Raw genomic sequence first — 56,941 nt, 5'->3', positions numbered from 1 at the left:
CGTGGCTGGCGGTCGATCCCGACGCCGTGCTGCCCGGCGGCGGCAGGGTGGACGCGCTGCTCGAGAACCTCCGAGAAAGCCCGAACCGGTGAAGCGCACCGGTGCCGGCATCCTGAGCATCGCGGCGCTGATCGGCGTCGCCGCCGGGTTCCTGCTCGATCACGCGCTCACCGTCTCGGGGCGACCGACCTTCGTGCCGGCGCTCAGCCTTCCCATCATGCTGATCCTGCTCGGCGGCATCACGCTCGCGCTGGCGTGGCCGATCCGACAGGCGACCCGCAGCACCGCGGCGACGCCGGTCAACCCCTTCCGCGCGCTGCGCGTGGCGATCCTCGCCAAGGCGTCGAGCCTCGTCGGCGCGGGTGTCGCCGGCTTCGCCGTGGGTCTGGCCGGGTACCTGCTCACCCGCCCGATCGACCCGCCACTAGGCTCGTTGGCGACGATCATCGCGACCGCCGTGTGCGCTGCCGTGCTGGTGGGGGCCTCCTTGGTCGCCGAGCACTTCTGCACCCTCCCGAAGGACGATGATGACGAACACTCCGGATCTGACGCCGACCCCGGAGTCGAGCCGCAGCACCACTGAACCCGTCGGCGCCACCGAACCCGTCGGCGCCTCTGAACCCGTCGCCGGGCGCAGGTTGGACGAGGGCACGTTCACCGAGCTGCGCGAGCCGAAGGCGGAGGCCCGGCTCGCCCTCGCGGACGGGAAGTGGCACCAGATCTCGCCGAAGTACGTGTGGGTGCAGCTCATCTCCTCGGGCATCGGCCTGGCGGTGGTCGTGGCCGTGCTGCTTTTCCTGACCCAGGTCCTGCAGTGGACGTGGGCCTGGATCCCCGGCGGCATCTTCATCGCCATCCTCGTGTGGACCCTGGCGCTCGTTCCACGACAGGCGCGCGCCTACGGGTACCAGCTCCGAGAAGACGACCTCGTGTTCCGCCGCGGCATCCTGTGGCAGCGCCTGGTGGCGGTGCCCTACGGGCGGATGCAGCTCGTCGACATCACCCACGGTCCGCTCGACCGCGGCTTCGGCATCGCGCAGCTCAAGCTCGTCACCGCCGCGGCCGCGACGGGCGTCGTCATCCCCGGGCTGCCTCAGCAGACGGCGGAGGACCTTCGCGACCTGCTAATCGAGGTCGCCGAGACCCGCCGGACGGGGCTGTGAGCACCGTCCCGGACAGTGCCCATTCAGGCAGTGCCCGCCCAGACAAGGCGCCGCCCCAGGCATCCGTCCGCTCCCCCCTGAGCGACGGCGAGTGGCACCGGCTGCATCCCCTGACGCCGCTGTTCCGCGGCGGGTTCTTCCTCGTCGTCGTGGCCGGCATCGTCATCGCCAACCTGCGCGACCGCCTGATCGGCACGTTCCTTCCCTGGTTCCTCCCGGATGCGCCGTCGACCGAACAGTGGAGCTACGGCGATCCGCTGGACTGGATCTTCGAGCAGAACCTCATCCTCCTCGCTGCTCTCATCGTGCTCGGGGTCGTACTGCTGCTGATCGGCTGGTTCTACCTGTCGTGGCGCTGGCACACCTTCCGCATCACCGAGGACCGCGTCGAGGTGCGCAGCGGCAACCTGTTCCGCACGCAGCGCCGGGCACCGCTCGATCGCGTGCAGGGCGTCAACCTCACCCGTCCGCTCTTCGCCCGCCTGGTGGGGATGGCCAAGCTCGAGGTGGTCGGGGCCGGACTCGATGCCAACGTGAAGCTCGAGTACCTCTCGACGGCCAACGCGGAGGAGGTGCGAACCGATATCCTGCGGCTCGCCTCCGGCGCGCGCCTCGTGAGGTCCGGCCCGCCGGCAGAGGGGACGACGCAGCCGAGCGTCAGTCGGACGCACGCCGTCACCGCCACCGTGACCGACGGCATCAATGGGCTCATCGCCGGGCCGGAGTCGCCCTCGGAGGAGCCCGAGAGCGTCGTGAACATCCCCCCTGTGCGGCTCGTGCTCTCGCACCTGCTGAGCGGGTGGACCGTCTTCCTCATACTGCTCGTGATCGGCGTGGTCGTCGCGGCGTCGCTCGGTGCCACGTGGGCGCTGTTCAGCCTCGTGCCGGCGGTGATCGGCCTCGGCGCGTACTGGATCTCGAGCATCATCAAGGCGCTGCGCTATTCGATCGCCCCGACACCGGACGGCATCCGCATCACGTTCGGATTCTTCACGACGGTCACCGAGACCCTGCCTCCCGGTCGCGTGCACGCCGTCGAGGTCTCGCAGGACATCCTCTGGCGTCCGGCAGGGTGGTGGACGGTGCGCATCAACCGGCTCACGGGCCGGAGCTCGGCCGACACGACGACGGACCAGTTCACGACCGTGCTGCCGGTGGGCACCCGTGACGACGTCGAACGCGTGCTGCGCCTGCTGATGCCGGGCATCCCCGACGAGGAGTGGCCCCTCGTCTTCGAGCACGGCATCCTCGGTCCCGGTGGGGGCGACCCGTACACGAACACCCCTGGACGCGCCCGCATCCTGCGACCGCTGTCGTGGCGCCGCAACGGCTACCTCGTCTCTGCGCACGCCCTGCTGCTGCGCCGGGGCGTCATCTGGCGCAAGCTCGGCATCTTCCCGTTGGCGCGGCTGCAGAGCTTCTCGCTCAATCAGGGTCCCCTCGATCGGATGCTGCGCGTGGCCACCGGCCGGGTGCAGACGGTCTCCGGCCCGGTGTGGGGCACGCTCGCCGCGATCGACCGCGACGCGGCGCTGGCCCTGTTCGAGGACGCCGCACACGGGGCTGTGGCCGCCGCGTCGGTGGACCGGAGCCACAGATGGGGCGAGGAGCGATGAACCGGGACGGACGCCTGGGTGTCGGCATCATCGGCGCCGGCAGGGTCGGTCCGGTTCTGGGGGCCGCGCTCGGCGGAGCCGGGCACGCGATCACGGGCATCACGTCGGGCTCCGACGATGACAGGGCGTCGGCCGTGCTTCCCGGAGTGCCGGTGCTCGACGCGCTCGAGGTGGTGCGGCGCAGCGAGCTCGTGGTGCTCGCGGTGCCGCACGACGAGCTCGGCCCGCTCGTGGCGGGGCTCGCCGGCGTCGGTGCCTGGCAGCTGGGACAGCTGGTGATGCATACGGATGCCGCGTACGGCATCGAGGTTCTCCGCCCTGCCGCCGAGCGCGGCGCGATCCCCCTCGCCGTGCATCCGGCGATCTCATTCACCGGCACCAGCATCGACCTGCGACAGCTCGCCGCCGGCTATGCCGCGGTGACGGCCCCCGCAGCCGTGCTGCCCATCGCGCAGGCGCTCGCCGTCGAGCTCGGCTGCGAGCCCATCGTGATCGCCGAGGAGGACCGCCCGGCCTACGCCGAGGCGATCGGCATCGCCACCGCATTCTCGCGCACCATCGTGCAGCAGGCGACGGGGCTTCTGCGCGACATCGGTGTGGAGAACCCCGGCGGGTACCTGTCGGCCCTCGTGCGCTCGACGGTCGACCAGGCGCTGGTGGACGCGCCGCCCCGGCCCGGCGACGTGCCGCCTCTGGGCAACGCTACGATCGACCAATGATCAGCACCATCGAGGGGCTGCGCACCCGACTGGCCGAGGCACGGGGCGCGCGCCAGCAAGCCGGGGGTTTGGGGCGGAGCCCCATCGAGGGCGCGCGCCAGCAAGCCGGGGGTTTGGGGCGGAGCCCCATCGAGGATGCGCGCCAGATCTCCGACGCCAGCCCCCCGCCGACCGTCGCCCTCGTCTCCACCCTGGGCGCCATCCACGAGGGCCACCTCGACCTCATCCACCTCGCGAAGGAGCGCGCCGACATCGTCGTCGTGTCGATCTTCGTGAACCCGCTCCGGTTCCGCACCACCGCGGAGTTCGAGGCATACCCGCGCACCCCGGAGGACGACGAGCGGCTGCTCGACTCGCTCGGCGTGGATGTGATCTTCGCTCCGGATGCTGCGGAGATCCTGCCTCAGGGGAACCAGACGACGAAGATCGGTGCCGGCGATCTCGGTCTGCGGTACGAGGGGCGCTCGCGTCCCGGGTACTTCGATGGGCTGCTCACGGTCGAGGCGAAGCTGATGAACCTCGTGAATCCCGACATCGTGATCTACGGCGAGCGGGATCCCCAGCGGATCTTCCTCGTGCGCCGGATGATCCGCGACCTGTACTTCGACGCCGCCCTCGAGACGGTCGAGACGGTGCGCGGCGACGACGGGCTGCCGATCTCGACCCGGGTCGGGATGCTGGAGGAGCGCGACCTGGCTGCGGCGTCGAAGCTGCCGGCGGCGCTCGATGCCGCGGCATCCAATGCCGATCGAGGGGTCGATGCGTGCATCGCTGCAGCGCAGTCCTCGCTGATGGGTGAGCCGCGCATCAACCTCGAGTACCTGTCGGTCGTGGACCCCGCGTCCTTCCTTCCCGTCGACAGCGACCACAAGGGCCCGGCGCTCGCGCTCATCGCCGCATCGGTCGCCGGCCACCGCTTCATCGACAACGCGACGATCTACATCGGATAGCGCTCGGGTCTGGCCCTCCGGCCTCGGGGCGGCCTCGGTGAGGGTTCAGGAGGCCGCCGGTAGACTGGGCCCGACTTTCGAGGAGCCCGACCGATGACCGAAGTGACCGCCGCGACCGGCGCGCCGACACCCCGCACCGAGACCAGCAACGCGGACACCGCCGAGACTGCCGAGCTCGAGGACGTCTCGGAGCAGAAGACGGTCCGCCTCGCCAAGCGCGAGCGCTTGATGGCCGAGCGGGCGGATGCCGCGGGCGGCGCCTATCCCGTCGGCGTGCCCATCACCGACACCATCCCCGCGCTTCGCGAGCGCTTCGCCGACCTCGAGGCCGGCGCCGAGACCGGAGTTCCGGCGGCCGTCGCCGGGCGCGTCGTCTTCAGCCGCAACACCGGCAAGCTCTGCTTCGCGACGCTGCAGGCAGGAGACGGAAGCCGCATCCAGGCCATGGTGTCGCTGGCGGTCGCCGGCGAGGAGTCCCTGCAGGACTGGAAGGAGCTCGTCGACCTCGGAGACCACGTCTTCGTGCGAGGCCAGGTGATCTCGAGCCGCCGGGGGGAGCTTTCGGTCATGGTCGAGGAGTGGCGGATCGCCGCCAAGGCGATCCTGCCGCTGCCGAACATGTACACCGAGCTCAGCGAAGAGAGCCGGGTGCGCAGCCGCTACCTCGACCTGCTCGTGCGGGAGCGGGCCCGGGAGACGGTGCGCGCCCGCGCCAAGGTGAACGCCGCGCTTCGCCAGACCTTCGCGGACCGGGGCTACATCGAGGTGGAGACCCCGATGCTGCAGGTGCAGCACGGCGGCGCATCCGCCCGTCCGTTCGTCACGAGGTCGAACGCGTTCGATGCCGACCTGTACCTCCGCATCGCGCCGGAGCTCTTCCTCAAGCGCGCCGTGGTCGGCGGCCTCGACCGGGTGTTCGAGATCAACCGCAACTTCCGCAATGAGGGCGCCGACTCCACGCACAGCCCCGAGTTCGCGATGCTCGAGTCGTACGAGGCGTACTCGGACTACAACGGCATCGCCGACCTCACGCAGGACCTGGTCCAGAACGCGGCCCGCGCGGTCACCGGCTCGACCACGGTGACCTGGGCGGACGGCACCGAGTACGACCTTGGCGGAAACTGGGACCGGCTCTCGATGTACGGCTCTCTGTCCGAGGCGGCCGGCGCGCAGATCACTCCGCAGACGACCCTCGAGGAGCTGCGCGCCCTCGCGGCCCGCGAGGGGATCGAGGAGCCGCCGCTCGCGACGCACGGCAAGCTCGTCGAGGAGCTGTGGGAGCACTTCGTCAAGGGATCCCTGGTGCGCCCGACGTTCGTGATGGACTTCCCGCTCGACACCAGCCCGCTCGTGCGGGAGCACCGTTCGATCCCGGGCGTGGTCGAGAAGTGGGACCTGTACGTGCGTGGCTTCGAGCTGGCCACCGGATACTCCGAGCTGGTGGACCCCGTCGTGCAGCGCGAGCGCTTCACGGAGCAGGCGAAGCTGGTCGCCCGCGGCGACGTCGAGGCGATGCGCATCGACGAGGAGTTCATGAGGGCGCTCGAGTACGGGATGCCGCCGTCCGGCGGTCTCGGGATGGGCATCGATCGCCTGCTGATGGCGATCACCGGCCTCGGCATCCGGGAGACGATCCTCTTTCCGCTCGTCAAGTAGTCAGGGCAGCGGTCGCTCGAACGCCCACTCGGGCAGGTGCCCTGCGCCGATGAACGAGTCGACGATGCCGGCCAGCCCGTGGTCCGGGTCGATCTCCAGGGCGCGGGCCGTGTGCCAGTGCGCATACGTCGAACGCCCGAGCGCCCAGGCCAGCCAGGCGGCCGTTGCCAGCATCGCCGCCGCCGCATCGCGGGGGGCCGCGGCCGCGAGGCGCCGGGTGAGCGCGAGCGCCTTCTGCAGCCGCTCCGGTTCGGGTCGCGGTCCCTCGCCGAACATCACCAGCGCCAGGTCGTCGGGGTAGTCCTCGCCGTCCTCCCATCGGCGCTGCGCCTCCAGCGCATCATCGCCCGCAACGATGTCGCCCGCCCACTGCGAGAGGGCGACGTCGCGCAGGGAGGGTCGCGCGAGGCACCACATGAGCGTCCCGGCGTCGAATGGCGCGAGGTCTTCGACGTCCCACCGCAGCGCATCCTCGAACAGCATCGGGATGTCATCGAGCGAGCAGACCGCGGCGATGGCGCGCGGGTCGAGGTCGGCCATGCCGGCGCTGCCCGCGGACTCGCCGCAGACGATCCGCACGGCGGCGTCGATGGCGAGGAGGGCCCCGCCGACGCGTTCCTTCTCGGCGAGATCGGCGTGCGGCAGTTCGACCCCGGCCGCCTGGTCGCCCGACACGTCCCGCGGCTCGGGCACTGCGAGTTCTGCCGGCAGCTCGGAGCGTGAACGCCCGTCGGGCGGGCACTCCGGATCGAGGTACGAACCCCAGCCGTCGGCCGCGAGGCAGAGCGCGTCGCCGACGTGCAGGCCGCAGGCATCGGCGCGGCGGATGATCGCGCGCACCAGCTCGCCATGCACGATGTCGTCTTCGGCGCGGAACCGCTCGTCGGTGAACACGACGGGGGTCACGCCGTCGGCATCCGCGAGCTTGCAGACCATGCCGATGAAGGTCGCGGCGATGCGGTCGAGCTCGTCCCCGGCATCGGCCGGAGGCAGGTCGAAGCGCATGACGCCGATCGTGCGGCTGCCTCGGAAGGGGATGAGCGCGATGCTGTTGGTGGGCGTGTAGCCGGCGAGGTGCGGGACGAGGGCGAGGAAGTCGGCGGCGGTGGCGGCCTTGATGATCGTTGTCATCCCCCGAGCCTCGCTGGCCGTCGGGTGCCTGAGCCCGCCCTCCACAGCGCGCCCGCCGGCGAGGTGCGCGGAGGGGGCCTGGGGAGGGCTGAGCGAGCGGAGTCATCCACAATTCCGGTCCGCCGCGTGCAGCGCGGGAGTTCAGGGGAGGAGGGGGAGAACGCCGCGTACGATGGAGGGATGGACAGCTACTGGAGCGCGGTCGTGTGGTCGCTGCTGCCGACCCTCGTGGTCAGCGCGCTGTTCTTCTTCGTGCTGCGCGGCATCCTTCGCATGGACCGCACCGAGCGCCGCGTGTACTCGCAGATCGAGGCCGAAGAGCGGGCGAAGCGCGCCACCGCGCCGATCGCAGACGACTCCGCGGCGTGAGCGCACCCCCGTGCTCGGCCTGGCGCCGTCCGTGGGTGCCGTTACGCTGGGTCAGATGACCGGGGAGTGCTGATGGTGGCGATCACCTTCGATGCGTCCTGGTGGCTCATCCTCGTCTTCGTCTTCGACGTCGCCGTCCGCATCGCCGCGATCATCATCGTTCCGCGCAACCGACGCCCGACGGCGGCGATGGCGTGGCTGCTCGCGATCTACTTCATCCCGATCATCGGCGTGTTCCTGTTCCTGCTCATCGGAACGCCCCGACTGCCCCGAAAGCGCCGCCGCAAGCAGGAGCGCATCAACGAGTACATTCACGACACCAGCGAGCACCTCGACTTCGGAACGCTCCGGCCGCACGCCCCGCAGTGGTTCACGTCGCTGGTCACCCTGAATCGCCGGCTCGGCGCGATGCCGCTGGCCGGCGACAACGGGGCCCACCTCATCCCCGACTACCAGCAGAGCCTGGACGCGATGGCCGAGAGCATCCGGCAGGCACAGGAATATGTGCACATCGAGTTCTACATCCTGCAATCGGATGCCGCGACCGACAATTTCTTCTCCGCCATGGAGGAAGCGTGCGCCCGGGGCATCACGGTGCGCGTGCTGCTCGATCACTGGGCGAACCGGCGCAAGCCGATGTACAAGAAGACCGTCAAGCGCCTCAATGCGATGGGTGCGCAGTGGCATCTGATGCTGCCGGTGCAGCCGTTCAAGGGCAAGTACCAGCGCCCCGACCTGCGCAATCACCGCAAGCTGCTGGTCATCGACGGCGCGGTGGCGTACATGGGCTCGCAGAACGTCACCGATTCGACGTACAACCTGAAGAAGAACATCCGCCGCGGCCTGCACTGGGTCGATCTCATGGTGCGGCTCGAGGGTCCGATCGTGGCCAGCATCAACGCGGTGTTCCTCTCCGACTGGTACAGCGAGACCGACGAGGTGCTGACCGACGAGATCGATCTGTTCGACGTCTCGACGGGGCCGGGCGACCTGGACTGCCAGGTGGTGCCGTCGGGACCGGGGTTCGAGATGGAGAACAGCCTGCGCCTGTTCGCCGGCCTCCTGTACTACGCGCAGCGCAAGATCATCATGGTCAGCCCCTACTTCGTGCCGGACGAGGGGCTGCTGCTCGCCATCACGACCGCGTGCCAGCGGGGGCTTCAGGTCGAGCTGTTCGTCTCCGAAGAGGGCGACCAGGCGATGGTCTACCACGCGCAGCGCAGCTACTACGAGACCCTCCTGCGAGCGGGCGTGAAGATCTGGATGTACCCCAAGCCCTACATCCTGCACAGCAAGTGCTTCACCATCGACGACGAGGTCGCGGTGATCGGGTCGAGCAACATGGACATGCGCTCGTTCGGCCTCAACATGGAGATCTCGCTGCTCGTGCGCGGCGAGGAGTTCGTGCGCGAGATGCGCAGTGTGGAGGCGAAGTACCGGGAGCTGAGCCGCGAACTGACCCTGGAGGAGTGGGAGAAGCAGCCGCTGCGGTCGACGGTGCTCGACAACATCGCCCGCCTGACGAGCGCCCTCCAGTAGATACGTTGCGCGGCGTCAGTCCCCGCCTTGAGTGCCCCGCCCTCAGAGCCTCGAGACGTCGTGCCCGGCGGGGAAGGCCGTCTGAAGGCCGCCCGGGACGATGCGGCACCGCACGCGGGTCGCCTCGCCGAACTCGTCGCCGTCGAGCTGGACCGCCTGGGCGGGGCTGGTGGCGGTCTCGATGGAAACGCCACGGAGGTAGCGCACGGAGGCGTCTTCGGGGCGCCGGGCGAGAACCCGCTGACCCGCCCTCGAGCGTCGCATCACGCTGTTCTCCCACCAGATGCGCCGCCAGACCCGCGCCCAGCCGAAGAAGCCGGCCGGCTTGATGATGCAGACATCCAGCTCGCCGTCCGAGATGGATGCCTCCGGCACGAGTGCGATGCCGGCCGGCAGCCAGCCGCAGTTCGCGAAGAGCACGCTCTGCGCCCTCGTGGCGTGCAGGCGGTGCCCGTCGAGCTGGTACATCACCCGGAAGGGCTGGGCGAAGGGCAGCGACCTCGCCGCGCCGTCGACGTAGGCGACCCAGCCGACCGTCTTCTTGAGCTGAGGACTGGTGTTCGCGATCATCGCCGCGTCGAGTCCGATGCCGGACATCACCACGAACGCGTGCTCCTCGGTCTGCCCGTTGGTGCGGGTGATGCGCGCGATGCCGACATCCACCGGGTGCACGTCGCCGTCGAACGTGGCCTGCACCATGGCCGCCGCGTCATCCAGCGGCAGGTTCAGGTTGCGGGCGAGCAGGTTGCCCGTCCCGCTCGGGACGATCGTCAGGGGGACGCCCGATCCGTTCATCGCCTCGGAGACCGCGCGCACGGTGCCATCGCCGCCGGCGACGAGCACCGCATCCGCACCCTCCTTCAGCGCCTGGCGCGTGACATCGTCGCCGAGGTCATCCACGGTCGTCTCGAAGAAGGCCGGTTCCCCCCAGCCGGCCGCGGCCGAGAGCCGGGAGACCAGCGCGCGCAGCGCGGCAGCATCGACCTTGATGGGGTTGTAGACCATCGCCGCGCGGCGTGGCGCGTCGTCCGGCGGCGGCTCCATCGGCCGGGTTTCGCCGACCGGTCCGACCTGGCGCGCGTGGCCGTCTTCGTCGTCGGCGGTGTCGGGTGCGATGTCACCCGGTTCCCGGATCACGCCGTCGGGATGTGCCGCCTCGGCCGGGTCTGGTTGCCCGTCGCGGGGATCGGACGGGGATGCCGGGGCAGTCATGCACACACTCTAGGCCGCCTCTGGGGCGCTGACCCGCTGACTAGACTTGAGGGGTGATCGACCCCGTTGTGCTCCGCGATGACCCCGAGCTCGTCAAGCGCTCCCAGGTGGCGCGCGGACACTCACCCGAGACCGTGGATGCCGCGCTCGCGGCGGATCGCGAGCGGCGATCTGCCATCTCGGCCTATGAAGAGCTGCGTGCGGAGCAGAACGCGTTCGGCAAGACGGTCGCCGCCGCGCCCAAGGAGGAGAAGGCCGCCCTGGTGGCCGAGGTGAAGGGCCTCGCCGAGCGCGTGAAGGCCGCGCAGCAGGCGGCATCCGAAGCGGAAGAGGCGGCACGCGCCGCATTCGTCCGCATCGAGAACATCGTGATCGACGGTGTCCCGGCCGGCGGCGAGGACGACTTCGTGGAGCTGCGCCGGGTCGGCGAGATCCCCACGTTCGACTTCGAGCCCCTCGACCACCTGGCCCTCGGCGAGAAGCTCAAGGCGATCGACATGGAGCGCGGCGCGAAGGTGTCCGGTGCCCGGTTCTACTTCCTGCGGGGGATCGGGGCGCGGCTCGAGATCGCGCTGATGAACCTCGCCCTCGACCGGGCGCTCGAGGCCGGCTTCGTGCCGCTGATCACCCCGACGCTCGTTCGTCCGGAGATCATGCAGGGCACCGGATTCCTCGGCGAGCATGCAGAAGAGGTCTACCACCTTCCCGCCGACGACCTCTATCTCGTGGGCACGAGCGAGGTGGCGCTCGCCGGGTACCACAAGGACGAGATCCTCGACCTGTCGGACGGCCCGCTCCGCTACGCCGGCTGGTCGACGTGCTATCGCCGGGAGGCCGGCTCGCACGGCAAGGACACGCGCGGCATCATCCGGGTGCACCAGTTCAACAAGCTCGAGATGTTCGTCTACACGACGCCCGAAGACGCCGAGGCCGAGCACGAGCGCCTGCTCGGGCTGCAGGAGGGCATGCTCCAGTCGCTGGGCCTGGCGTACCGCGTCATCGACATCGCGGCCGGAGACCTCGGATCCAGCGCGGCCCGCAAGTACGACGTCGAGGCATGGGTGCCGACGCAGCAGGCCTTCCGCGAGCTCACCTCCACGTCGAACTGCACGACCTTCCAGTCACGCCGGCTCGACATCCGCCACCGCCCCCCGCTCGAAGAAGGCGGCGTCGGAAGGACCACCCCCGTGGCGACCCTGAACGGAACGCTCGCCACCACGCGCTGGATCGTCGCGATCCTCGAGACCCACCAGCGCGCCGACGGCTCCGTCGTCGTGCCCGAGGTGCTGCGCCCGTATCTCGGCGGGCTCGAGGTCCTGGAGCCGGCCGCGTGAGCCTGCCCGAGACGGGCGAGGTCGAGGTCACCACGCCGGCGGATGCCGCCGAAGTCGTCGAAGAGGTCGTCGAGGAGATCGCGGAGGAGGGCGGCGACCGGCTGCTGATCGTGCTCGACATCGATGGGACCGTGCTGCTCGAGGACGAGACCCTCAGCCCCGGTGTCGTCGAGGCGGTGCAGGATGCCGGCGACGCTGGTCATGAGGTCATGATCGCCACCGGCCGCAGCTGGGCCGGCACGGAGAAGACGCTCCAGGCGCTCGACATCCGGCCCGAGTACGTCGTGTGCTCGAACGGCGCCGTCGTGATGAAGCGCGAGGGCGACGCATACGTGCGGGCGCATACGGAGACCTTCGATGCCACTCAGGTGCTCAACCTGCTGCGCGAGCATCTGCCGAACGCCAAGTACATGGTCGAGCGGGAGGACGGCGAGCGGCTTTACACCGACTTCATCGACGACTGGAACCTGTCCGCGGCGCATCGCGTGCCGTTCGAGGATCTGATCGGGCTGCCCGTTTCCCGCGTCGTGGTCGTCTCTCCGGGTCACGACGAAGAGGACTTCTCGCGGCTGGTGGAGGACATCGGCCTGAACCACGTGTCGTACGCCATCGGCTGGACCGCTTGGCTCGACATCGCCCCGCAGGGAGTCGACAAGGGCACCGCGCTGGAACTCGTGCGGGAGTGGCTCGACATGCCACCCGCCGACGTGCTCGTGATCGGCGACGGCCGCAACGACCTCGGCATGTTCGCGTGGGCTCGGCGCAACGGCGGGCGCGCGATCGCGATGGCGCAGGGTCCGCAGGAGGTTCTGGATGCCGCGAGCGAGACCACCGCGTCTGTGCAGGAGGGCGGCGTGGCCGCGGCGCTGCGTGCGCTTTCTCAGCGCTGACCTGGTACTCAGCGCCTGTCCAGCCGTTCCTGCAAGAATGACCTCTGACCGCGTCGGCTAGACTCGACGCCTGTTCGACGGATGCACAGCATCCGCCGGGAGGGTTGTCCGAGCGGCCGATGGACCTGGTCTTGAAAACCAGTGGGCAGCAATGTCCCGTGGGTTCGAATCCCACACCCTCCGCAGTGCGCCCCCGAGGAGATCCGAGTGAGTGACACGTCCAAGGCACCCCGCCGCGGCCGCCAGACGGTGGCGCGCCACGGGGCGCTGAAGTCGCCGCATCCGCTCGGCCAGCTCGCCAAGATCATCGCCATCTGCCTTTCGGTGGTGCTGGTGAGCGGCCTCGGCGTCGCCACCTACCTCGCGTACGACCTCACCGCGACGTTCTCGGCGGATGCCGTGGAGCTCGAGGGTCAGGAGGCGCCGCCGCCGAACATCGGCGAGATCGAGGGCGGCGTGAACCTGTTCGTCGCGGGGACCGACGCCTGCGAGCCCGATTACGCCTACCTCTTCGGCGATCGGTGTGAGGGTCCGGATGCCGAGAGCGAGCTCAACGACGTCAACATGCTCGTGCACATCTCGGACGAGCCTCGGCGGGTCACGGTCATCAGCTTCCCGCGCGACCTGATGATGCCGATCCCCTCGTGCACAGCCGAGGACGGCAGCACGACCGGGGCGATGTCGAAGCAGCCGCTGAACTCGACGTTCAACTACGGCGGTCTGTCGTGCGCCGCAAAGGCGGTCTCCGAGCTCAGCGGGCAGAACATCCAATACGCGGCGTCCGTCACGTGGGGCGGTGTGATCGAGATCACCAACGCCATCGGCGGCGTCGATGTGTGTGTCGCCAACGGCATCTACGACCCGAACACCGGTCTGGACCTCGACCCCGGCATCCACACGGTGGCAGGCATCGAGGCCCTGCAGTTCCTGCGCACGCGCAAGGGCGTCGGCGACGGCAGCGACCTCGGTCGCATCAGCAACCAGCAGCAGTACATGTCGCGCCTGGCGCGCAAGCTCGTCAGCGAAGAGGTGCTCACCAACCCGACGATGCTGCTCAAGCTGGCGCGAACGGCGATCGAGAACGTCGACCCGAGCACGAGCCTGACCAATCCGCTGACGCTCGTGCAGATCGCGCTCGCCCTCAAGAACGTGCCGTTCGAGGAGATCGTGTTCGTGCAGTATCCGACGCTCACCGACCCGGACAACATAAACCACGTCGTGCCGAACTACGAGGCCGCGGACGCGCTGTGGGCCGCGCTCGCGGCGAACCAGCCGCTGCAGCTGACGGGCGAGGCGGGCGTGAACGCCGGCGTGACCGTCGTCGAGCCCACCGCGCCTCCGGTCGAACCGACGCAGCCGACCACCGAGCCGACCCCGGGCGCAACGGTCGCGCCGGCGCCCACCGAGACGGCGATCGCGCTGCCCCCGGAGATCTCCGGCTCGACCGCCGCGCAGGAGACCTGCTCGAACGGCAACGTGCGCTGACCGGCGGCTTTCGCTGCGGTGCGGGGGACCGCGGCCGTTCGCTCCTGCCGCGTCGAGCGGTTAGTATTGCAGGGCGCATCCGCTCGTTCGCGGGCGGGATGCCTGGAGACGTCGCATAGTTCGGCCTAGTGCACCACCCTGCTAAGGTGGAGACCCCTTAAGGGGTCCGAGGGTTCAAATCCCTCCGTCTCCGCCGAAAAACCCCCGGTAAAGCGGGGGTTTTCGTCTCTTGTGTCAACCTTCGCCATATCAGCTTCCCGAGCTGAATCGGCGCCAAGTGACCCCTAGGTGACCCCCGCCTGTTTCGGGCTACTCCTCAGCGGTGCGCTCAGACATCGCAAGTCGTTGCATGTGGGCGCGTCGCTGGTCCTCGCCCAGGATATGCGCGTAGACGGCGAGGACCGTGCGAGGCTCGTCGCCGAGGTACTCCGCGACCTCGTGCACCGGCGTCCCGAGCCGCAGCCACGTTGACGCCGCGAAGTGCCTAAGCGCGTGACGCTGGAAGCTGAGCGGGAACTTTCGAACGATGCCGACTTGCAGCTGACCACCTTGTTTATTCGTGAAGAGGTACTCGTGAGGTTCCTTGCCGGAGGCGTACTGCCGGAAGATCGCGAGAGCACGAGGCGACAGCGGCACCGGCCGGTTGCCACGCCACGACTTCGGGTCCTTCTCGTCGTATCGGTCTGAGTGGGAGCGATCGACGATCAACTGCGGTAGCGGGAGTTCCGAGAGCCAGTTGACTCGGACTGCTCTCAGTTCGCCCCACCGGACACCTGTCAATGACATGAACTCGAACACGTCGGCGATGTCGGGTCGCTTGGCTCGGATCGCGCTGATCTCGGCGGCCAGCCGGCGGGAAGTAGGAATGTCCTTTGGGCTCACTGCGCGTTGCGCAGCGGTACTCAACTCGGGGATCTTCTTCATGGTCCGAACGGGATGCGGTTGATGAAGCTGACCTTTTTCGAACGCGAAGGTGAAAAGTGCGCTGAGGGTTGTCTTCGCTCTCGCGACTGTCGACGGCATCTTCCCCTTGTGCAGCTCCGAGAGGAGATGTGACCGGATATCGTCGGACTGGATCGACGCGAGGGGCCGAGCGAGCAGTGCCTTCGGAAGGGCGGCGAGGTTGTTTCGGTCCGTGTCGATCGTGTGTGGATTCCCGTCCTTCCGGGCCTCCAGAAACATCGCGACCAGATCGCGCAGCTTGAACGAAGCTTTCGGCGGCAGCGGTCGGCCCGTCTCGAGTAGATGCTTCTGCGTCCGCTCCCACGTCTCAGCTTCGCGCTTCGTGTCGAACGCTCTCGTGGCCACCTGCTGGCGTCCGGACTTCACCCGCACGAGGTAGTACGTCTTTCCGGTTGCTGTCTTCCGAGTCTCAATCATGCTTCGATGCCGGCGAGACGGTGAATATCCACGCGACGGTAGACGCGCCGATGCTCAGTCAGGTGAATCGGCTCTACCGGTGCCTTGCCTGCGAGGGCTAGAGAGCGAAGCGTCGTCCGGTGGATGCCGAGTCGATCTGCCGCTTCCGCCTCCGAGTAGAAGAAGCACTCGAGGTGCTCTTGGTGCGGCTCGGCCGCCGCATCCGGATCGACGCGGAGGTCAGTCACTCGCCGGTCGACCGGCGTTGTAGTTCATGCCCGCTAGGCGACCCGCCTTGCGGGCCTCGATGATCCATGCAGAAGCAGTTCGATGAGGAATTCCGAGTTCGCGCTCGATGAGGCGAGCGGGCGGCATGCTGGACAATGCGGCTGCGCCGTAGAGGAGCTCGATCGCCTCCATGCGGGCCCCGCTGGATCCGCGGCGGACGACGACCTGGGCAATCGCCGGAGGGAGTATCCGTCCCTTCGCGCTGGTGAGCGCGTCGACGCTGATCCAGTTGGCGAACGGATCCGATTCGTCGTCCAGCGTGAGAAAGATGCAGTTCGGTGCTGCGACCTGAACGATGCCCTGCATGCGCACCTTTGCAACTGTCGGGTAGTTGATCTCGACATTCGCGCGAACAGATCGGTTGGTGACCGCATCGATCACGTAGCGGCCCTCGTCCGCCGAGTACCGCACGTCCAGTGAGGTGTCCACGCCGAGATCGTCGTCCGTGCTTTGCCGCGACTAATCCAAACGTCACAGTGGTGGAGACCGCCGCCGCTCCCCATGGCTGGGAAGCGAATGTGGACCCCGAACGATTTCAAACCGCACTGACGAAGTGGTTCACCTGTCCTATGTGAGTCCGCACGGCTGTGAACCGACCGATCTTGCATCATCCACCTACACGCGGGTAGCCCTCGAAATCCGCAGAACCGAGCGGGTACTCGAGGGCTTCTTCCTTCCCGTTCTACCCGCGTGACAACACTTCTCCGACGATTGGGTCCAGCTTCATGCCGCCTAGCGTGGTCCGCCCGGGCAGCGATTCGCAGCAAATGCCGTCGTTAGCCGTCGAGTTTCGCGACGTCGCCATCGTCGAGAGAGTTCGTCATGGGAGCGTCTAGCGTCACAATGCCGGAGAACCCTGTTTCGGTACAGATCGGAGCTGCGGCGAAAGTCCGGTAGCCCGACATACTGGCGTGGTATCCCTCCGGATTCGCGTCGTTCAGAGCGAGGTAGTGTCGGCGACGCTCCAACGTGATGCATCAGCGACCTGCAGCCACACCAATCCGCCAGACATGGGCGCATTTCACGCCGCGCTCACAGAGCTGCTCGTTGAGGGAAAACTCAACACCTTACGGCAAATTTCAGGCCCTCGTATGTCCCCCAGATGGTGGACATACGCGCTTCGCGAGGCGTGGAACTATGAGTGCACCTCGCAAATCCATTTGTGTAGAACTCAATGAAGAGGAGTTGTTGTATGCAACTATCACGACGGCGTGTGACGCGCCGTGTTACGAGCGGGTTGGTGGCGGGTGCGCTCGTTGCTACCGCGTTGGTAGCGGGTACGCCTGCGGCTTTGGCCGCTCCGGGTCAGGTGGTGGTGGCCGGTCATGGTCTGCCGCTTCAGGCTGGTCCGGAGCCCACGGTGCACACGCAGGAGGCGTTCGCTCCGGAGGATGATTTCACGGCGAAGTGGACGCGTGCGGATGCCCGGCAGATCGCGCGGCTGTCCGACCCGAACGCCGGGTCTCGGGAGAATTCGATGCCGGCGTCGTTGACGATGCCGACGGTTCCGCAGGATTTCCCGGATATGTCCGATGGGCAGGTGTGGGTGTGGGACACCTGGCCGCTGACGGATGAGAACGGCGATCAGTACTCGGTGAACGGGCAGGAGATCATCTTCTCGCTGGTCGCTGACCGCAGCCTCGGGTTCGATGATCGTCATGTGTTCGCGAAGATCGGGTACTTCTACCGTCCCGCCTTCCTCACGGACGAGCAGCGTCCCGAGGATGGCGGCTGGACCTATGGCGGGCTCGTCTTCGAGGAGGGCGTGACCGGGCAGATCTTCGAGGACCAGTCCTACAGCCACCAGACGCAGTGGTCGGGCTCGGCACGGATCTTCCCCGGTGGTGAGATCAAGCTGTTCTTCACCGATGTCGCGTTCTACCGCAACCCGGATGGCAGCAACATCAAGCCGTACGACCCGCGGATCGCGCTGAGCGTCGGCAAGGTGCACGCGGGCCCGAACGGTGTGTCGTTCACCGGGTTCGATGAGGTCATCGACCTGCTCCAGGCCGACGGCACGTACTACCAGACCGGTGCGCAGAACCCGTTCTTCAACTTCCGCGACCCGTTCACGTTCGAGGACCCCGCCCACCCGGGCGAGACCTACATGGTGTTCGAGGGCAACACGGCCATGCAGCGTGAGACGGCCACCTGTGACGAGGAAGACCTCGGCTACCGGGACGGCGACCCGTACGCGGAGACCGTCGAAGAGGTCAACGCCACCGATGCGACGCTGAACATCGGCAACATCGGTTTGGCGAAGGCGAAGAACAAGGAGCTGACCGAGTGGGAGTTCCTGCCCCCGATCCTCTCCGCGAACTGCGTCACCGACCAGACCGAACGGCCGCAGTTCGTGCTCAAGGACGGGAAGTACTACCTGTTCACGATCAGCCACCGCAGCACGTACGCGGCCGGCCTGGACGGACCTGAGGGTGTCTACGCGTTCGTCGGCGACGGCATCCGCAGCGACTTCCAGCCGCTGAACCACGGTTCCGGTCTCGCCCTGGGCAACCCGACGAACCTGAACTTCCTCGGCGGGGAGCCCTTCGCCCCGGACTTCAACCAGCACCCCGGACACTTCCAGGCGTACTCGCACTACGTCATGCCCGGCGGGTTGGTGCAGTCCTTCATCGACACGATCGGCACGCACGACAACTTCGTGCGCGGCGGCACCCTCGCCCCCACCGTGAAGGTCGACCTTCAAGGAGACACGTCCACCGTGGACTACTCCTACGGCAACGACGGACTCGGCGGCTGGGCGGACATCCCAGCCAACCTGCACCTGTTCACCACGGGCAAATACAACCTGACCGTCTCCGACGCCACAGCCGAAAGGATCCGCGACGTCGTCGGCAGCAGGCTCGACGACTACCTGCAAGGCAAGCCGGTCCCCCCGCGCACCAAAGCGCTGATCGAACGGCTGATCGCGCAATACGGCGGCTAAACACCCAAACCCAACGGATGCCCCGGGGTTCGACCACCCCGGGGCATCCCCACGCGCAGGTGCACGGCTTCCCGACGGAAACAGATTCCGGCGTCCGACTAGCGACTTTGTCGATCAGCACACGCGTTCCTCGGCGGGGTGACCGCGGTGTTGCCGCTAAGCCGAGACGTCGCTCCAAAGCGTCCACCGTCGCGGGCGCGCGCTTCGGCCGTGTCGGCGCTGTCGTTCTTGCAGTAGCGATGTGATGGGGTCGGCTGCTCGTGCGGCGGGAGAGGGAGGACGCGTCGAATTTGGCGTCCGCCGCGGAGCCGGAGCTGCTCCCTTCCGGCGGCAACCTCTCGGACACCGCGATGATCGCGGTGCCCCACGCGCAGATCCGGATGCCTCGTCCGGGGAGGCGAACTTCGGATGCCGATGTCTTAAGGGGTGACGGCCGCCTGGTCGCTGAGAACGATCTGATCGATCAGTAGATGTCCCCAGTCCGAGCCGGTGTACGTGTCCAGGACCTGGACGACGATTGTCTGGCCAGCGACGGAGCGCAGGTCGATCGTTGCCGGAACCATGGCGGAGCTGTTGTTTCCTGTAACCGAACCGATGACGTCGCCGAGGACGACCCCATTCGGCGCGGACGGGTCCTCGACCGCCGCGCGCACAACGACACCTGTCTCGTACGACCAGGGGTTCCTGGGTCGGTCCTCGAACATGACGTTGTCGATCATCAGATGGCCCCAGTCGTTGGTGGCGCGCTCGTCGACGACTTGGATCTGTGCGTCGTATCCGATCCACGGGCGGACGTCCCAGGCGGTCCAATCCAGTGAGGCTGAGTTGTCGCCCGACGCAGTATGCACGGTCTGGCCGTCGACGAGCAATCGCACGGCTGTGGCGCCGGGGGATCCCCACGGATGGTCGCCGCCGCCGACCAGCAGGTTGATCCAGTCCTCGGTGATGCGGAAGGTCCCCGACGTGACGGTGCCGGTCTCTGCGTCGCAACTACCGACGCAGGTGTCGAGTACAGCTGGCCCGACCTGGCCGGTGAGGAAGTTGGTGGAGTTGCTGGCGTCGGACAAGTCTCCTGCCCCGGTCCAGTCCAGTGAGGCCAAGGGGACGATTCTCAGCCCGATGTCGGCCGCTTCGAAGGTGGCGAAGGCGGGGTTGGGTTGGAGGTTGAAGAAGTGAGTGTCGGGTACCGGGATGGTGCCGCCGGGGCGGTGCGGGTGCTGGCCGCCTCCGATCAGAACGTTGAGGAAGTCGGCGGTCGCGGTTATCGGCTGAGATGTCAGATGACCAACGCGGCGGTCTGAGTAGTTCCAGCTGTCCAAGTAGTAATCGCCCTGATAGCCGGTGACGTCCTTGCCGGAGTCGGCTTGGCTAACCGGTGACATGTAGAATCCCTCGGCGGTCCACTCCGGTCCCACCAAATCTTCGGCATCTAGGAGGACGTCCGCACCCGTATCCTCCACCGCTAGCAGCACACTGTGGGAAGGGCTAGCGTACGCTGCCGTCGGAACGGCGAGCAGAAACACTACAGCCGTTGCCGTTAGTGCTCTGACGCCGCACTGGTCCACTCTGCCGCGCCCCCGTGCCGTGAATCGTATCTTCATGAAAAGCATCATGACATCGTTGTCAACCGATGTCACGTACGGGTCTCGAACATTCGACTCGGACGAAGCGGGCAACCGAAGGCGGCTCCGTTCTCCCGCCACAAAACGATTTGGAGCACCTCCGCGAAGTGTTTAAGCCGACCTTCCTGCGTCCGGTCGGGGCATTCCGATGTGGACGCGGGACCACCCGCGCCAAGCCGCGATCGCGTCACGGAATCGAGGTGGTTAACCGCTTGACCACCCGCCGAATCTGTTGCTATGGTCTGCGTAACCGGTTAACCACCATGACATGAGATTACCCGGTCGACTCGACGATGAAGGATATGCATGAATCAGCCAGGCTTCTTCCGGCCGGACTCGGCGTGGGTCGGCGACGTCATCCCGTGGCAGGAGGATGGGGTCTTCCACCTCTTCTACCTGCACGAATCGCGCCAGATGCCCAGGGCGGGCATGCCGTGGCATCGAGCGATCACCGAGGATCTCGTCAATTTTCGTGAGACCGGCCCCGCGATCACTTCGGGCGGCCGCCGCGCCGACGACTTCAACGTGTACACCGGCAGCATCGTCCAGGACGCGGACGGTATGCACCACGTCTTCTACACGGGGCAGAATCCCGACCTCCGCGGCGACGATGGCCTGCCGTTGCAGGTCGTCCTGCACGCCACCAGCCTCGACGGGATGCGATCGTGGCAGCGGCATCCGGGCGACACGTTCGGAGCCACGACAGGATACGAGACCGCCGATTGGCGTGACCCGTTTGTGTTTCGCGACGACGAGGCTGGCCTATGGCGGATGTTGATCACCGCCCGGCACGCAGACGGGCCCGCCCGCCGGCGAGGGGTCATCGCGCAGTGCGTCTCCCTCGACCTGCACACATGGGAGCCCGCCGAGCCCTTCTGGAATCCGCGGCGCTATATAGCGCATGAGTGCCCCGAGGTGTTCGAGTGGAACGGGTGGTGGTACCTCGTGTACTCCGAGTTCAGCGAGTCGTTCACGACCCGCTACCGGATGGCCCGCTCGCTCTCGGGACCGTGGCTGGTTCCCCAGCATGACTCGATCGACGGCCGCGCCTACTACGCGGCTAAGTCGGCGGCTCGCGACGGACGTCGCTTCTTCTTCGGATGGATCGCGTCCCGTGAGAGCGCACATGACGACGGTGCGTGGCAATGGGCCGGGACCCTCTCAGTGCTCGAAGCAGAGCAGTGCGCAGACGGCACCCTGGCATTCCACCCGCCTCGCGAACTGAACGCCACATTCGATGAGCCGGCAGCGGGCCTAGTAGCCGGCACGGTGCTGCAGGCTCTCGACGGGTACGCCGACACGATGGTGCCGGTGACAACACCGAACGCCTTCCGCCTCGACGTCACCTTCGATATCGCCCCGCACACGTCCGAGTGCGGTGTGCTGCTGCGTGCGAGCGGCGACGGCGACGAAGGTTATGTCCTGCGTCTCGAGCCCCGGCGCGGGCGTCTGGTCTTCGACCGGTGGCCTCGGCACAGAACCGGCGGAGAGCAGTGGCAGATCTCGGGCGACGTTCCATTCGCCATCGAGTTGGAGCGCCCCGTCGACCTCGCACCCGGCGAGCACCGTCTCGAGGTGAACGTTGACGGTGACATCTGCGTCGCCACGGTCGATGGCGCCACAACCCTCAGCACCAGGATCTACGACCGCACCACCGGCCACGTCGGCGCATTCGTGGGTGAGGGGGCGGTTGTGATCACGGAGTTCTCCGTCGCCACCCGCTCGGACCCTCTTTCACCGGCGTTGGACGCCGACGAACTCATTCTTACCGCGGGATGACACCCGCTCACACCCGTTTCACCCCAAACCACCCGAACACCGATCAATGGAGATTCTTGCAATGTCTACCATCAAGCGCGCGGCGACTCTCGTCGCCGCCACCGCCGCCGTCACCCTCGCCCTCGCCGGCTGCTCCGGCTCCACCGGTGGGGGAGGCGATCCCGCGGACGTGAATCCCGACGGCGAGATCACCCCCCGCGAGATCTCGTGGCTCCTCTCACGTCCGGCCGACGGTGGCGTCATCACCGCTATGCAGCAGATCGCCGACGAATACGCCGAAGATCACCCCGGCTTCGCCCTCAACCTGATCACCACACCGGACCGGCCCTCCTACATACAGAAATACGAGACGCTGGCGGCGGCGAACAAGCTTCCGGAGCTGTTCGACACCGACGCGACCCCGTTCGCGCAGAAGCTGGCAGAGCAGGGCCGCATGGTCGATGTCGAATTGCTCCTGGACGATCTTGGTCTGAAGGACGACTACCGGGAAGCGGCGCTCAACTACCAACGCTTCGACGACGGATCACTGTACATGGTCCCTTTCGAGTTTCAGCTCGAAGTGTTCTGGTACAACGCCGACCTCCTCGGCCAGGCAGGTGTGGAAATCCCGGGCACCCTCGACGACTTCGCACCCATGTGCGAGGAGCTGCGGGCGCAGGGCGTCACCCCGATCGCCCTGGACGGGCAGGACGGGTGGCCGCTGGAGCGATACATGGCCTACTACCCGTTCCGGATGGCCGGCCCCGAGTTCGTGCAGCAGCTGAAGAACGGTGAGGCATCCTTCGCGGACGAGCCCGGCCGCGCCGCCGTCGAATGGCTCTACGGACTCGGCCAGGCAGGTTGCTTCCAGGAGGGCTTCTCCTCCACCGGGTACGCGGACGCGCAGGCACAGTTCACCTCCGGAAAGGCAGCCGTCTACAACATCGGCACCTGGGAGCTCAGCAACCTCGCCACCGAGGCGCTGGACCCCGCCGTCCGAGATGCGGTGGACTACTTCACCCTCCCCACCCTCGACGACGCGGCAACCGCCGACAACGAGTACGTCACCCCGTCGGGCATCGGCATGGCAGTGAACTCCGCTACGTACGACCCGCTCGTACGCGACTTCCTCGCTTTCGCCCTGGAGCGCTACCCCGAGGCGTACGCCGCATCGGGTGCGCTGTCCCCGACCACCGGGGTGGAGACGACCATCCCCCCGGGCGCGACCCCGCTCTACACCCGGGCCGTCGAGCAGGCCGGTGACGTAGGTTCTGCGATCGCGATGCCGTGGGACACACAGCTCGATCCGGCTACCAACACGCGCTTGCAGCAGGAGCTCACCCTCCTCGTGCAGGGGGACATCACGCCCGACGAGTTCATTACGACGATGGATGCGGCATTGACGGAGAACATCAGTGGCTGAGATCACTAGGGTCGGGGCGGGCGCGGTTCGTTCACGCGCGCCCCGACGCTCCCTCCCCGCGCGCCGGCCGATGCGGTCCTCGATGCTTCCGCGGCGCACAGGCCTGTCGGTGGCGATCTTTTTGATCCCGCCGCTGCTGCTCTATGGCGCCGCAGTCTTGCTCCCCATCGTGCAGTCGCTGGTCCTCAGCCTGTTCTCCTGGGACGGCATCACCGACATCGCGTTCGTCGGATTGGACAACTACGTGAAGATGTTCACTCGAGACGACGTATTCTGGACCGCCTTCGGAAACGCGCTCGGCTACCTTGCCATCTGCCTCGTTCTGCAGCTCGGCGGCGCACTCGCAGTCGCTGGCCTGCTGACCGCGCTCCCTCGGGCGCGGGAGCTCGTCAAGACCCTCTACTTACTGCCGGCTGTCATCTCCACCGTTGCGATTGCGTTCCTGTTCATCCGCATCTACTCGCTCGAACCGGTAGGGCTACTCAACCAGCTGCTGGCGTGGGTCGGACTCGACGGGTTGCAAACGGCATGGCTGTCCAACGTGCAGACGGTGCTCGCGGCGGTGTCGATTCCCGAGGGATGGCGCTTCACTGGGCTGTACATGCTCATCATCTACGCCGCGCTCATCGCCGTGCCCCACGAGCTCGAAGAAGCCGCGCGCCTGGACGGGGCTTCCTGGTGGCAGACATTCTGGCGCATCCGTTTCCCCTATATCCGCCCCGTCTGGATCACTACAACCGTCATGGCGACCACCTTCGCCCTGCGCGGGTTCGACATCCCCTACCTGCTGACCAACGGCGGCCCAGGGCAAGCATCCGAGCTCCTCACAACGTACATGTACAAGACGGCGTTCGTGCACACTGACTACGGCTACGCCAGCGCCATCTCGGTCTTCATCGTGGTGGAGTGCCTCGTCGCTGTCGGCCTGATCTTCCTGCTGCTTCGTCGGAGGGACGACGTATGACCTCTTCACTTCTCATCCGCCCCGCCGCATCGCCCATGACGCCCTCACCGCCCGCCAACCGTCACCGGCTCCGGTCGCCACGGCAGCGTGTGCAGCGCACCCTCCTCGCCGTCACGGTCGTCCTTATCGTGATCGTGCAGGTGTACCCCCTTGCGTGGCTGCTCCTGACGAGCTTCCGGACGGCATCCGACTTCGCCGGCGGAGACCCGTTCGCTCTTCCCAGCGAATTCACCCTCGACAACTACGCGCGCGCCTTCGCGACCGGCAACCTGTGGCTGAACATGGCCAACAGCCTCATCGTCACGTTGGGGGCCAGCGCCCTCATCGTCGTAGCTGGGATGATGGCCGCGTTCGCACTCCAGGTCCTTGGGTTCCGCTTCAGCAACCTCGTGCGCGCCCTGTTCCTGCTGGGCATCATCGTGCCGGTGCAAATCGCCCTCGTGCCACTGTTCATCGACTATTCGCAGGTCGGGCTTCTCGACACGCACCTCTCGATGATCCTTCCCCTCGCCGCGTTTTCGCTGCCGATGAGCGTGTACCTGTTCTCCTCCTTCTATCAGTACATTCCCCGGGAAATGTACGAGGCGGCCTCCCTGGACGGCGCAGGCCCTTACCGCATATTCCTGCAGATCACCTCCCCGCTGTCGGTGAACACGATCATCACCGTGGTGCTCGTCAACAGCATCTTCATCTGGAACGACTTCATCTTCGCCAATACATTCGTTTTGTCGGATGGACTGAAGACCATCCCGCTGGGCCTGCAGAATTACATCGGAGCGATGGGAAACACCGACTGGACAGCGACATTCGCCGCCGTCTGCATCACGGTGACCCCGTTGCTGCTGGTCTTCCTTCTACTGAACAAGGCCATGATCAACGGACTTGAGAGCGGGGCTACCAAAGGATGAGCACAACCATGCGGGACGTGGCGAGGGCGGCAGGAGTCTCGGTCGCGACGGTGTCCCACGTGGTGAACGATAAGCCGGGCGCGCGCATCGGCGATGATGCCCGCCGCCGGGTTCACCAAGCGATCGAGGATCTCGGGTATCGTCCGAACGCGCTCGCTAAGACGTTGTCGCAGGGCAATTCGCGCTTCATCGGACTGGTAGCGGATGCCATCGCCACAACCCCTTTCGCTGGCCAGATCATTCACGGCGCACAGGATGAGGCATGGCGTCTCGGATACGTTCTGCTCGTCGCTAACACTGAGGGCAACCCCGCCGTGGAAAACGATGCAATCGCAATGATGCTCGAGCACCAGGTGCAAGGGATTCTTTACTCCACCTGGTACCACCGGGAAATCGAGGTGCCGCACATGCTGCAAAACACCGCGACCGTGTTGGTGAACTGTTTCGCAGCCGATGACGCGTTCCCCGCCATCGTTCCAGATGAGGAACAGGGCGGTCGCACCGCCACCGAAGAGCTGCTCGCCGCCGGACATCGCCGTATCGCCTTCGTCAACACCACCTCGCCCTCACCGGCGCAGTCGGGGCGCCTCGCCGGCTACCGACGGGCACTCGAGGATGCCGGGATCGGATACGACGACGCGTTGGTGTTCTCCGCCGAGCCGGCGCAGGAAGGGGGGTACGCCAGCACCGGCCCCGTCGTAGATTCCGGTGCGACGGGCGTGTTCTGCCACAACGACCGCGTCGCCATGGGCTTGTATGACGGACTGCGCGAGCGCGGACTCCGGATCCCCGACGACATCGCGGTCATGGGCTTTGACAACCAGGACGTCATCGCCGCGCACTTACGCCCACCACTTTCGACTGTCGCCCTTCCTCACTACGAGCTCGGTGCAGCCGGCGTGCGAACTCTGCTCGGCATCGAGCCCACACCCGTGGATCGCCTGCTGATTGCTTGCCCGTCAGTTTCGCGAAAGTCCTTGTAGGAGCGCGCATGTCTGCCGCACGTATGAGCCGGCCCGTCTTTCACCTCTCTCCGCGCCGTCACTGGATGAACGACCCCAACGGTCTCGTTTACGTCGATGGGGTGTGGCATGTCTTCTTCCAGCACAACCCCGAGGGCATCGATTGGGGCAACATGAGCTGGGGTCACGCCACCAGCACCGACCTCGAGCACTGGCGCGAGCATCCCGTCGCGCTCCGCCACCGCGACGGTGAGCAGATCTACTCAGGATCCGTCGTCGCAGACCGCGACGGATCCCTCACTGCCGTTTACACCAGCACATACGAAACGGGTCTACAAGCCCAGTCCCGTGCCGTCAGCCGTGACGGCGGGTACACGTGGATGATGGACCCCGCCAATCCGATGCTCGACCGCGGGTCGACCGATTTCCGCGACCCAAAATTAGTCCGGTACACGTCCGCCGACGGCCATGCACGGTGGATTCTCGTTGCCGTCGAAGCGGTCGAGCGCCGCGTGCTGATCTACACCTCCGATGACCTACGCCAGTGGGAGGAGGCCGGCTCGTTCGGACCCATCGGTGAACCGGCGGTGGTGTGGGAGTGCCCCGACCTCGTGCGCCTTCCACTAGATGGTGACGACGCCGGCGCGCGTTGGGTGTTGTTGTTGAGCACCAACCCCGTCGGCGATAACGCCCACCCGGCAGGATCAGCGATGCACTACGTGGTCGGCGATTTCGACGGTCACACGTTCACAGCGGACCGTGACGGGCTCGCCCGCGCGGACTATGGGCGGGACATGTACGCAGGTGTGACCTTCAACAGCGCTCCGGGCGGCGAAGCGGTAATGCTCGGCTGGATGAGCAACTGGCGTTACGCGCACGCTGTGCCCTCAACCCCGTGGCGCGGCGCGATGTCGTTACCTCGGAGTCTGTCTTTGCGCACGATCGACGGCGCTCCTCGCCTCGTACAATCACCCGCCTCCTTCGTCGAGGATCGCCTCGCCACCGCTGCATCCGAGACGAGTGCCCGCTCCTTTGCGCTGAGCGGGCACTCTCTACTCGAGCTGCGGTGGGAACCGTCGGTCACTGGAGTCCTTGGTCTTCGTCTGCAGGGCGACTGCGACAACTTCGCCGAGATCGTCCACGACCCTGACATGGGGGTTCTGACCGTGACTCGTGCAGGCTCCGCAGCAACGGCCCTGCATCCCGATTTTCCTTCGACGAGCGTCGCCCCGCTCCTCCGTTCCGGTGGCGGACACCTGCGGGTGAGCTTGGATGGGCCGCTGCTCGAGGTGTTCCTCGGCGAGGGAGAAGTAGCGGTATCCAACCTCGTGACACTCGGTATCGGGCCTGTCACCGCCACAGTGCACACAGCAGCCGCACACGCGGTTGTCCAAACGATTGCGGTCGACGTCGAAGACGCCGAGGGGGGTGCAGCATCAGCTGCCGCCTGAACCAGCGGCCCTGACCCACGTAAGGAAGGCAGTCGCGTCGTAGCGACGGCCCGGAAGAAGTGGACGCACTGTCGCGTCCGCACAAGAGAAAAGGAACTGCCAATGTCGTCGCACCAATTCTCCCGTCGCGCCGTGCTGCAGGGTACGGGCCTCGGAACTCTGGGCCTCCTCGTCGCCGGAACCGGTCCGGCTGCCGCGGTCGGTCCTGGCTCGCAGCGCGCTGTGTACCACATGACCCCTCCCACAGGGTGGCTGTGCGACGCGCAACGCCCTATCGTTTCCAGGGGTGCCTATCAACTTTATTATCTTCACTCAGCACAGAACAACGGCGACGGCGGATGGGACCACGCAACCACGGCCGATGGTGTGAGCTTCACCCACCACGGCCCGGTGATGCCGCTCACGAACGGCGTGCCAGTGTGGTCGGGATGCCTGGTTGTGGACCACGCGAACACCGCAGGCTTTGGCGCTGGCGCAGTCATCGCTCTCGCCACGCGCCCCACCGACGGCATCCGCAGGTATCAGGAGCAGTACCTGTACTGGTCGACGGACGGTGGGTTCACCTTCTCGATGCTCCCGGACGCGGTCATCGTCAACACCGACGGGCGCACCGCCACGTCTCCTGCCCAAGTCGACAACGCCGAATGGTTCCGAGACCCCAAGGTGCACTGGGACGCCGCCCGAAACGAATGGGTCCTTGCACTCGGCCGCGCCCGTTACGCCGCTTTCTACACCTCCCGGAACCTGCGCACGTGGACGCTACGCCGCAATTTCGACTACCCCAACGCGCAGCAGCTGGGCGGTATTGAATGCCCCGACCTATTCCAGATGACCGCCGATGACGGGAGCCGTCACTGGGTGCTCGGCGCCAGCATGGACGCCTACGGAGTCGGTCTGCCTATGACGTACGCGTACTGGATGGGCACCTGGAATGGCGAACAATTCATCGCCGACAACCCCTCCCCTCAATGGCTCGACTGGGGATGGGACTGGTACGGCGCCGTGACCTGGCCCACCATCGAAGCGCCCGAGACTCGCCGGCTCGCGATCGGGTGGATGAACAACTGGAAGTACGCGGCCCGCGACGTTCCCACTGACGTCACCGACGGGTACAACGGCCAGAACTCGCTCGTACGCGAATTGCGCCTCGAACGTCAGACCGGGGGCTGGTACACCCTTCTAAGTAGCCCCATTGCCGCGCTCGCGACACACGCCACGGCGACGATCTCGTTGCCCGATCGCACCGTCAACGGCAACACCGTGCTGCCCTGGAACGGCCGCGCATACGAACTCGAACTCGACATCGCATGGAGCACGGCCACCAACGTCGGTGTCTCGGTCGGCCGGTCAGCCAACGGATTACGACACACGAACATCGGCAAGTACGGAGCCGACCTGTACGTCGACCGCGCACCATCAGAGCGGAGCGGATACACCCTCGCGCCGTACATCCGCGCGGCAGCGCCCATCGATCCCGCGGCACGCTCGGTTCACCTGCGGATCTTCGTCGACAGGCAGAGCGTCGAGGTCTTCGTGAACGCCGGCCACACGGTGCTGTCCCAGCAGGTGCACTTCGTCGACGGCGACACCGGTATCGCGCTCTACACGGACGGCGGCGCGGCACAGTTCACCAACATCACCATCCGGGAGTTCGCTACAGCGATCTGAACGCTGCAGTGCCGAGAACAAGGTGTGAGCCTGCTAGCGCCGTTAAGGACGTTGAATCACGCGACGAAGAACGTCCGGCAGGGGATGGAGTGGGAGCCAGAGCGGTGACGTCCCACCCCTTCGGTCATCTCACTACCGCGACCTTGAGCGGGGCGCTCCATGTGGACCCGGCTGTATTCGCGAACGCGACACGGTAGGTGTGAGTGCCCTTCGCGGCTCCCGCTACCAGCAGGGTCGCCGATTGGGCCCCAGGCGTCGCCGCAACCAGCGGGCCTTCGGCCACCAGGGTGACGCCGTCGAAGAAGCGATAGGAGGTGGCGTTCGTTCCCCACCGCAGGTTCGCGGTCACGGTGAAGTTGCCATCGCCGTCCTGGTTATCGTGGCTGAGGACGGGCGTCGCCGGGTTCGCTTGGGTGACCTTCACCGTGGTCGACGTGGTGGCGGTCACGCCCTTTGTATTGACCAGCTCGCCGGTGTAGATGTAAGTGCCGTTCGCTCTGCCCTCGATCGGGATGCGCATCTGCTGCGGCGAGGAGCCCCCGTACGTGAGCGGCACTGATTTCACGAGAACGCCGTTCTCGAACAGTCGGAAGGAAGAGCCGTTCTGACCCCGCCGCAGGTCCATTGTGACGGTGTAGTCGCCGTCGGCAAGACCGGTGTCCCATCCGTTGTCGTGTGACAGGGTTCCACGCGCCGGTGCCGCAGTCGCCCCATCCGGGACTGTGATTGTCGCCGACCATGCGGATCGTGCTCCTTCGCCTGCCGCGTTCGCGGCGCTGACGGCAAACCTCGCATTCGATCCGGGTGTGAGCCCGTCGATTCGCGCTGACGTGTCCGAAGTGGTCGCCACGGGAGCGTCGACGCTCTCCTGGTACACGCGGTACTCGATGACCTCTGCACCGACCTCCTCAGCCGGCGCGGTCCAGGTGACGTCGGCGCCGCCAGTGCTCCCGGTCGCGACAACGGTAAGGGGAGCACCGGGAACCGTGACGGGCTTCGGCACCTTCCACATGGTGGGGAAGATCGGCGTCACGGTGATGCTCTCGAGCACCGCCGTGCCACCGGTAGACCACCCGGTGATCGCGTCCGCGCCGGCGTTGGGGAACACCTGGTCGGTGATCGTGACTCGTCCGTCGGCCGCGAGCAGTTCCACCGACGCGCGGTCGAGGAACAGTTCTATTGTCACGGTACCGTTGTCTGCTAGCGGAACGGGGGCATCCTCGATTGATGTGAAGGCGGGATGGAACTCCACGTTGCCAGAATCGCGTCGGTCGACGAATATGCGTTCGCTCGCGGTGTCGTAGCCGATGCGGGTGCCCGAGTCGGCGTCGCCGAAGACGACGATGCCTGCCTGCTCGGCTTCGCCCGGTCGCAGCACCGCGTCGATCTTCACTAGCTGGCCCGCCAGCGCGAGGTCGGCTGTGCCGTCGAGCTGGACACCGCTGCGCGTCTGCGCGGCGGTGGTGTCGAGCTGCTCATCGATTTGGTCGACGATCTGTTGCCGCAGCCGGGGACCATTTTGTGTCGTGACGAGGGTGACCTCTCGGGGAAGCGCCATGGAACTGCGCCATGTCGACGTGGGGATGTCGTTGGCGTAGTCCCAGTTGTTCATCCATCCCTGCATGATTCTCGACGTGCTCGGGGTGCCGAAATAGGTCACGCTCGCGTAGTAGTCGCGGCCCCAGTCCAGCCAGTCGTAGTTCTCGAGCCGCGTGGGCGCCGAGGTATCGCCGAACACCACCTGGTCGAGGAGGATGTGGCCCCATCCGAACCGGTTGTTGTCGATCACGCGGATCGAGGCTTCGCGCCCCTCGAACTCCTTCACGTTCCAGCTTGCCCAGTCGAGGGTCTCGCTGTCGGCACCGGTCGCGCTGCGCACGATCCCGCCGTCGACGACGAGATTGACGGACGTCTCGTCGGAGCGCACCTTCGCGGGTTCGTCCCCGACGACCACGTGATCGAAGGTGAGGTGCCCGAATCCTCCCGTCGCCTCGTCGCGGACCCTCAGCTGTGCCTGGCTGCCGGCGAACTCAGAGACGTCCCACGACCTCCAATTCAGCTGCCCCGATTCGGGCCCGGTCTGTGCGCGCACGACCTCGCCGTCGATGACCAGCTCTGCCTGCAGCGAACCATCCGCTCGCTTGCCGCCGCCGATTAAGAACGACACAAAGTCGCCGTCGAGCGCGAACACGGGAGACGTCATGAGGCCGACGTTGTCGTCACCGCGCGGTCCGCCCTCCCAGGTGTTGAGACGCTTGGCTCCCAGAAAGTAGTCGCCGCCCGCAGTGGACGGGTTGCGCCGCGGCTCGGATGCGAAGTCGCCCGTGATCTCCCAGCCCGAGTCGGCGAGGGTCTGCCCCTCGGGCAGTTCAAAGTCGAACACCGTCCTGCCTGCGGGCGGGTCGTTCGACAGCTGCGACCCGGTCACGTGCGGGTGCCGGCCGCCGCCGACCAGAAGGTTGATGTAGTCGTCGGAGATCGTGAACGTCGGCGACTCCATGGTGCCGAGCGGCCAGTCGCCGTCATTGAAACCGTTCACGAGGCCGCCCCCGACGAAACCCGTCACCGGATGCTGGCCGGGTAGGGAACCGGTCGCCGGGGCGGGGCCAAACGGACCTTCCTTCCAGTTTCCGGGCTCGTTCGCGACCGTCCAGCCCTCGTAATCTCCGCCGTCGAAGCCGGCGAAGGCCTCGCCGGAGGGAACGGCGTCGGCCGCCTCAGTGCTCTCGCTCGTGAAGGTGACGCCGTCGAATTCGCCGACGAAGTACTGTCCTCCGCTCCCTCCGCCTACGGCGCCGGGGTTGAGGTTGACTACCATGATCCACTTCGTGTTTGCGGCGTCGCCGTCGACGGGGAGTTCGAACAGGTCCGGGCACTCCCAGATCCCGCCGGTCGAATTGGCAGGACCGAAGTCGGACAAGTGCTCCCACGTCCGCAGGTCAGCGCTCTTGTACAGCACCGCCTTGTGATCCGCTGCCTCGACGGCCACCATCACCCAGTACGCGCCCGCCGGTCCGTCGTACCAGAACACCTTCGGATCACGGAAGTTGTTCGACCCGCGGTCGAGCACGGGGTTGCCCTCGTACTTGGTCCAGCTGTACCCGCCGTCGTTGCTGTAGGCCAGCGACTGGGCCTGCTGACCCGCGCGGGTCGGGTGAGCGGGCTCGTACGCGCTGGTGTAGATCGCGACCATGGGTGCTTCGCCGTCGACGCCGAAGCCCGACGTGTTGTCCTCGTCTACTACGACCGAGCCTGAGAAGATGCTCTCGATCGGGCGGCCTCCGGCATCGAACGTCTGCGGGATAGCAAGTGGCTGTTCCTCCCAGTGCAGGAGGTCGTCAGATGTTGCGTGTCCCCAGCTCATATTTCCCCAGCGAGTTCCCTGCGGATTGTGCTGGAAGTAGAGGTGGTAGATCCCGTCGACGTAAACCATACCGTTGGGGTCATTCATCCAGTTCTCTTCGGGCGAGAAATGCACCAGCGGCCGATACGGGGCATCCGCCGGATCGTTGCCCTCAGCGGCCGCCGTCGTCCCGGCAGCCGCGCTGACTGCTAAGGCGGCAGCGACCACCGTCGCCACGATGGAGGTCACCCCTCTTCTATACGGTGCGCCGTTTGTAAGCATCTCTCGCATCACCATGTGGATCACTCGCTCCTTCGCGGGTGCCGAGGGGAACCCTCGGCACCATGACATCGATGTCATGACTTCTAACTGGAGATGCTAAGGAATGTCGAGCGGACATTACAAGCCGGAACACGGATGCCCGAGTCGATATGGCCGTGCACGGCCATATCGGTGGCCGAATTCGTCGACGGGCTGATCTTTGGGGGGCGCGGCGCCTGGAGAGATAGGTTGTAGCGGTCGTCGTCGTCTAGGAACCACAAATCTCGCTCGTACCCCGGGAGCCGGGAGGAGCGAACCCGATCAGCGTTTCGCGGCGGCGGGAGGCAAGGGTCCGCGCGGCAGGCGCGCAGAGAGCTGGGTTGCGAGTTCCGCCCGGGACGGTGGATCGGCCCCGGGGCGCGACACCGTGATCGCCGCAGCGGCCGCGCTCATGCGCAGGATCGCTTCCAGGTCCGAGGGGGGAACGGCGCCGAGAGCGTTGCGCTGACTGGCGCCGGTGAGCTCCGCGTGGATCAGGCCGTCGATGAGCGCGCCCATGAAGGTGTCGCCCGCGCCAACCGTGTCCACCACAGCAGTTTTCACAGCGTGAATGCCTACAACGCCGGTAGCGGTGACCGCCAATGCCCCGTCGGCACCGGTGGTGACGACCACCACTGCTGGTCCCGAGCGCTGCCACCGCGTCGCGACCTCGACGAGATCGGCATCCGGATGCAGCCAGCGTAAGTCCTCGTCACTTGCCTTCACCACGTCGGCGCGTCGCACGAGCGAAGCCACGCGAGCGCGAGCCTCCGCTGGATCTTGCAGTAGCGAGGGGCGGATGTTCGGGTCGTACGTGATCGTGGCGGACCGGCGGACCTCGTCGATGAGGCGCGAGACGTCGTCGGCTCCAGGACCGAGTAGGGCGGCGACCGAGCCGACGTGCAGCACGTCCGCGCCGGCGACCGACACGCCCCCCAAGGCCCAGTCGATGTCGAACTCGTACGTCGCGGCGCCGGCTGCGTCCAGATGGGCGGTCGCAGTTGCGGTGCGCGGTGCGTGAGTGGCATCGACGGTGACGCTGGAACGCTCCAGCCAGTCGCGCACAGACCGGCCGTGCGAGTCATCCCCGAGCCGTGTCACCAAGTGCGGCGTCCGGCCAAGGCGTCCGAGGGTCAGCGCGACGTTCGCCGGACTTCCGCCCGGCGCCGCATCGACCGAGCCGTCGGCCCGATGGACGATGTCGACTAGGGCTTCGCCGACGACTACGACCCGAGCGCCCGCAACATAACTCATTCCTTCCCCCCACGGGCGCCGGTACTGCTAGCCATCGCGCGTTGAGAGGAGAGGAAGCGGGTCAGCGAGGGGCAGGTCATCAGCTCGCCCGCGCAGTGTCAAGCCGGACGAAGTTCTGCACGCCGACCATGACGGACCCGAGCTCTTCTTTCCGCACCATGAAGAGCGGCCTTTCTGCGGCGGGTTGAGGAGCCACCCCGGCCCGTGTCAGCCGCTCCCGACATGGAAGCGGACGACCTCTGAACCCTTCGGGTGCGCCCGGCTGGCCGGCAGAACTACCGCTGAAGCGAGAGCCCCTTTGGGGACGTTCGAGCTCAAGCCCCGCCCTGCGGATACGACGAACGCTCTTGGGTGTGACTTTCATGAGCACTACAATGACATCGTTGTCAAAGAAAGTCACGCCCGTACACCGACCTTGGGGGATCCTTCTGGCACACGCAAGGAGGAATGTGAAGCACTTCACATTCGTCGGGTCTCGGAGCGAGAACCCGGCGGCGATCGGTTGCGCGGCTGCAGCGGCGGTCAGCGCATCAGGAAACGCCGTAGCAGTCCTGTCGCCAAATACCGATCCTTCCTTTCGCTGTCTCACGCCGAGGGCGACGCCGTGGCGGCGTGTGGGACCGGGCAGGGTGTTCAGGTGACAAGCCGATTTGCTTCCGGTAGCCCGCAGGGGTCTTCGGCCGCGGCCCGGCGTCGAGGGCGGTGGCGAAGGACTTTGGTGGCCGGGCTCACCGCGCTTCTGCTCGCGCCTCTGGTGAGCTGTGGGGTGACGAGCGAACCGGACCCGTCTCCACCGGCACCAGCGCCGAGTACAGCCCGGCCCGCGGAGGACGCGGCTTACCGGCCGGACATTCACCTCACTCCGGACCAGAACTGGATGAATGACCCACAGCGCCCGTTCTTTGCGGGTGACGAGTGGCACCTGTATTACCTGTACAACTCGGACTATCCCGACGGCAACGGCACCGAATGGTTTCACGCCACATCAACGGACCTCGTGACGTGGCAAAACCGGGGGGTCGCGATCCCGAAGTACCAGAACGGGCTCGGAGACATCCAATCTGGAAGCGCCGTGGTCGACGCTGAAAATACCGCCGGCTTCGGCCGCGGCGCCATCGTCGCGCTAGTAACACAGCAGGATCAAGGCGTGCAGCGACAGTCCTTGTTCTGGTCTACCGACGACGGCTACACCTTCACGGCATACGAAGGCAATCCAGTCATGGACAATCCTGGTGCGTCGCACTGGCGGGATCCGAAAGTGGTGTGGGACGACGCTTCTCGGCAGTGGGTGATGGTCCTCGCCGAGGGCGAGAAGATTGGCTTCTACACCTCGCGCAACCTGAAGGAATGGACCTATCGCTCCGGATTCGAGCGCGACGATCTAGGGCTGCTCGAATGCCCCGACCTCTTCGAGATGTCGATCGATGGCGACCCGAGTCGCACCACGTGGGTCCTCGGTACCAGCGCGAATGGCGTCGCGTACGGGCGAACGACGGGCTATGCCTACTGGACAGGCCACTGGGATGGGGAGAGGTTCGCGGCCGCTCGAGTTGAGCCTCAGTGGCTGGACGGCGGGTCGGACTTCTATGCCGCCGTCACGTGGGAGGACCCGCGCCTGAACCCAGCGGACCGAATGGCGCAGCGCTTCGCACTGGGATGGATGAATAACTGGTCTTACGCGGGTGAACTGCCTACGACCAGCTGGTTCGGTGGTGCCCAGTCGATCGTCCGCACTCTGCGCCTCGACGCAGCAACCGGTGGCGCGCCGGTCCTTCACAGTTCCCCCATTGATCAGCTCGTGGAAATCGAGAGGGACGTGCAACAGGCTAGAGGCCTGACCATCGATTCTGAAGCGGGGCCATCAGTGTTGCCGCAACCGGGCAGTAAAGCATTCCGGATCCAGCTGAGCTTGAGCAAAGCCTCTTTCGACGCCGATGAGTTGCAGGTTGTGATCGGCTCCCATGGCCGAACAGTCACGGTGGGTTTCAACGCGGTCCGGCAAGAGGTATTCCTTGTCCGCGATACCGACGTGGTGGCAGGGGAGATGCCGATGCTGTACCGAGACCTCCGCGCAGTACCGGCGGTCTGGTCCTCGTCGGGCGAGATCGAGGTCGACATTTTCGTGGACGGCTCGACGCTGGAGGTGTTCGTCGAGGATGGCGCGGAGTCGCTTTCGTCCCTGATCTTTCCCGGGTCGATGGACCTGAGCATTTCGGCCGCCGGCGGGCGAGCAACAATTGCCGAGCTTCGGGTGGCCGATTTATCGCCATGACGGCGGAGAGATCGGGGCCCGGAGAACACATGGTTGTTGCCTAACGCCGGGGAGGGGCGGTGGAGTCGCGGATTACTAGCGCGCAGGGGAACTCGGCGTGCGTGCGACCGGTCTTGTCATCGTCCATCTCAGCCGCTAAGGCAGACATGGCCCAGGCGCCCATCTGGAAGTGTGGAAGCGCGACGGTTGTGAGGCCTGGATCGAGGCCCGCCGCGATGATCTCCAGGTCGTCCACCCCGACGATCGAAACATCGTCGGGAACGCGCAGCCCTCGAGCTGCCGCGCCCTGATACACACCCATTGCAATTTGGTCATTGAAGCAGAACACGGCGGTCGGCATCTCTGTGCCCGAGAACAGTGCTGCGGCAGCCTCGCGCCCTCCGACCGCAGTGGATGGAACTCGCACCAGCTGGGCTTCGGGCGCGTCGAAGGCCCGTCGCCACTCGAGTTCGCGACCGGCGCGAGCCGGGGTGTCGTCCACCGTCGATGCCATCGCGATCTCACGGTGCCCGAGTGCCGTCAGATGCTTCAGCGCGATACGTCCGATCTGCCGCTCGTCTGGCACAACTGAGGAATACCCGCGATCTGGGTCGGTGGCGTGCACCAGCACCGTTGGAACATTCAACAGCCGGTCAGGGACCGCTACAACCTCGTGGGACATTCGAGCGTAGATGACCCCATCGACGCCGCCACGCTCGAGCAGCATCTGTAGTTGCTGGCGCTCCAGTTCCGGATCCGCCTCGCTCTCGACGACCATAAGAACGGTGTCGCGTTCCCGCGCCTGATCTTGCGCTCCAAGTAGCACGCGTCCCGCGTGCGGAGTGCTCGAGATGCGATCCCCAACGAATCCGACCACGCCTGTGCGGTTACGCCGCAACGCGATCGCTGCGCGGTTAGGGACGTATCCCATAGCCCGCGCAACATCCAAGACCCGCTCTCGGGTGCTCTCCTTCACCGGACGTGCTCCGCTGATCGCGTGCGACACGGTGGTCGGTGAAACGCCGGCCGCTGCGGCGATGTCTCGGATGTCGGGTCTCGCTGATGATCCCGACATAAGTAGTCTCCTTCGCGACCAGCATATGCGGGCACACGTCGGAGACTGTTGAATCGTGTGAATTCATGGTGCGTCGGGCTCCTGACAACGATGTCAATCAGTGTTTTACACTGTAGGCACGGTGGTAGTCGAAGTCAAGGCCCCCTCTGGACGGCTCCCGCCGCCAACTCAGACCGGTCGGTCTATGGTCTGATTTCGCCTGTCCCACGCTCTATCAACGTGGTCGGGATCACGACGGTCGACGGCGGGTGGACGGCCCCGTCGAGACGGGCGAAGATCTGTTCGGCGGCGGTGGAGCCGATGGTGTGGGCGTCCTGAGCGACCACGGTGACTCCCGGCTCAAGCAAGTCTGCGAGAGGCAGGTCGTCGAAACCGACCAGAGCGACCCGGCGTTGCAGGTTTCGAGCACGCAGGGCATGGAGCGCCCCAAGCGTGACCAGGTTCTGGGCGCTGAAGACCGCGGTGGGCGGGTCCTCACCGTCGAGGAGCTCGCCGAGGGCCCGCTCCGCGGATGCCGCGTCGTGCAGATCTGGACGCTGCGGTGCGTTGAACGTCGACACGCCCGCCCTGCCGAGCTCTTCCAGGAACCCGCGGCGCCTTTCCGTCGCAGTCTGAATCGTGAGCCGGTCACCGAGAAATGCGATGCGGCGGTGCCCGTGTGCGAGAAGGTGCGCAGTGGCGCGAGCAGCGCCGTCGGCGTTGTCGCTGGTGACCACGTCGACCTGGAGGCCCGATGGTTCCCGGTCGACGAAAACCACGGGCGTGCCGCGCTCAAGCGTGGGCAGCAGATAGTTGTGGCTACGTGAGGCGGTGGTGAGAATCAGCCCGTCCACCCGTCGGCGGAGAAAAGCCTCGACCGCGCGTTGTTCGCGGGACGGGTCGTCGTCCAGGCTCGACGCGAACACGGCGACATCGCGCTCGATCGCGGCGTCTTCGATCGCCCGGTGAATGGCACCCGCGAACGGGTTGTCCACACTGCCCACGAGCAACCCCAATGTGCGCGTCCGTCCGTCCGCCCGCCGTAGGTTTCCGGCATGAACGTCGAGGTGATAATCCAGGCTGCGTGCCGCATCCCGCACCCGGGCAGTTGTTGCCGCCGACACATTCGGCTCGCCATTGATCACGCGCGAGACGGTCTTCACGCCGACGCCCGCAAGCGCGGCCACGTGCTTCATGGTGGCACGCGGTCGCGCGGCGCCCTCGCTGGCGTGGCCGTTTGACATCGGTGTCACATTCATATCTCCATCGGGTCGATTTGCTTGACTCTACCGACTATCTCGTCTAAGAACTTATCTGACATCGTTGTCAATCGACAGCGGAACTTGCTACCGAAGGAAATTTCAATGGGGAATCACATGCATCGTGGGCCACGGGCCCTGTTCACCGCCGGCGCTCTCGCCGCAGCAACAGCACTGGCCCTGACCGGCTGCGCGTCCGCCAGCGGTGGCACATCGCCCTCCGCGGCCAGTGACGGCAGCAGCGACGAGATCGGCGTATCCCTGATCGTCAAGACCAACTCGAACCCTTTCTTCATCGCGATGCAGGAGGGTGCGGAAGCTGCCGCGGACGAGAACGGCGTCGCCTTGACAATGGCCGCCGGCAAGGAGGACGGAGATGAGGACACACAGATTCAGGCCATCGAGGCGGCGATCTCGAAGGGTGACGCGGGGATTTTGATCACACCGAACGGCCCCGCCGTTCTGGATGCGATCGAGAAGGCTCGCGACGCAGGTCTGTTCGTGATCGCGCTCGACACCGTGCCCGACCCGGCCGACGCTGTGGACATCACCTTCGCGACGGACAACTACCTCGCAGGTCAGCTCGTCGGCCAATGGACGGCGGGCACGTTGGCCGGGGACGACGCGGTGATCGGACTCATCGACTTGTTCGACGACAAGGCCGTGAGTGTCGACTACAACCGCGATCAGGGCTTCCTCGACGGGATGGGCATCGACCTCGCCGATGAGCAGGCCAACGGAGACGAAGAGGCCAGCGGCGAATACAGCGGCGGCAGCTACACCATCGTCGGCAACGAAGCCTCACAGGGCGCCGAGGACGGCGGGCGTGCCGCGATGGAGAACCTGCTCGCGAAGAATCCGGACATCAACGTCGTGTACACGATCAACGAGCCAGCCGCGTACGGAGCCTTCCAAGCACTCGAGGCAGCAGGCAAGGGGCCGGATGATGTTCTCATCGTCTCGATCGATGGAGGGTGTGCCGGTGTCGGTCAGGTGGCTGACGGCATCATCGACGCCACCAGCCAGCAGTACCCCGTGAAGATGGCCGAACTCGGCGTCGAGGCGATTGTCGAGCTCGTCGAGACCGGTGAGGCCCCTGAGCCAAGTGAAGGCCTGGACTTCTTCAACACCGGTGTTGCACTGGTGACCGATCAGCCCGTCGACGGTGTCGATTCAATCGACACCGCGGAAGCCGCCAGCATCTGCTGGGGCGGCGAGTAATAGACCCGGGATGCCGCGGCGCACCCGTCGCGGCATCCCCTCACCCCTGAATCAACGGAAGTGACCCCGTGACCCAATCAGCCCCTCCCACCTCCACGCTCGACCTTGCCGCGGAATTCCTCGACCGGCGCACGCCCCTGGACCGCGTACGCGGAATCCTGCATCGCTACCCGGCGATCAGCCCGGCCGTGGTCCTCGTGCTGGCCGTTCTCGTCTTCGGAAGCATCAACCCGCGGTTCTTCGCTGCCGCCAACCTGTCACTGATCCTGGACCAGGTCTCCGTCGTCGGCACGGTCGCCGTCGCGCAGACGCTCATCATCCTGACGGCCGGCATTGACCTCTCCGTCGGCGCGGCCATGATTCTCGCATCGATGGTCATGGCCCAAACCGCAGTCCACAACGGTCTACCCGCGCCGCTTGCCCTCCTTGCCGGGCTTCTCGCGGCCCTGGCAGCGGGCGCGCTGAACGGTTTTCTCGTCACGCGGGTGAAGCTTCCGCCGTTCATCGCCACCCTCGGCACTTTGAATATCTTCGTCGCGCTGACGCTTCTTTATAGTGGCGGCCAGACCATCCGCAAAGCCGAGATGCCCGAACTGCTGACTTGGACGGCCACCGCGTTCCCGATCGGAGACGTTCGCCTCACCGTTGGCGTCATCATCATGCTGGCCCTGTACGTCGTGATGGCATATGTGCTCGGGCGCACCGCCTGGGGCCGACACGTCTACGCCGTCGGAGATGACGCAGAAGCGGCTCGGCTTGCGGGAATCTCCACGGGACGAGTGCTGATGAGCGTCTACATCGCGGCAGGTGCCGTCCTCGCCGTTGCAGCCTGGATCCAGATAGGCCGATCCGGAGCTGCCAGCCCGAACGCCGGCGCCGATCTCAACCTCGACTCGATCACCGCCGTCGTGATCGGCGGGACCTCCCTCTTCGGGGGCCGGGGCATCATCTGGGGCACCCTGCTTGGCGCCATCATCGTCGGCGTGTTCAGAAACGGACTGTTTCTCGCCGGCGTGGACGGCCTCTATCAAACACTCGCCATCGGCATCCTTGTGATCGTCGCGGTCTCTGTGGACCAGTGGATCCGAAAGGTACGCAAATGACTCTCATCGACAACACCGCGGCCGCACCGGCGGCGCCCTCGGGGACGCCCATACTTGAGGCCCGACGCCTCGTCAAAACGTTCGGCCGGGTCGTCGGCCTGGACGGGGTCAGCCTTCAACTGCACGCCGGCGAGGTGCTCGCCATCATCGGAGACAACGGGGCCGGCAAATCGACCCTCGTCAAGTGCCTCACCGGTGCCTATATTCCCGACGACGGCCAACTGCTGCTCGACGGGCAAGAGGTGCACTTCAAACGTCCCCAAGACGCACGGTCCGCCGGAATCGAAACCGTCTACCAGAACTTGGCAGTCTCCCCAGCACTGGACGTCGCCTCGAATCTGTTCCTGGGCCGGGAGCGCCGCAAACCCGGCATCGCGGGCTCCCTCTTCCGTGCGCTGGACACCTCAGGAATGCGCAAGGAAGCCCGCGAGCAGGTGCAGAAGCTTGGCATCTCAACCCTGCAAGATGTCAGCGTGGCGGTAGAAAACCTCTCCGGCGGGCAGCGCCAGGCCGTGGCCGTCGCGCGTGCCGCGGCTTTCGGGTCCAAAGTGGTGGTCCTCGACGAGCCCACAGCCGCGCTGGGCGTTCGCGAGTCCAACCAGGTTCTCGAGCTCATCCAACGGCTGCGAGAGAACGGGATCCCGGTCATCCTCATCTCACACAACATGCCGCACGTGTTCCAGGTCGCCGACCGCATCCACATCCAACGCCTCGGCAAGAGAGCGGCGACGATCACACCGCAGTCGCACACGATGACCGACGCCGTCGCCATCATGACAGGAGCGGCAACCGCCTGACCCTCGCTGTGCGCGCCTTGGGGTCACTGGGCGCGCACAGCGAGCACTTCACTGAAGGAGCAGCACGATGGATGACGAGCGAGTCGTCTTGTACGCAGAGTTCACGGCCCGATCGGGTGAGGCAGAGGAGGTGCAGCGCCTTCTGAAAGCGTTCACCACCGCGGTACGCGGGGAGCCGGGCAATCTGGCCTTCGAGCCCTATCGCAGAGTCGACGACCCCGATCGGTTCTTCGTTTTCGAAATCTACCGCGATCGAGCCGCCTTCGAGGCGCACCTGTCGGCCGACCATGGGCGCCCCTTCAACTCCGCGCTCGAACCTCTCATTCGGGAGGACGCGAGCCAGCTGAGCTTCCTGACACCGATCCCCGCCGCCGCCAAGCGTTGACCGCTCGCCCCGACGCTGGACTGTGGTTGTTGGGCACGATAGCCGCGCTACCGCGCGCCTACACGCTCGCGAAGCGCCACCAGCGAAGAGGGTCGCGGGACGGGCTTGAGATATGTGGGAGGCCGAACACGGTCCCGTCGTTGAACCGCGCCCGAGAATGCCCTGGTCGCCACGCGCTCAGCCGCGGACAGCGCCTTTGAGAGGGGCGGTTCTGTCTCCCGTTCGGTGCCGATCTAAGAGCCGCATCCGCCCCAAAATTCACCCGTGCGGATCAAAACGATTTGTGCAACTATGAATCAGCTTTGCAAAACCATTTGCATGGCCCTTTAGAAGAGGAGTTGTTGTATGCAACTATCACGACGGCGTGTGACGCGCCGTGCTACGAGCGGGTTGGTGGCGGGTGCGCTCGTTGCTACCGCGTTGGTCGCGGGTACGCCTGCGGCTTTGGCCGCTCCGGGTGTGGTGGTGGCCGGTCATGGTCTGCCGCTTCAGGCTGGTCCGGAGCCTACGGTGCACACCCAGGAGGCGTTCGCTCCGGAGGATGATTTCACGGCGAAGTGGACGCGTGCTGATGCCCGGCAGATCGCGCGGCTGTCGGACCCGAACGCCGGGTCTCGGGAGAACTCGATGCCGGCGTCGTTGACGATGCCGACGGTTCCGCAGGATTTCCCGGACATGTCACACGGGGCGGTGTGGGTGTGGGATTCCTGGCCGCTGACGGATGAGAACGGGGATCAGTACTCGGTGAACGGGCAGGAGATCATCTTCTCGCTTGTCGCTGACCGCAGCCTCGGGTTCGATGACCGTCATGTGTTCGCGAAGATCGGGTACTTCTACCGTCCGGCGTTGATCCCGGACGAGCAGCGCCCCGAGGATGGCGGCTGGACCTACGGCGGACTCGTGTTCGAGGAGGGCGTCACGGGTCAGATCTTCGAGGACCAGTCCTACAGCCACCAGACCCAGTGGTCCGGCTCGGCACGGGTGTTCAAGGGTGGGGAGATCAAGCTGTTCTTCACCGACGTCGCGTTCTACCGCAACCCGGATGGCAGCAACATCAAGCCGTACGACCCGCGGATCGCGCTGAGCCTGGGCAAGGTGCACGCGGGCCCGAACGGTGTGTCGTTCACCGGGTTCGATGAGGTCATCGACCTGCTCCAGGCCGACGGCACGTACTACCAGACCGGTGCGCAGAACCCGTTCTTCAACTTCCGCGACCCGTTCACGTTCGAGGACCCCGCCCACCCGGGCGAGACCTACATGGTGTTCGAGGGCAACACGGCCATGCAGCGTGAGACGGCCACCTGTGACGCGGAAGACCTCGGCTACCGGGACGGGGACCCGTACGCGGAGACCGTCGAAGAGGTCAACGCCACCGATGCGACACTGAACATCGGCAACATCGGTTTGGCGAAGGCGAAGAACAAGGAGCTGACCGAGTGGGAGTTCCTGCCCCCGATCCTCTCCGCGAACTGCGTCACCGACCAGACCGAGCGGCCGCAGTTCGTGTTCAAGGACGGGAAGTACTACCTGTTCACGATCAGCCACCGCAGCACGTACGCGGCCGGCCTGGACGGACCTGAGGGTGTTTACGCGTTCGTCGGCGACGGCATCCGCAGCGACTTCCAGCCGCTGAACCACGGATCCGGTCTCGCCCTGGGCAACCCGACGAACCTGAACTTCCTCGGTGGGGAGCCCTTCGCGCCGGACTTCAACCAGCACCCCGGACACTTCCAGGCGTACTCGCACTACGTCATGCCCGGCGGGTTGGTGCAGTCCTTCATCGATACGATCGGCACGCACGACAACTTCGTGCGCGGCGGCACCCTCGCCCCCACCGTGAAGATCGACCTTCAAGGCGACACGTCCGCCGTGGACTACTCCTACGGAAACGACGGACTCGGCGGCTGGGCGGACATCCCCGCCAACCTGCACATGTTGACGGCGGGCAAGTACACCGTCACCGTGTCCGACGCAGTGGCCGAAAGGATCCGCGACGTCGTCGGTCCCAGGTTCGACGACTACCTGCAAGGCAAGCCGGTCCCCCCGCGCACCAAGGCGCTGATCGAACGGCTGATCGCACAATACGGCGGCTAAACACCCAACCAAACGGATGCCCCGGGGTTCGGCCACCCCGGGGCATCCCCACGCGCAGGTGCAGGGCTTCGTATCAGTTATCTAGCCCGGGTCGCGCCGCCACCGGGTCACACAGCCTCGTCGGTGGCGACCCACCGGCGGAGGGTGTGCGTGCTCTGGCCACCAATACTCCACGCCTTCTCCGCTGATGGTCCGGCTCGGCCTGCAGCGGCGCGGCCACTTAGGCCAGCAAGAAAGGAGCCACTCGCCCATGGACGCCCGTGAAGCTGCCTGGCGTGCGTACGCCCGATCTATCGCCCTGCAAGATATCGGCGAGGAAGCACTCGAAAATGCAGAAATCGACTTCAAGGCGGGATTTGAGGCGGCGATGGCTATCTTGAGCTCCCCCGATCGCAAGCTCAAGGTGCTCCGACCGCAAGTCGTGAGAACGGGCTGAGTGCAGAAGCATTGCGAATCTCTACAACCGGGTCTTGGTGATGTTCGTCTCGCTGAGGATCGCTAAGCGATGCTCGTGCGGCGTCGTGCCAGGTGGATCGGCGGCGCGGAGCAGCGTCGATGTGCGGAACGGGGCGCCGAGCTTCCGGGCGAGGGTCACGACCGTGGGCCCAGACGCGCAGATGGCGACGAGCCTAGATGCATCCAGCTCGTCGGCTCAAGCGGAACCAAGCCCTGGTGCACTACCGCAGGTCGGGCGAACACGAATCTCGGGAGGCCCGCCATGGGAAAGCTCACGTACGGCACGGTGCTGAGGGCGGACTTCGATGACCGGACCCTCTGGCATCTGCAAGCGGTGATCGGCAGCAAGATGCGGCGAGGCGAATCGTTCCACTTCTCGTGGAAGGACGACAACAGCATTGGTGGTGGCAGCTCCAGCGTGTGGGTTCATCCGGATTGCTCGATGATGTACAGGTTCCACGACTCTCGGCGACCGGTCCTGAATCGGGCATGGTTAGACGCGCTGATGAAGTCCGCGAATTCGCACACTGGACTGGTCGTTGTCCCCGAGCCCTCAGATCCGGGCGGGCAGGTTGGCTCAGGCGTCGAACTCCCAGTCTCGATCTGACCCGAACTCGGTTGCGGTGAGAGAACTCGTCGGCGTTGTCGCGAAGCAGACTGGCCTCATCCCGCACCAGGGCGGGAAGGTCTTCGTCGATGATCTCGTCGGATGTGACCGCTTCCGTGTTCGAGCCGGAAATGGCAAACCGCGCGGACTACGCAAGACCATCTGATGCGTTCTCTGGCGATACCGCCCGGGCACCTCTTCGGACGGGACATGCGGGCACGCAAAGCCAGGGCTGTAAGGCCTTTAGTTCGGCGGGCGAGGTGACCCCCGACAGTCAGGCATCAGCGACTTTCTGGCGGAGTGGCGTCACGAGTTCGCGATAGCGGGGAAGAGCCGAGACGGTCCTAGTGAACTCTACGTGGAGCCGCGCACGACGAGTTCGATCGCTACGTCCGACGCGGCGGGTGACTCCTCACCGCCCTCCACGCCAAGGGCGGCGAGTGTCGCTGGAGCGATCATCTCGGCCACTCGCTCTGCATCAGGCGCGGTGGTGGTCAGGGGAGGGAATGCGACCTCGCCGGCGAACGTATTGTCCGCACCGATTACTGCGAGATCGTCGGGGCAGCGCAATCCGGCGTCGGCGATCGCGCGCAGAACTGCCAGTCCTATATCGTCGTTGAATGCGCAGATTGCGGTGATACCGTCCTCCCAGAGGCGGCGGACGGCGGCGGCGGCCGGTACACCGAGCTCGGTGAGGCTGAGCACCGCCGGTTCATCCATGCCAGCGTCACGTGCAGTAGCCAGGACGGACTGGCGCCGACCGACGATCGCGCCATCCAGTTCCGCAATGGGGCGCTCGACTATCGCGATGCGGCGGTGCCCACGGTCCCGCAAATGACCGATTCTTAACTGGCTGCCTCGCATCTCCAGGTCGCGCAGGGCCTCTGTCGGCACCACCACGGTGTCGATCCCGGCATCCACCAGCCGTTGCCGGTCATCGGCGCCAAGCGGTTGGTTGACCAGCACTGCTCGGGGCCGTAGTTGCAAAGCGGTCGCCACGAGCGAGTGACGGGTGGACGTGTCCAGATGCACCGATGCAGCGTATCCGCGCGCTGCCAGGGCGGCGATTAACTCGGCCATCACGCGGAACGTCATGGCGCCATACGGTGCCGCCGGCAACTCGAGAAGAATCACGCGGCTGGATCCTTCGGCGAGGGATTTGGCGGCGAGATTGGGTCGGTAGTCGAGCATGCGGGCGGCGCGAAACACCGCTTGCCTGGTGACCTCAGGAATGGTTTGGGGCGCTCCGTTGAGTACGAAGCTGACTGTCGAACGTGATACTCCTGCGAGGCGCGCGACGTCGGTACTGGTCGGCGCGCGCCGACTGGGGATTGACTGTTCCGCCATCCCTCAATCGTAGACGATCACTAACTCGCATTAGTGCTTTGGAAAGGGCAAGCGATGCACGGTTCTCGTCAGACCCCGGGAGAGTGTTTGACCGCTGGGAGGAGTTAGCCGAGTGGGCGCAGTTGACCGACGTCGCCTTGCACCCGGCATCCGTCTCTCTTCTCGGCCACCGACCTCCGCGGCGCGTCGTCCCCCGCCCTCAACAGGTCATCAGAGTGGGCCTCACTACGCGGACCACGCGAAGGAAGCAGGCCTGCCGATCCCCGAGCAGCCCGTCGTCTTCACCAAGTTCGCATCGTCTGTCGTCGGGCCGGACGCCGACGGGCACTTCCCCGGAGACACCGTCGACTGATTCCGAGCTCGTCCTCGTCATCGGCAGCGGTGGGCGTGACATTTTGATCGCCGAAGCGGCGGATCGCATCGCCGGCTACACCGTGGGTCAGGATCTCTCGGAGCGAACCGTGCAGTGGCAGGGACAGCCCGCGCAGTCAGCATGGGCAAGTCGTTCCAAGGCTTCGCCCCCACCGGGCCCGCGATCGTCTCGCTCGACCACTTCGCGAACCGTGACCGGCTCGCGATCTCGGCCACCATCGTCGGCCAAGACGGCACCGAGACGCGAGCGCAGGACAGCTCGACGCAATTGATCTTCTCCGTCGCCGAATTGATCAGCCGGCTCTCGGAGACCGTCAGCCGGCGACTTGATCTTCACGGGAACTCCTCCGGGCGTTGGCACAGGAATGGAGCCCAGGCGTTTCCTCGTCGCCGGTGAGACCCTCGTGACCGAAATCGAGGGGATCGGTAGTAGCATCACCCAGCGCTTCCACGACTGACGGTGCTGCGCGGGCAGCCGTGTCCTCAAGGAGCGTGCGTACTCAGTGCGTACTCGGCCTCCGCATGATGCGGTGTTCTACGTGTGAGATGCGTGCGAGGAGTGCGTGAAGGCGCGCCTGATGGGCAGGCCGAGGCCCTGCTAAGGTGGAGTCCCCTTACGGGGACCGAGGGTTCAAATCCCTCCGTCTCCGCCGCGAAAACCCCTGGTAAACCAGGGTTTTTCTGCGTTAGGGGCCGGTGACCGCGGGTGTGCATTGCGTGCGTGGAGTGTACTGAGTGCGAACCGCAGCGGCACTCGGTACGCACTGGGTACGCAACGGCGCGAGCCAGACCAGATAAATCCGTGGTCAGGTTACATTCTTGTTCTAATCGGGGTGCACTTTTCGAGGTGGTGTACCCTCCTCACCCACGGCACATCTGATCTGCACCCTGCTTCGTGCAGGGCGCTGCACCTTAGCCACGGGATACCGCACTCCGGTCAGTTCTTCCGATGCCGCCCACAGCCGCGCTGCCATGAGCGGATCCGAGGCCTGCATCGAGCGGCCCACGAGAACCGGCGGTCCCGCCATCTCCCGGCGTCTGCTCGGTCCCGCGTAGCTTCCGCCCGGCACATCCTCGGTGGCTGCGTAAAGTGTGGGCGTCGCGCCCATCACGGCGTTCTGAGCGAAAAGCCGCACGGCCACTTTGGCGAAGGCGGTCATGAGCGGGCTCTCGGAACTGGACATGAGATTCGTCGAAGTCATCCCAGGGTGAGACGCGGTCGCAATGACCGGCGACCCGGACCCTTCGAGTCGACGCTGCAACTCCAGGGTGAATAGCAGGTTGGCGAGTTTGGACTGCTCATACCCGCCCGATCCTGTGCCGTAGCGGCGCGTGTGCCAGTTGAGGTCGTCGAAGTCGATCGTGGCGGAGCGGTGGGCGCTGCTGGCGATGGTGACGACGCGCCCGGAGATGTGCGGCAGCAGCAGATTGGTGAGTGCGAAGTGGCCGAGGTGGTTGATGCCGAACTGCAGTTCGAACCCGTCGGCAGTGCGACCCAGTGGGGGAACCATGACGCCCGCGTTGTTGACCAGGATGTGAACGTCGTCCTTCCATGCCTCCGCGAATCCGCGTACGGATTGCAGGTCGGCGAGGTCGAGGTGGCGGATCTCGGTCGAGCCGATCACGGTGGCGGCGGCATCCCGGCCTCGCTTCTCATCGCGGACTGCGAAGACGACGTGGGCCTCTTTGGCAGCGAACACGCGGGCGGCCTCTAGGCCGATGCCACTGTTCGCGCCGGTGACGATGACGGTCTTGCCGGCCAGCGAAGGGATGCGGTCGACTGTCCAGTCCGGTACGTGCGTGTGGGCGGTCATGCTCAGCTCTTCGATTCCGGTGTCGCTTCGACGGTGAGGACCACCGTGCCGCGGGCATGCCCCGTCTTGATGTGCTCGAGCGCGTGCGCAGCCTGAGACAACGGGTATGTGCGTTCGATGAGCGGTGTCACCCTGCCGTCTTCGATGATGGCCTTCAAAGTGAGCAGGTCCTCCCGTGTTGTGAACTTGATGGAGGGCGGGGCCTGTCGTCGAGTGAACATCGAGATTACCGCTGTCTTGATCACGGTTCCTAGCGTGCCGAACCAGCGTCCACCGGATGTGCCGTTGTTGGACTGCAGGACACCCCGCTCCGTGAGCGCGCGGCGGTTTCGGGCCAGCGAGTGGTTCGCGACGTTGTCCAGGATGAAGTCATAGCGTTGCTCGCCAAGCGTGAAGTCTTCCTTGCTGTAGTCGATAACGTGTGCCGCTCCCAGCGACCGGACGGTGTCGACGTTGCGGGGCCCGCACACTCCGGTCACCTCGGCGCCGAATGCTGCGGCGATCTGGACGGCGTACGAGCCGAGGCCACCGGAGGCCCCGTTGATCAGCACCTTCGCTCCGAAGACTGCCCGATCTCGGAGGAGCTGAAGAGCGGTCGTGGCGGAGACTCCCACCGCGGCAGCTTGCTCGAAGCTGAGGTTCGCGGGCTTGGGCAGGAAGTGGTCTTCCGCAGCGCAGACGTACTCCGCGAACGCACCCGTGCACCAGCCGAACACCTGGTCCCCGATGCGGAGACTCGTAGCGGCGTCGCCGACCGCGACGACGGTGCCCGCGACGTCGGTTCCGGGCACCCGGTTGGTCGGCTTGCGGAGCCCGGTAGCGACGCGGGCGATGATTGGCTCGCCTTCGATGGTGACGAGGTCTCCTACGTGAATGGATGCAGCGCGCACCCGAACCACGGCCTGATTGGCCTCGGGCGTCGGTACTGGAACTTCGTCCAGTCTCAGCACGTCTCCGGCGGGGCCGTATACGTCTTGGACGATTGCCCTCATGGTCGCGGGGACGCCGACCTGGCGGCCCCGAGTCAAAGTGGCCGGCGTTGCGGCCGATGCGTGAGTTGTCATTTCTTCTGCTCTTCTCATGGCGGATGCTGTCGGGGTGGCGAGGCTGGTGCAGTCGCCGGGATCAGGCGGTGGTCGAAGCGGGGCCGGCGTAGGCCTCTGGGCGGAATCCCTTGATCAGTAGCCAGAGGGGCAGTGCGAGCTCGAACAAGAACCCGGGCATGGTCAGGTACAGGCCGATCTCGACCCCGAAGAGCTCGGCGATCGTGCCGAGAACGTGGCACGGGTATCCGATAAGGCCCGCCACGGCGATCCATCGGGGAACCAGGCGAGTACGGAACAGGATCACACAGAGGACGGTCGCGCCGACGCCGAGTGCCATCTGTCCGACCTGGTAGGCCGTGCCGTTCAGTTCGACCAGGATGGTTCCGAGGGTCGCCGCCCCGGGATCGGCCGCGATCTGGCTCAGGGGCACGAGCATCAGAATGGCGAGCACGCCGATGCTGAGGAATACGACCTGGACGATCATGGTCGCGAAGTAGGTCAGGGCGGCGCGCTTGCTGTGCCGTTCCAGGATGGGGAAGAACAGCACCGCCTTCGCAATGTCCACTGCCGTGTTCAGCAGCATCAGGAACGCTCCGAGTGCGAGAAGCAGGCGGAGCGGGGGGATGGTGTCCAGGAAGTCGGGTGCGGCCACGAGGGATGACACCAGGGACAGGCCGCCGCCGTATACGAGGAAGCCGGCAAGGAATAACGTCCCCATGATCCGGGATTGCCGCATGCGAGAGTTCGCAAGCCCGTCCGGCGGCCGAGCCGCCGATCGTGAGTCGGATGTCACCGGGTCGGGCAGAGTTGTAGTAGCCATGAGTCGCCCTCGAATCCTGTCAGTGAGGCTGTACTCGTAGCCTGCGCGACCGAGGTCTCCGTTCGATTCCGGGGCAGCACGTAGCCGGTACTGAAAACACCGGCCGTCGACTCGATCGCTACGTACCTGCTCGGTGTTCACCGCGATGCCGTAAGACGGTGCATCGACGAGTCTGGAAGGCATGACTTCGTTCGTAGTAGAGATTCCGCTGTCGGCGCGCGACGGAGTCCGAGTCGCCCTCGCGATCTCGACGCTTCGGGCGGCTCAAGTGCGGATGTCCAGGAGTGCGATTCCTGTGCGACTCAGGTTCGCTGGGTTGACGGCGGCGGATGGTCGACTGGTGTGCTTGATCGAAGCACCGACGATGGGAGACGTGCGAGACCTCGTTTCCCTGGCCTTTCTATCTGCGGAACGGCTGCGCGAGATTTCTGGCGTGGACCTATCCCGCGGGCAGGACCCAGTCGGCGATCTTGGTTCTCGAGCTCAGCCCTAGCTTGTTGAGGATGTTGTAGATATGGGTCTCGACGGTCCGCTCCGAGACGAAAAGGCGGCTTGCGATCTCCTTGTTGCTCAGTCCGATCGCCGCCAATTCAGCGACCTGCCTTTCTCGCTTGCTGAGTGGGTTGGGGTTAACCGGCTCCGGATCTGGGCTGCGTACAAGTTCGGTTCCGAGTGCAAGCGCGACGGCGGCATCATGGTCAAGGCTTTCACCGAGGTCGCGTTCTCGTTCGTACCACTCACGGCCCAGTCGGGTGGTCGCCAGGGATGCGGCCTGATCGACAAGGGGCCGGATGAAGGGGCTGATCTCGTACCCGCCCTCAGCGCGCAGCATGTCGGTGGCGCCGAGGAGCCTGGCTGCGCGTTCGGCCTGACCGGCCATGGCTGCGTTCGCGGCGAGAGCCTGCAGTCGCATCACCAGGCCGGGTCGGTCGTCGATGGCCAGGGTGGCTCTCAACGCCTCGACGAGGGACGATTCGGCCGCGGGGTGGTCGCCGAGCATCATCGACCCCACTCCAGCGCTGGTCAGGTGCGTGCTGAGCATGTAGATCTCGTGGACACGTCGGCAGCGCTCTGCCGCGGCCAGTCCGATGTCGCGCATGCGTGCGAAGTCGCCGTCCAAGGAGGCGATCAATGCCTCGGACTGTGCCGCCGCCGCCAGTGCGATGTCGTCATCCAGACTGCCGGCGAGGGACGTGGCTTCCTCCGACGAGCGTCGAGCTGCCGGGAGGTCTGAGTTCACCACGTGCAGCGCCGCCTCTGACGCGAGAATCCGGACGAGCAGCACGTCGTCGGCGCCGCGTGCGAGCCGGGTTGCTTCGGCTGCTGCCTCAAGGCCCGCGCACTGGTCGCCCTGCGCCACAGCGAGGTAGCTCCGAACGAAGAGCGCCCGAGCGCGAGGACCGCTGGTGCTGCTGCCCCGCTCGAGCAGCGCGTCAATCCAATGCACCCCTTCGCTGAGAGCTCGGTTCGTCCAGAATCTTCCGAGGCCGGCCGCCATCTCCAGTCCGATCTCGACACTGGCCGGGTCAGCGAGGCAGTAACGGAGAGCTTCGCGGATGTTGTCGGCCTCCACGTCCAGCGCATCGAGGTTGGCAAGCGTGGTTTCGTCATCGGCCACGTGCCCGTCGGAGTCGGCGCGGCGACACAACTCGGCGAAGTACGTCAGATGCAGGTGTCGTGTGAGTTGCTCCTCCTTCGCCGTGCGGAGTTGGATGAGGGCGAACTCGCGGGTTGTCTCGTGGAGGCGGTAGCGAGACTCGCCGGTCGAGCGTTCGACGTTGACGAAGGATCGCTCCGCCAATGCGGTGATCGCGGTCAGAACGTCGGCGCGAGGGGGCGCGCCTTCGCATACGCGCTCGGCCGCCTCCAACGTGAATGATGCGGGGAACACCGCCAGACGCCGCAGTACCGTCTTCTCGTCGGACCTGAGGAGATCATGGCTCCAGGCGATGGTCGCCTCAAGAGTCTGCTGACGAGCGGGCGCGGCCGTACTGCCACCGACAAGGAGGTGGAATCGGTCGTTCAGTCGCTTGACCAACTGTTGCAAGCCGAGTGTGCGGAGCCGCACGGCGGCGAGCTCGATGGCGAGCGGGATGCCGTCGAGGCGCCTGACGAGTTCGACGGCGTCCGCGAGATTGGCTTCAGTCAACGTGAGGTCCGCGCCCGCCTGGCTTGCACGCTCTACGAGGAGCGCGACAGCTTCGGCGCGCCCGGCTCGCGCGAGCGCCAGCGGCGTAACTGAGTCCGGGAGTGACAGGGGATCGATGTGGACAACCCGTTCCCCCGCGATCCCGAGGGCCTGTCTGCTGGTCGCGAGCACTCTCAACTCGGGCGCCGCGCGCAGCAACGAGTCGGCCAGCACGGCGCACGCGTCCAGAAGGTGTTCACAATTGTCCAAGACGAGGAGAAGTCGCTTCTCGGAGAGGTAGTCGATCAGCCGAGACAGCGGCCACAATCCCGACTCGTCGCGAAGACCTACCGATGTCATCACCGCTTTAGGGACCAGCCTCGCGTCCGTCAGTCCTCCGAGTTCGACGAACCAGGCCCCGTCAGTGACACCACGCTCGAGGTCCGCAGCGGTCCGCAACGCGAGACGCGTCTTGCCGACTCCGCCCGGTCCCACGAGGGTCACCATGCGCGAGGCGGCGAGGCAGGTCTTGATCTCCTGGATCTGGAGGCGTCTCCCCACGAAACTGCTGAGCTCCGCGGGCAGGTGCCCCCGGGGCTTGGCCCTGGCACCCATGTGCGCATTCTACGGCGGCGTCCGGGTGCGCCGCTCGGCGGTCTGAGGCACATGGGGTTCATTCCGCGCACCCGCATGGTGACCCGCTCAAGATCACCACATCTGATGATGCCGGCTCACCACTTCGATTCGTACGTTGCTCAACAAGAAGCACCGCCCCGATCGACAAGTGTTGGAGAACCACCATGAAAGCTGCTGTCTACCGCCGATTCGGCGGCCCCGATGTCGTCCATGTGGAGCAGGTCCCCGCCCTGGAACCGAACACCGACGAGATCCTCATCCGGGTTCTTGCGACCACGGTGAGCGCAGCCGACCACCGCTCGCGGTCCCGCGACATCCCGGCCGGTCTCATCCTCCCCAGCTCGCTCGTGCTGGGATTCTTCCGCCCCCGGCGGCCGGTGCTCGGCATGGACGCTTCCGGAGTCGTGGAGAAGGTCGGCGACGACGTCCAGGGGTTCGCGCCGGGAGACGAGGTGGTGGCCATGCTTGGCAGCCGATTCGGGGGCCATGCCGAATACGTCACCGTCAAGGACACCGACGCCGTGGTTCACAAGCCGCGCAACCTGGCCTTCGACGAAGCAGCCAGCCTCATCTTCGGCGGTCTCACCGCACAGGCCTACCTCAACCGGACAACCGTTCAAGCCGGCACCACCGTCCTTGTCAACGGGGCGTCCGGGGCGGTCGGCTCCGCGTTCGTGCAGATCGCCAGCGCGGTGGGTGCGCACGTGACCGCCGTGTGCAGCGCCGCGAACCACGAGCTCGTCACAGATCTCGGCGCGCAGCGAACAATCGACTACCAAACGCAGGACTTCACGGCGAACGACACCACCTACGACGTGATCGTCGACTGCGTCGGCAACGCCCCTGTCGACCGAGTTCGCCACACCGTGAACCCGGGCGGCGCCGTGCTCCTGGTGGCCGCCGGTCTCCGCTCCCTGATCAGCGCCAAGCGGGACGCCCGGCGATACGGGATCACCGTCATCACAGGCCCGGGACCCTATCGGGCCGCCGACCTGCAGCATGTCGTGTACCTCGGCGAGCTCGGAGACCTGCGGCCCGTCATCGACCGCTCGTACCCCTTCGACGAGATCGCGCAAGCCCATCGGTACGTGGACACCGGCCGCAAGCGCGGAAGCGTCGTGATCAACGTCGCCGAAGCACACCAGACCGTCCCCGCCAGCACCGCTTCCGATCACCGCATCCTCTAACAGACCTCCGCATTCCCTCACCCTCTTTCGAAAGGCACCTCATGACCTTCCCGCAATCCATCCGTGGCGGGTTCCACCGTTACGCCGAGTTCTCTGGCACCGCGAGTCGGTCGGAGTTCTGGTGGTGGATCCTCTTCACCGTGCTGGTCGGCGCCGCCCTCGCCGCCCTCTCTGGTCCGACACTCGCTTCCCTTGACGGAACAGCGCTGAGCGTGCCGACGCTCACCCCCGTCTGGCAACTCGCTGTCCTCCTGCCCACGCTCGCCGTCACCGTGCGTCGGCTCCGGGGTGCCGGCTCGAGCTGGGGACACATCTTCTGGGTCTTCCTTCCCGTCGCCGGCGCCATCGTGCTTGCCGTGCTGTGCTCGCAGCCGTCCACCACCCGTATGACCGCCCCGGCGCTCGCCAGCACCCCCGCACAGGTGCTCCGATGAGGGCCGAAGGTCCCGCCGCGATCCTCGACGTTCATGACCTCCACCGTTCCTACGGTCGTGGTGCCAGCCGGTTCGATGCGCTGAAGGGCGTGTCCCTCCGGGTTGATCGCGGGGAGTCCGTCGCGATTGTCGGCAAGAGCGGCTCCGGCAAGTCCACGCTGATGCACCTCCTGGCGCTCCTCGATCAGCCCGACCACGGCACGTTGCGGGTCGGGGGAGTGGATGCCGCCTCCCTCACCTCCCGCCAGCTCAGCCGACTCCGCAACGAGACCTTCGGGTTCGTCTTCCAGCAGTTCTTCCTCAATCCGAACGCCAGCGTCCTAGAGAACGTCATCCTGCCGTTGAAGATCGCCGGTGTAGGGCGTCGCGAACGGCGGGCGCGGGGGCTCGCGGTGCTGGACCAGCTGGAAATGGCCGACAAGGCCAAGAGCAAGGCCGTGAGCCTCTCGGGGGGCCAGAAGCAACGTGCGGTGATCGCCCGCGCGCTCGTGAACAACCCCAAGCTCATCTTCGCGGATGAGCCGACCGGCAACCTCGACACCGTGACTGGTCGCTTGGTCGAAGACATCCTGTTCCAGTTGAACAGGGAGAGCGGCATCACCCTCGTCGTGGTGACGCACGACACCGAACTCGCGGCGCGCTGCGACCGCCAGATCTACATCAGCGATGGCCGTGAAGTACTTCCCGAACTGATCGGAGCATTCGCATGAAGATCACCGACGTGCTGACCACCGCGGTCGGCAACACACTGCGCAGCAAGATGCGGACCAGTCTGACGGTGCTCGCGATCTTCATCGGCGCGTTCACTCTGACGATCACCAGCGCTATCGGCGCGGGCGTCTCCGACTACATCGACAACCAGATCGGTGCTTTCGGCGCCAAGGACGTCCTCACCATCACCAAGGCGAGTGAGGAGACAGCGCAACAGGAAGGGCCGGCAGAGTACGACCCGGATGCAGGGATCGTCGGCGCCGACCTCACCCAGTTCGAGACCGAACCCCTCACCAAGGACGATCTCGAAGCCATCCGCCGGGTCGAAGGCATTCTCGATGTGAGCGCCGTGCGGCAGGTCAATCCCCGCTATATCGAATCCGACCATGGCGGGAAGTACATGCTCGACGTGAATGTGTCGGCGAATCTCACCACTCCCGACCTGGCGGCCGGCGCTCAACTCGACAACGCAGGCGCCGATCCCCTGATCCTGCTCGTCAGCTCGTACGTCGACGCGCTGGGATTCGAGGATGCGGACAGCGCGGTGGGCGCGACGGTCCGGATCGGGGTCGCCGATTACACCGGAGCGTTGCACGAGGTCGTCGCCACGGTCGCGGGCGTGCAGAATGAGACGATCATGGCTTCCGGTGCCGCACTGAACGAGGCCCTGATCGACCAGCTGCACGCCGTGCAGAGCATCGGGCAGCCGTCGGCCACATCCGAGCAGTCCGTCGTCGCCATCGCGCACTTCGACCCCCAGGCAACCGAAGCCCAGATCGACACGATCCAGACCGCCCTCACGGACGCCGGGTTCCAGGCGGCCACGGTGTCGGACCAGATCGGCGTGATCCAGACCGTCGTCGATGGCATCATCGCGGTGCTGAACTCCTTCGCCGTCATCGCGCTGATCG

General features: G+C 66.0%; 47 protein-coding genes, 2 tRNA genes and 1 pseudogene (2 of these 50 only partly in view). 35 read left to right on the top strand and 15 right to left on the bottom strand.

Translation table 11 applies throughout. From position 1 onward, the window contains the following. The 7 genes from folK to lysS all read left to right on the top strand — a co-directional run. On the top strand, positions 1–92 hold the end of the coding sequence (folK, locus tag ACLQ2Q_RS16445; protein ID WP_425821818.1) for a 2-amino-4-hydroxy-6-hydroxymethyldihydropteridine diphosphokinase. The gene continues 469 nt to the left of window position 1, outside the view; only the last 92 of its 561 coding nucleotides appear in the window; the start codon falls outside the window, past its left edge; it ends in the stop codon at positions 90–92. Beyond that, positions 89–583: a DUF3180 domain-containing protein gene (locus ACLQ2Q_RS16440; RefSeq protein WP_425821816.1), complete on the top strand. Its 495-nt coding sequence runs from the start codon at positions 89–91 to the stop codon at positions 581–583. The genes folK and ACLQ2Q_RS16440 overlap by 4 nt, the downstream gene beginning before the upstream one ends. Further along, entirely contained in the window at positions 528–1,163 is a 636-nt protein-coding gene (locus tag ACLQ2Q_RS16435) for a PH domain-containing protein (protein ID WP_425821814.1), read from the top strand. The genes ACLQ2Q_RS16440 and ACLQ2Q_RS16435 overlap by 56 nt, the downstream gene beginning before the upstream one ends. Continuing rightward, on the top strand, positions 1,160–2,779 hold the full coding sequence (locus ACLQ2Q_RS16430) for a PH domain-containing protein (protein ID WP_425821812.1): 1,620 nt from the start codon (positions 1,160–1,162) through the stop codon (positions 2,777–2,779). Before ACLQ2Q_RS16435 ends, ACLQ2Q_RS16430 begins: the two co-directional genes overlap by 4 nt. Then, positions 2,776–3,498 carry a DUF2520 domain-containing protein gene (locus ACLQ2Q_RS16425; protein WP_425821810.1) on the top strand — a complete coding sequence of 241 codons (723 nt, stop codon included), beginning with the start codon at positions 2,776–2,778 and terminating at the stop codon, positions 3,496–3,498. The genes ACLQ2Q_RS16430 and ACLQ2Q_RS16425 overlap by 4 nt, the downstream gene beginning before the upstream one ends. Further along, positions 3,495–4,448, top strand: a complete 954-nt coding sequence (panC, locus tag ACLQ2Q_RS16420; protein WP_425821808.1) for a pantoate--beta-alanine ligase — start codon at positions 3,495–3,497, stop codon at positions 4,446–4,448. Before ACLQ2Q_RS16425 ends, panC begins: the two co-directional genes overlap by 4 nt. A 93-nt stretch (positions 4,449–4,541) precedes the next feature. Continuing rightward, the gene (gene lysS, locus ACLQ2Q_RS16415; protein ID WP_425821806.1) at positions 4,542–6,104 is read left to right on the top strand and encodes a lysine--tRNA ligase; all 1,563 of its coding nucleotides are present in this window, start codon (positions 4,542–4,544) and stop codon (positions 6,102–6,104) included. Here lysS and ACLQ2Q_RS16410 read toward each other — a convergent pair whose 3' ends face one another. Then, a complete protein-coding gene (locus ACLQ2Q_RS16410; RefSeq protein ID WP_425821804.1) occupies positions 6,105–7,235 on the bottom strand; it encodes a DUF4192 family protein in 1,131 nt (376 codons plus the stop codon). It lies immediately after the preceding gene. 180 nt (positions 7,236–7,415) lie between these two features. Here ACLQ2Q_RS16410 and ACLQ2Q_RS16405 point away from each other — a divergent pair, with 180 nt between their 5' ends. Both ACLQ2Q_RS16405 and cls read left to right on the top strand, forming a co-directional pair. Beyond that, positions 7,416–7,604: a hypothetical protein gene (locus ACLQ2Q_RS16405; protein WP_425821802.1), complete on the top strand. Its 189-nt coding sequence runs from the start codon at positions 7,416–7,418 to the stop codon at positions 7,602–7,604. Between the two features lie 72 nt (positions 7,605–7,676). Then, a complete protein-coding gene (gene cls, locus ACLQ2Q_RS16400; protein WP_425821800.1) occupies positions 7,677–9,143 on the top strand; it encodes a cardiolipin synthase in 1,467 nt (488 codons plus the stop codon). 42 nt (positions 9,144–9,185) lie between these two features. Here the strand turns inward: cls and ACLQ2Q_RS16395 are convergent, their stop codons facing one another. Further along, positions 9,186–10,355 carry a diacylglycerol/lipid kinase family protein gene (locus tag ACLQ2Q_RS16395; RefSeq protein ID WP_425821798.1) on the bottom strand — a complete coding sequence of 390 codons (1,170 nt, stop codon included), beginning with the start codon at positions 10,353–10,355 and terminating at the stop codon, positions 9,186–9,188. Positions 10,356–10,408: 53 nt separating this feature from the next. Between ACLQ2Q_RS16395 and serS the strand changes: the two genes are divergently transcribed. The 5 genes from serS to ACLQ2Q_RS16370 all read left to right on the top strand — a co-directional run bounded on the left by serS (position 10,409) and on the right by ACLQ2Q_RS16370 (position 14,257). Then, positions 10,409–11,689, top strand: a complete 1,281-nt coding sequence (gene serS, locus ACLQ2Q_RS16390; protein ID WP_425821796.1) for a serine--tRNA ligase — start codon at positions 10,409–10,411, stop codon at positions 11,687–11,689. After that, a complete protein-coding gene (locus tag ACLQ2Q_RS16385) occupies positions 11,686–12,579 on the top strand; it encodes an HAD family hydrolase (RefSeq protein WP_425821794.1) in 894 nt (297 codons plus the stop codon). The genes serS and ACLQ2Q_RS16385 overlap by 4 nt, the downstream gene beginning before the upstream one ends. Positions 12,580–12,677: 98 nt before the next feature. Then, positions 12,678–12,762 (top strand) — tRNA-Ser (locus ACLQ2Q_RS16380). Positions 12,763–12,786: 24 nt separating this feature from the next. Beyond that, positions 12,787–14,064 (top strand): LCP family protein, encoded by a 1,278-nt coding sequence (locus ACLQ2Q_RS16375; protein WP_425821792.1) that lies wholly within the window; start codon positions 12,787–12,789, stop codon positions 14,062–14,064. A gap of 104 nt (positions 14,065–14,168) precedes the next feature. Next, a tRNA-Ser gene (locus ACLQ2Q_RS16370) sits at positions 14,169–14,257 on the top strand. Positions 14,258–14,373: 116 nt separating this feature from the next. Here the strand turns inward: ACLQ2Q_RS16370 and ACLQ2Q_RS16365 are convergent. Then, a complete protein-coding gene (locus tag ACLQ2Q_RS16365) occupies positions 14,374–15,444 on the bottom strand; it encodes a tyrosine-type recombinase/integrase (RefSeq protein ID WP_425821790.1) in 1,071 nt (356 codons plus the stop codon). Between the two features lie 219 nt (positions 15,445–15,663). Next, positions 15,664–16,140 carry a hypothetical protein gene (locus ACLQ2Q_RS16360; protein ID WP_425821788.1) on the bottom strand — a complete coding sequence of 159 codons (477 nt, stop codon included), beginning with the start codon at positions 16,138–16,140 and terminating at the stop codon, positions 15,664–15,666. Positions 16,141–16,903: 763 nt separating this feature from the next. Here ACLQ2Q_RS16360 and ACLQ2Q_RS16355 point away from each other — a divergent pair. Then, the gene (locus ACLQ2Q_RS16355; protein ID WP_425821786.1) at positions 16,904–18,655 is read left to right on the top strand and encodes a glycoside hydrolase family 68 protein; all 1,752 of its coding nucleotides are present in this window, start codon (positions 16,904–16,906) and stop codon (positions 18,653–18,655) included. A gap of 419 nt (positions 18,656–19,074) precedes the next feature. Here ACLQ2Q_RS16355 and ACLQ2Q_RS16350 read toward each other — a convergent pair whose 3' ends face one another. Beyond that, positions 19,075–20,292 carry a hypothetical protein gene (locus ACLQ2Q_RS16350; RefSeq protein ID WP_425821784.1) on the bottom strand — a complete coding sequence of 406 codons (1,218 nt, stop codon included), beginning with the start codon at positions 20,290–20,292 and terminating at the stop codon, positions 19,075–19,077. Positions 20,293–20,583: 291 nt separating this feature from the next. Here ACLQ2Q_RS16350 and ACLQ2Q_RS16345 point away from each other — a divergent pair, with 291 nt between their 5' ends. From ACLQ2Q_RS16345 to ACLQ2Q_RS16315, 7 genes are all read left to right on the top strand, one after another. Further along, positions 20,584–22,056 (top strand): family 43 glycosylhydrolase, encoded by a 1,473-nt coding sequence (locus ACLQ2Q_RS16345; RefSeq protein ID WP_425821782.1) that lies wholly within the window; start codon positions 20,584–20,586, stop codon positions 22,054–22,056. Between the two features lie 61 nt (positions 22,057–22,117). Next, positions 22,118–23,458, top strand: a complete 1,341-nt coding sequence (locus ACLQ2Q_RS16340; RefSeq protein ID WP_425821780.1) for an ABC transporter substrate-binding protein — start codon at positions 22,118–22,120, stop codon at positions 23,456–23,458. An 82-nt stretch (positions 23,459–23,540) separates the two neighbouring features. After that, a complete protein-coding gene (locus tag ACLQ2Q_RS16335) occupies positions 23,541–24,422 on the top strand; it encodes a carbohydrate ABC transporter permease (protein WP_425821778.1) in 882 nt (293 codons plus the stop codon). After that, positions 24,419–25,330: a carbohydrate ABC transporter permease gene (locus ACLQ2Q_RS16330; RefSeq protein WP_425821775.1), complete on the top strand. Its 912-nt coding sequence runs from the start codon at positions 24,419–24,421 to the stop codon at positions 25,328–25,330. The genes ACLQ2Q_RS16335 and ACLQ2Q_RS16330 overlap by 4 nt, the downstream gene beginning before the upstream one ends. Next, complete coding sequence (locus tag ACLQ2Q_RS16325) at positions 25,327–26,313, top strand: LacI family DNA-binding transcriptional regulator (protein WP_425821773.1); 987 nt, start codon at positions 25,327–25,329, stop codon at positions 26,311–26,313. Before ACLQ2Q_RS16330 ends, ACLQ2Q_RS16325 begins: the two co-directional genes overlap by 4 nt. A gap of 8 nt (positions 26,314–26,321) precedes the next feature. After that, positions 26,322–27,743, top strand: a complete 1,422-nt coding sequence (locus ACLQ2Q_RS16320) for a glycoside hydrolase family 32 protein (protein WP_425821771.1) — start codon at positions 26,322–26,324, stop codon at positions 27,741–27,743. Positions 27,744–27,845: 102 nt separating this feature from the next. Next, complete coding sequence (locus tag ACLQ2Q_RS16315) at positions 27,846–29,411, top strand: glycoside hydrolase family 32 protein (RefSeq protein WP_425821769.1); 1,566 nt, start codon at positions 27,846–27,848, stop codon at positions 29,409–29,411. Positions 29,412–29,535: 124 nt separating this feature from the next. Here ACLQ2Q_RS16315 and ACLQ2Q_RS16310 read toward each other — a convergent pair whose 3' ends face one another. After that, positions 29,536–33,036, bottom strand: coding sequence for a GH32 C-terminal domain-containing protein (locus tag ACLQ2Q_RS16310; RefSeq protein WP_425821767.1), 3,501 nt, complete (start codon positions 33,034–33,036; stop codon positions 29,536–29,538). Between the two features lie 300 nt (positions 33,037–33,336). After that, positions 33,337–34,308, bottom strand: coding sequence for a carbohydrate kinase family protein (locus ACLQ2Q_RS16305; RefSeq protein ID WP_425821765.1), 972 nt, complete (start codon positions 34,306–34,308; stop codon positions 33,337–33,339). Positions 34,309–34,945: 637 nt separating this feature from the next. Here ACLQ2Q_RS16305 and ACLQ2Q_RS16300 point away from each other — a divergent pair. Continuing rightward, positions 34,946–36,580, top strand: a complete 1,635-nt coding sequence (locus ACLQ2Q_RS16300) for a glycoside hydrolase family 32 protein (protein WP_425821763.1) — start codon at positions 34,946–34,948, stop codon at positions 36,578–36,580. A 40-nt stretch (positions 36,581–36,620) separates the two neighbouring features. Here ACLQ2Q_RS16300 and ACLQ2Q_RS16295 read toward each other — a convergent pair whose 3' ends face one another. After that, positions 36,621–37,634 (bottom strand): LacI family DNA-binding transcriptional regulator, encoded by a 1,014-nt coding sequence (locus ACLQ2Q_RS16295; protein WP_425821761.1) that lies wholly within the window; start codon positions 37,632–37,634, stop codon positions 36,621–36,623. Between the two features lie 182 nt (positions 37,635–37,816). Beyond that, entirely contained in the window at positions 37,817–38,809 is a 993-nt protein-coding gene (locus ACLQ2Q_RS16290) for a LacI family DNA-binding transcriptional regulator (protein ID WP_425821759.1), read from the bottom strand. A 168-nt stretch (positions 38,810–38,977) separates the two neighbouring features. Here ACLQ2Q_RS16290 and ACLQ2Q_RS16285 point away from each other — a divergent pair, with 168 nt between their 5' ends. The 6 genes from ACLQ2Q_RS16285 (at position 38,978) to ACLQ2Q_RS16260 (ending at position 44,908) form a co-directional block, all read left to right on the top strand. Beyond that, positions 38,978–40,093, top strand: coding sequence for a substrate-binding domain-containing protein (locus tag ACLQ2Q_RS16285; RefSeq protein WP_425821757.1), 1,116 nt, complete (start codon positions 38,978–38,980; stop codon positions 40,091–40,093). 68 nt (positions 40,094–40,161) lie between these two features. Continuing rightward, positions 40,162–41,196 (top strand): ABC transporter permease, encoded by a 1,035-nt coding sequence (locus ACLQ2Q_RS16280; RefSeq protein WP_425821755.1) that lies wholly within the window; start codon positions 40,162–40,164, stop codon positions 41,194–41,196. Further along, positions 41,193–41,993 carry an ATP-binding cassette domain-containing protein gene (locus ACLQ2Q_RS16275; protein ID WP_425821753.1) on the top strand — a complete coding sequence of 267 codons (801 nt, stop codon included), beginning with the start codon at positions 41,193–41,195 and terminating at the stop codon, positions 41,991–41,993. Before ACLQ2Q_RS16280 ends, ACLQ2Q_RS16275 begins: the two co-directional genes overlap by 4 nt. A gap of 67 nt (positions 41,994–42,060) precedes the next feature. Then, positions 42,061–42,378 (top strand): putative quinol monooxygenase, encoded by a 318-nt coding sequence (locus tag ACLQ2Q_RS16270; protein ID WP_425821751.1) that lies wholly within the window; start codon positions 42,061–42,063, stop codon positions 42,376–42,378. Positions 42,379–42,723: 345 nt separating this feature from the next. After that, the gene (locus tag ACLQ2Q_RS16265; protein ID WP_425821749.1) at positions 42,724–44,472 is read left to right on the top strand and encodes a glycoside hydrolase family 68 protein; all 1,749 of its coding nucleotides are present in this window, start codon (positions 42,724–42,726) and stop codon (positions 44,470–44,472) included. 250 nt (positions 44,473–44,722) lie between these two features. Then, positions 44,723–44,908 carry a hypothetical protein gene (locus ACLQ2Q_RS16260; protein WP_425821747.1) on the top strand — a complete coding sequence of 62 codons (186 nt, stop codon included), beginning with the start codon at positions 44,723–44,725 and terminating at the stop codon, positions 44,906–44,908. 21 nt (positions 44,909–44,929) lie between these two features. Here ACLQ2Q_RS16260 and ACLQ2Q_RS16255 read toward each other — a convergent pair whose 3' ends face one another. Further along, positions 44,930–45,067, bottom strand: coding sequence for a hypothetical protein (locus tag ACLQ2Q_RS16255; RefSeq protein ID WP_425821745.1), 138 nt, complete (start codon positions 45,065–45,067; stop codon positions 44,930–44,932). 123 nt (positions 45,068–45,190) lie between these two features. On the opposite strand from ACLQ2Q_RS16255, the gene ACLQ2Q_RS16250 reads away from it, so the two are divergent. Then, the gene (locus ACLQ2Q_RS16250) at positions 45,191–45,535 is read left to right on the top strand and encodes an ATP-dependent DNA ligase (protein ID WP_425821743.1); all 345 of its coding nucleotides are present in this window, start codon (positions 45,191–45,193) and stop codon (positions 45,533–45,535) included. Between the two features lie 354 nt (positions 45,536–45,889). Here ACLQ2Q_RS16250 and ACLQ2Q_RS16245 read toward each other — a convergent pair whose 3' ends face one another. Further along, the gene (locus ACLQ2Q_RS16245; RefSeq protein ID WP_425821741.1) at positions 45,890–46,882 is read right to left on the bottom strand and encodes a LacI family DNA-binding transcriptional regulator; all 993 of its coding nucleotides are present in this window, start codon (positions 46,880–46,882) and stop codon (positions 45,890–45,892) included. Here ACLQ2Q_RS16245 and ACLQ2Q_RS16240 point away from each other — a divergent pair. Next, a pseudogene (locus ACLQ2Q_RS16240) lies at positions 46,810–47,712 on the top strand (fumarylacetoacetate hydrolase family protein). The gene ACLQ2Q_RS16245 and the pseudogene ACLQ2Q_RS16240 sit on opposite strands and share 73 nt — an antisense overlap. 366 nt (positions 47,713–48,078) lie before the next feature. On the opposite strand, the gene ACLQ2Q_RS16235 reads toward ACLQ2Q_RS16240, so the two are convergent. The 4 genes from ACLQ2Q_RS16235 to ACLQ2Q_RS16220 form a co-directional block, all read right to left on the bottom strand. After that, a complete protein-coding gene (locus tag ACLQ2Q_RS16235; RefSeq protein ID WP_425821739.1) occupies positions 48,079–49,068 on the bottom strand; it encodes an oxidoreductase in 990 nt (329 codons plus the stop codon). Positions 49,069–49,070: 2 nt separating this feature from the next. Next, a complete protein-coding gene (locus ACLQ2Q_RS16230) occupies positions 49,071–50,132 on the bottom strand; it encodes an NAD(P)-dependent alcohol dehydrogenase (protein ID WP_425821737.1) in 1,062 nt (353 codons plus the stop codon). 61 nt (positions 50,133–50,193) lie between these two features. Continuing rightward, the gene (locus ACLQ2Q_RS16225; RefSeq protein ID WP_425821735.1) at positions 50,194–50,832 is read right to left on the bottom strand and encodes a DUF4386 domain-containing protein; all 639 of its coding nucleotides are present in this window, start codon (positions 50,830–50,832) and stop codon (positions 50,194–50,196) included. Positions 50,833–51,373: 541 nt separating this feature from the next. After that, positions 51,374–53,677, bottom strand: coding sequence for a LuxR C-terminal-related transcriptional regulator (locus tag ACLQ2Q_RS16220; RefSeq protein WP_425821733.1), 2,304 nt, complete (start codon positions 53,675–53,677; stop codon positions 51,374–51,376). 185 nt (positions 53,678–53,862) lie between these two features. Between ACLQ2Q_RS16220 and ACLQ2Q_RS16215 the strand changes: the two genes are divergently transcribed. The 4 genes in view from ACLQ2Q_RS16215 to ACLQ2Q_RS16200 are tightly spaced (at most 41 nt apart) and all read left to right on the top strand, a layout consistent with a single transcriptional unit that may run on beyond the window. Then, positions 53,863–54,885 carry an NAD(P)-dependent alcohol dehydrogenase gene (locus ACLQ2Q_RS16215; protein ID WP_425821731.1) on the top strand — a complete coding sequence of 341 codons (1,023 nt, stop codon included), beginning with the start codon at positions 53,863–53,865 and terminating at the stop codon, positions 54,883–54,885. A gap of 41 nt (positions 54,886–54,926) precedes the next feature. After that, complete coding sequence (locus tag ACLQ2Q_RS16210; RefSeq protein WP_425821729.1) at positions 54,927–55,319, top strand: DUF805 domain-containing protein; 393 nt, start codon at positions 54,927–54,929, stop codon at positions 55,317–55,319. Beyond that, positions 55,316–56,029, top strand: a complete 714-nt coding sequence (locus ACLQ2Q_RS16205; RefSeq protein ID WP_425821727.1) for an ABC transporter ATP-binding protein — start codon at positions 55,316–55,318, stop codon at positions 56,027–56,029. The genes ACLQ2Q_RS16210 and ACLQ2Q_RS16205 overlap by 4 nt, the downstream gene beginning before the upstream one ends. Continuing rightward, positions 56,026–56,941: the 5' portion of an ABC transporter permease gene (locus ACLQ2Q_RS16200; RefSeq protein ID WP_425821725.1), read on the top strand. 371 nt of this gene lie beyond the right edge of the window; only the first 916 of its 1,287 coding nucleotides appear in the window; it begins with the start codon at positions 56,026–56,028; the stop codon falls past the right edge of the window. Before ACLQ2Q_RS16205 ends, ACLQ2Q_RS16200 begins: the two co-directional genes overlap by 4 nt.

Source organism: Microbacterium sp. DT81.1 (assembly GCF_049844955.1).
Classification (GTDB): Bacteria; Actinomycetota; Actinomycetes; order Actinomycetales; family Microbacteriaceae; genus Microbacterium.
The sequence above is the reverse complement of the archived record's forward strand: the minus strand, read 5'-3'. Positions and strand labels throughout refer to the sequence as shown.

What these genes read in the sequence shown, in the direction of transcription:
- ACLQ2Q_RS16435 (WP_425821814.1), top strand. Translation starts at nt 528, where the DNA reads ATGACGAACACTCCGGATCTGACGCCGACCCCGGAGTCGAGCCGCAGC.
- ACLQ2Q_RS16425 (WP_425821810.1), top strand. Translation starts at nt 2,776, where the DNA reads ATGAACCGGGACGGACGCCTGGGTGTCGGCATCATCGGCGCCGGCAGG.
- panC (WP_425821808.1), top strand. Translation starts at nt 3,495, where the DNA reads ATGATCAGCACCATCGAGGGGCTGCGCACCCGACTGGCCGAGGCACGG.
- lysS (WP_425821806.1), top strand. Translation starts at nt 4,542, where the DNA reads ATGACCGAAGTGACCGCCGCGACCGGCGCGCCGACACCCCGCACCGAG.
- ACLQ2Q_RS16410 (WP_425821804.1), bottom strand. Translation starts at nt 7,235, where the DNA reads ATGACAACGATCATCAAGGCCGCCACCGCCGCCGACTTCCTCGCCCTC.
- ACLQ2Q_RS16405 (WP_425821802.1), top strand. Translation starts at nt 7,416, where the DNA reads ATGGACAGCTACTGGAGCGCGGTCGTGTGGTCGCTGCTGCCGACCCTC.
- cls (WP_425821800.1), top strand. Translation starts at nt 7,677, where the DNA reads ATGGTGGCGATCACCTTCGATGCGTCCTGGTGGCTCATCCTCGTCTTC.
- ACLQ2Q_RS16395 (WP_425821798.1), bottom strand. Translation starts at nt 10,355, where the DNA reads ATGACTGCCCCGGCATCCCCGTCCGATCCCCGCGACGGGCAACCAGAC.
- ACLQ2Q_RS16365 (WP_425821790.1), bottom strand. Translation starts at nt 15,444, where the DNA reads ATGATTGAGACTCGGAAGACAGCAACCGGAAAGACGTACTACCTCGTG.
- ACLQ2Q_RS16355 (WP_425821786.1), top strand. Translation starts at nt 16,904, where the DNA reads ATGCAACTATCACGACGGCGTGTGACGCGCCGTGTTACGAGCGGGTTG.
- ACLQ2Q_RS16345 (WP_425821782.1), top strand. Translation starts at nt 20,584, where the DNA reads ATGAATCAGCCAGGCTTCTTCCGGCCGGACTCGGCGTGGGTCGGCGAC.
- ACLQ2Q_RS16340 (WP_425821780.1), top strand. Translation starts at nt 22,118, where the DNA reads ATGTCTACCATCAAGCGCGCGGCGACTCTCGTCGCCGCCACCGCCGCC.
- ACLQ2Q_RS16335 (WP_425821778.1), top strand. Translation starts at nt 23,541, where the DNA reads ATGCTTCCGCGGCGCACAGGCCTGTCGGTGGCGATCTTTTTGATCCCG.
- ACLQ2Q_RS16330 (WP_425821775.1), top strand. Translation starts at nt 24,419, where the DNA reads ATGACCTCTTCACTTCTCATCCGCCCCGCCGCATCGCCCATGACGCCC.
- ACLQ2Q_RS16325 (WP_425821773.1), top strand. Translation starts at nt 25,327, where the DNA reads ATGAGCACAACCATGCGGGACGTGGCGAGGGCGGCAGGAGTCTCGGTC.
- ACLQ2Q_RS16320 (WP_425821771.1), top strand. Translation starts at nt 26,322, where the DNA reads ATGTCTGCCGCACGTATGAGCCGGCCCGTCTTTCACCTCTCTCCGCGC.
- ACLQ2Q_RS16315 (WP_425821769.1), top strand. Translation starts at nt 27,846, where the DNA reads ATGTCGTCGCACCAATTCTCCCGTCGCGCCGTGCTGCAGGGTACGGGC.
- ACLQ2Q_RS16310 (WP_425821767.1), bottom strand. Translation starts at nt 33,036, where the DNA reads ATGCTTACAAACGGCGCACCGTATAGAAGAGGGGTGACCTCCATCGTG.
- ACLQ2Q_RS16305 (WP_425821765.1), bottom strand. Translation starts at nt 34,308, where the DNA reads ATGAGTTATGTTGCGGGCGCTCGGGTCGTAGTCGTCGGCGAAGCCCTA.
- ACLQ2Q_RS16295 (WP_425821761.1), bottom strand. Translation starts at nt 37,634, where the DNA reads ATGTCGGGATCATCAGCGAGACCCGACATCCGAGACATCGCCGCAGCG.
- ACLQ2Q_RS16290 (WP_425821759.1), bottom strand. Translation starts at nt 38,809, where the DNA reads ATGAAGCACGTGGCCGCGCTTGCGGGCGTCGGCGTGAAGACCGTCTCG.
- ACLQ2Q_RS16285 (WP_425821757.1), top strand. Translation starts at nt 38,978, where the DNA reads ATGGGGAATCACATGCATCGTGGGCCACGGGCCCTGTTCACCGCCGGC.
- ACLQ2Q_RS16275 (WP_425821753.1), top strand. Translation starts at nt 41,193, where the DNA reads ATGACTCTCATCGACAACACCGCGGCCGCACCGGCGGCGCCCTCGGGG.
- ACLQ2Q_RS16270 (WP_425821751.1), top strand. Translation starts at nt 42,061, where the DNA reads ATGGATGACGAGCGAGTCGTCTTGTACGCAGAGTTCACGGCCCGATCG.
- ACLQ2Q_RS16265 (WP_425821749.1), top strand. Translation starts at nt 42,724, where the DNA reads ATGCAACTATCACGACGGCGTGTGACGCGCCGTGCTACGAGCGGGTTG.
- ACLQ2Q_RS16260 (WP_425821747.1), top strand. Translation starts at nt 44,723, where the DNA reads ATGGACGCCCGTGAAGCTGCCTGGCGTGCGTACGCCCGATCTATCGCC.
- ACLQ2Q_RS16250 (WP_425821743.1), top strand. Translation starts at nt 45,191, where the DNA reads ATGGGAAAGCTCACGTACGGCACGGTGCTGAGGGCGGACTTCGATGAC.
- ACLQ2Q_RS16245 (WP_425821741.1), bottom strand. Translation starts at nt 46,882, where the DNA reads ATGGCGGAACAGTCAATCCCCAGTCGGCGCGCGCCGACCAGTACCGAC.
- ACLQ2Q_RS16235 (WP_425821739.1), bottom strand. Translation starts at nt 49,068, where the DNA reads ATGACCGCCCACACGCACGTACCGGACTGGACAGTCGACCGCATCCCT.
- ACLQ2Q_RS16230 (WP_425821737.1), bottom strand. Translation starts at nt 50,132, where the DNA reads ATGACAACTCACGCATCGGCCGCAACGCCGGCCACTTTGACTCGGGGC.
- ACLQ2Q_RS16225 (WP_425821735.1), bottom strand. Translation starts at nt 50,832, where the DNA reads ATGGGGACGTTATTCCTTGCCGGCTTCCTCGTATACGGCGGCGGCCTG.
- ACLQ2Q_RS16220 (WP_425821733.1), bottom strand. Translation starts at nt 53,677, where the DNA reads ATGGGTGCCAGGGCCAAGCCCCGGGGGCACCTGCCCGCGGAGCTCAGC.
- ACLQ2Q_RS16215 (WP_425821731.1), top strand. Translation starts at nt 53,863, where the DNA reads ATGAAAGCTGCTGTCTACCGCCGATTCGGCGGCCCCGATGTCGTCCAT.
- ACLQ2Q_RS16210 (WP_425821729.1), top strand. Translation starts at nt 54,927, where the DNA reads ATGACCTTCCCGCAATCCATCCGTGGCGGGTTCCACCGTTACGCCGAG.
- ACLQ2Q_RS16205 (WP_425821727.1), top strand. Translation starts at nt 55,316, where the DNA reads ATGAGGGCCGAAGGTCCCGCCGCGATCCTCGACGTTCATGACCTCCAC.